Genomic DNA, 55,678 nt, shown 5'->3' with positions numbered 1-55,678 from the left:
CGCTCTCGTGGCCAGCAGGCGCGCCGCGGCACGGAAGTGCTGCTCCATCCAGTGATAGACGTCGTGCTGCTGCAGGTGGCCCCGCATGTGCCGCATGCGTTCCTGGCGCTCTGCCGGCGGCATGCGCAGTGCCCGTTGCAGTGCTTCGGCGACGCCCTCGGAATCAAACGGGTTGATCGTGAGCGACCAGGGCGCCTCGTCCGCGGCTCCGGCCAGTTCGCTTAGAACCAGCACCCCCCGGCAATCGACCTGTGAAGCTATGAACTCCTTGGCGACCAAGTTCATCCCATCCTGGAGGGAGGTCACCATGCAGACATCGGCCATCCGGTAGAGCGCCGCCATCCCTGCGGCGGGCAGAGGGCGGGGAATGTGAACTATGGGCTGCCAGGTCTCTGTTCCGTAGAGCGAGTTGATCCGCTCGATCTCAGCCTCAACGTGGCTCTGCAGGTCGCGGTAGGCCTTGATCCGCGTACGGCTGGGCTCGGACTTCTGAATGAAGACGAACCGGCCGCGAACACCCGGTGCCTGTTGAAAGAGGACCTCTATGGCACGCAGCCGTTCGGGGATTCCCTTGGTATAGTCAAGACGATCAACGCCAACCCCGATGAACCGATCGGCCAGGCGGAAGCGATGGCGCAACCGGGCCATCCACCGCTCGCATTCCTGAGATTCCGCCATCCGTCCCCATCTGTCCTGGTCTATGCTGATGGGAAGTGCCTGCACTTTGGTGTAACGCCCGTGGTACTCGACAAGACCTTCCTCTCGGTCTACCTCGGCACCCAGCTCGCGCTCGGCACAGTCGAGGAAGTTGTCCGCGTGGCGCGGGAGGTGGAATCCCAACAGGTCGTTGGCGAGCAGGCCCTCGATCAGTTCGGTGCTCTGAGGGCAGATCCGGAACACGTCCCAGGCCGGCCAGGGGATGTGCCAGAAGTGGGACAGGAAGAGGTCCGGGCGGTCCCGGCGCAGGTAGAGAGGGCAAAGCGCAAGATGGTAGTCGTGGATCCAGACCAGGGCATCACCGGATACCATGCTCGAGGTCGCGTCCGCGAAACGCCGGTTAACGGTCTGATACGCGGTCCAATTCCGGCGGACGAACCGGGCCTTCTCCACGGCCAGATGGAAGAGCGGCCAAATGGACTGATTCGCGTAGCCGCGGTAGAACTGCTCCACCTCGTCGCCGGTCAGGCGCACTCGCCGCAGGGTATAGCGCGGAGCTTCGGGTGGAACCTGAATGCAGTCGTGGGCGTCAACAACCTCGAAGTCGGCCTCGCCGCTCCCCCAGGCGATCCACACGCCGCCGGTGGCCTGCAGGACCGGATCGAGCGCGGCCACGAGCCCCCCGACCGGGCTTTCCACCTCGAGGCCCCGCCTGCCCCGGCGGTGAGCGTACGGCTCCCGATTGCTGACAACGATCAGTTGCCGCCCGCCCAGCAGTTCTGGCATGGCGCGTTGGGCCTGAGCGGTTCTTGAGGCCCTCTCGACCATGACCCTATTCACCTCCGGGAGATAGGGGCGCCCGGCATCGCGCGATTTCGGCGCCGATCAGCAGGATGGTCGCCGTGACGTACGTCCACAGTAGGAAGATGACGACCCCGGCCATGGAGCCGTACACGAGATGGTACTGGGCGAACAGCGCGAGGCCCCAGAACGCGGCGTGCCTCGCCACTTCGAACAGAACGGCGGCGATGAGCGCGCCGGGCCACAACCACCGGAGGCGAAGCGGCCGGTTGGGGAGTATGCCGTAGACGAGCAGGAACGCCACGAACACAAGCCCGAGCGCGGCGGCCTCCCGGGCCGGGCCGGCCAGCACGAGGTCGTGAAGCCGTCCTGAGAGAGGGATCCGCCACCCCAGCTCCGCCAGGATGGACAGGCCCACGGAGATGATGGCCAGAGCGCCCAGGACTCCGGCAAGCGCCAGGGTCGTCCCGGCCTCGAGCAACTTCCTCTGCCAGAACGGACGGCTCCGCTTCACGTCCCAGATCCGGTTTAGAGTGTGGCGCACCGCGCCGACCGCCGCGGATGCGGACCAGAGATACGCGATGACCGCCGCCACCCCGACCGGGCCGCGCAGGCGAATGGCCTCCTGCACGTTCTCGAGAATCACCGCGTGTGCCCTCGGTGGGAGATAGGCACGCAGCGTTTCCTGGATCGCGGATTGAACCCGCTCGTGCTCCAGGAAGTGCGTCGAGACCGCGGCAACTGCCAGCAGGAACGGGAAGATCGAGAGCAGAGCGTAGTAGGCGATTGAGGCGGCTGCGAACGTACAGTCGTCTTCCAGGAAGCTGCGGTATGTCGCGCGGATGAGGCCCATTAGAGTCCTATCGCGCAGCCGTCCACGCGCGGATCCGAGGCGCCCAGGTATGCCCCGCGCGTGTGGTCTACCAGAATCGCCTGGGCCCCGCCGCCGCCTTCCGGCGAGGCCGCGGGCATGACGCGGTGGCCCCTCCGCTCCAGTTCGGCAAGGGTCTCCGCAGGGAAGCCCTCCTCGACGCGCAACTCGAACTGCGATCCGAGCGTCGCCGGATCGGTGCCTGGGAAGCTGTGCCAGCGCGGGGCCTCGACCGCCTGCTGCGGGCTCATCCCGGACTCGACCAGGTTGAGCAGGACCTGCAGGCACCACTGCGGCTGCGCATCACCGCCGGGCGTACCCCAGGCCAGCCAGGGCATTCCGCCGCGAAACGCCATGTAGGGAGTCAGAGTGTGCATCGTACGCTTACCGGGCTCGATGCAGTTGGGGTGCCCGGCTTCCAGGGTGAACCCGCGACCGGCGCGGTTGTTTGGCAGGATGCCGGTTCCCTCAACGATCTCGCCGCAGCCGAAGGCGGCCGATAGACTGGTTATGTACGAGACGAGGTTTCCCTCACAGTCGGCCACGCAGAAGTAGGTTGTGTTTCCCATCCCCTCTCGCCGGCGGGCCGCGTACCCTTTGTCGAGCAGCGCGCCGACCGGGTTGCGGACGAGCAGCGGGTCTCCCAGGTAGGCCAGGCGGTCGGCATAGGCGATCTTCTTGGCCTCTACGGCCCTGTGGATGGCGTCGGGCGAATCCCAGCGCGCGGGGTCAAAACCTTCGAGGATGTTCAACATCTCGAGCAGCAGGATCCCCTGGGACGGAGGCGCCGTAGCGTAGACGGTCAGGTCGCGGAAGGCGGTGCTTAGGGGCTCGTGCACATCCACGGCGTACCCGGCGAAGTCGCCGGCGGAGAGCAATCCTCCGTGGGCGCGGCTGTACGCGCCGATTGCCTCGGCGATCGGCCCTTCGTAGAACGCCGCTGAACCGCCCGCGGCCACTGTCCGCAGCGATGCGCCGAGATCACGCTGGACCAGAATCTCGCCCTCCTCCAAAGGCCTGCCGTGCGGCAGGAACACCGCCGACGAGGAAGGGTACTGGGCGATGGCGGGCGCGGCCTCACGCAGCCAGCCGGCTATCTTTCTCGCAACCGGCACACCCTCCTCGGCGTAGCGGATCGCCGGCTCCAGCAGCTTACGGAGGGAGAATCGGCCGCTGCCCCATCGGGCCAGGGCCTCCTCCATCGCTCGAACCGCTCCGGGCACCGAAACCGACAGCATGCCTCGAAGCGGCATCGTCGTGTGGCCCTGCTCGACGAAGTATTCTCGCGACGCGCCCGCGGGCGCGGGCCCGCTGCCGTTGAGACCCCAGACGCGCCCCTCGGGTTTGTGGTAGACCAACATGAACGTGTCGCCGCCAAGCCCGCTCATCATCGGCTGTGCCACGCCCAGTACCGCCGCCGCGGCCACCGCGGCGTCCACGGCGTTGCCCCGGTCTGCCAGAACCTCCAGACACGCGGCCGTCGCTAGAGGGTGACCCGTGGCGATCATCCCGCGTCGCGCGAGCACGGTTGAGCGTCCCGTACGCATGGACACCATCACCTCACCGGGCGATTCCCCCTGGGTGTCGGGCACTCCTGCAGCCGGGCACTCCTGCGCAGGGAGCCGGCGCGGCAAGAACGAACTGGGCATGCAATGGCGCGACTCTACTGCCTGGTAGCCGGAATCGTTCTCCTACTGCTGGGGTATCTGGCCCCGGGACCCAGACTCTTCCACCTGGCCGGCGGAGCGCTGCTGCTCTGCCTGGGCGCAACAGGTTGGGGGGTACGGATGGGGGCGCAGACCTCGGGCCTGATCTACACCCTCGCAGCGCTACTCGGGTTTCTCAGCGCGCTCCTGATGGGGGGGACGATCCCTGTGGTGGGCACCCAGGCGATCGGCCTATACGACGCGGCATACCTGGCTATCGGCTTGACAGGCCTTTGGACTGGTTTCCACGAGCATAGGGGCAGAGGCGACGCAGCGGGCAGGCCGGGCACAGCGGATGCCGCGCCCGGCAGATCTCCCGGCCCAGGTATATAACCCGCAGGGAGAAATCCGACCACTGGTCGCGATTGAGAATCCGCATCAGGTCCTGCTCGATCTTCGTTGGGTCGTTGTGCACAGTGAGCCCCAGGCGCCGGCTGATGCGCCGCACGTGCGTGTCCACCACGACGCTGGGCAGTCCGAAGATGCCGCCCAGGACCACGTTGGCCGTCTTGCGTCCCACACCCGGGAGTTCCAGTAGTTCTTCCATAGTACTTGGCACGACACCGCCGAACTTCTGAACCAGCATCCTGGCCGTCCGCGCGATCGCCCGCGCCTTCTGCCGGTAGAAGCCCGTTGTGCGGACGAGCGCTTCCATCTCAGACGGGTCCGCGGAGGCAAACTCCACCGCCGTCTTGTAGCGGGCGAACAACGCCGGTGTGACCTTGTTCACCTGGCTGTCGGTGCATTGCGCCGACAGTATCGTGGCCACCAGCAACTGCAGCGGGTTGCGGTGCTTGAGCGGCAGACGGGTGACAGGGTAGCGCTCGCCCAGGATCGCAGCAATCCTAGCTGCGCGGCGCCGGAGAGCAGTCAGTGCTGTGGATCGCGGTAACATGGCCGCGTGCGGATTCGCCGGCACATCGGATCGTTCCTGCCGCCGGGCGAGTTGCTGATGGGAGGTCTGTTGGAGGCAGGCGGTGTATAGAGTGCTGCAACGCACCCGCACGAGAGGAGTCCCAGATGCCCAACACCGATCGCGTCACCCGCGCGCGCGCCCAGATGAGATCTGCCGGAGTGGACCTGCTGAGCCTGCCGCCGGGCGATGACATGTACTACCTGCTCGGCTTCACCCCGCACGCCGACGAGCGACCGTGCTACCTGTTCCTAACCGGTGACGACGCGGTGTTCCTCGTGCCCGAGCTCAACGCCGGGGAAGCGCGCGGACACGTTGACCTGCCCTTCCTTACCTATTCCGATGCCGAGGGACCCGGGGCGGTGCTGCGCGAGGCGCACGGCCGGCTGGGAGATCCAGTACGCATCTGTATCGGCGACACGATGCGGGCCGACTTCCTGCTGCTGCTCCAGGAGCGGTGGACAAAGAGCGCCTTCGCTCCCGGTGCCGAGGTGATGGCGCCGGTGCGCATGATCAAGACATCCGAGGAGATCGCGCTGATGCGCCGTTCGGCCGCCACGGCCGACATTGCCGTGGATGCGGCCCTCGCGGCCTGCCGTCCCGGGGTCACCGAGCTCGCAGTTACCCGCGCGGTGGCAAACGCGTTCGCGGAGCAGGCGGTGGCGCAGCCGGGGCCGGCGATCGTCGGGAGCGGGCCGAACTCGGCCTACCCTCACCACCGTTCCGGCAGCCGAAGTCTGCGGGAGGGCGAACCGGTCCTGGTGGACCTGGGCGGCCGCCTCGAAGGTTACATGTCGGACATCACCCGCATGGGATACATTGGCGAGTCCTCGGCGCGCTATCGCGAGGCCCACGCGATCGTCGAGCACGCCGTGCGCGCGGGCATGGACGCGGTCAGGCCCGGCACCCCGCTCTCTGCCGTTGACAGGGCCGCGCGCGCCGTGATCGAGAACGCCGGCTACGGCAGGCAGTTCACCCATCGCACAGGCCACGGCATCGGCCTCACCGGGCATGAACCGCCCTCGGTCACGCACACCAACGATTTGCCGATGCAGGAAGGGATGATGTTCAGTATCGAGCCGGGGATCTACCTCGAAGGCGAGTTCGGGGTCCGCCTTGAGGAGATCGTGGTCGTAACTGCGCGGGGCGCGGAGCGGCTGAGCATGCTGCCGCGCGAGGTGCGGGTGCTGCCGGCTTGATCCGGCGCCTCCTGACCGTCGGCACCCTCCTGGCAGGACTGACCCTCGCCGGCATCCCCACCGGCATCCCTACCGGCACGAGCGCCTCCGTTGGCACACGCGCCCAGCCAGTGGAGGCTTTCTACCCGTCGTACGAGCAGATAGTCGCCGGCCTGATCCGGTTGCAGGGAAGCTTTCCCGACATCGTGCGCGTGCGCGAGATAGGACGCAGCTCCAACGGCAGGCCGATTCTGGCCGTCAAGGTTTCGGACAACGCGGCACAGGAGGAGGACGAGCCGGCCTGGCTCTTCCTGGGCATCATCCACGGCCGGGAGCCACTGGGGCTTAAGATCACGCTCGGGCTTATCCAAGATCTGACCCGCGGCTACGGCGTTGACCAGGAGATCGCCGACTGGGTCAACGCCTACGAAATCTGGTTCGTGCCGGTGCTGAACGCGTACGGGTACGAAACGAACCGGCGTAAGAACGGCGACCGGCCCGGCGTGGACCTGAACCGCAACTACGACTTCCGCTGGGATCGGTGCGCCGTATACCAACCGCAGTGCACCGATCCCAACTCCTCGTATTTCCGTGGCACCGCGCCGTTCTCCGAGCCCGAGACCCGGGCACTGCGCGACCTGGCCATCGAACAGCGCCCACTGTTCGGAATTGACTTCCACCACGGCACCCCGTTCCCGCAGAGCCAGATCATGCGGCCGTGGGGAATCGGTCGTACTGATGACACGGTCCTCCCCCCGCCCGACCAGACCAGGCTGCTGGAGACCGCGCAGGAGATCGCGCGGTGGACCCTGGCCTCCAGGCAGGCCGGGGGGTTCTGCCAGATGGGGTCGCCAATCTTCGACCCGGCGGTGTGCCGCATGCCCGCGGGGGGCCTGCTGGCTCCCATGGGCCAGTCTTCGAACTGGCACTACGCAGCGGTGGGAACACTCCACTATATCGTCGAGATCGCCGAGCGTCTCTACAACGACCGGTACTTCTATACCCCCGATCCGGCCGATGACGACCCGCACTCGCTGCAGCAGGCCGAGGAGTACGTCCGCAACCTCTCGGACGGGATCAAGCAGTGGCTTCGGCGGTTCCTTCACGGCAAGGTGGGTGAGGGCTTCACCTACCGAGGGCCGGGGATCACAGGAAGGGTGACCGATGCGAGAACCGGCCGGCCGCTCGAAGCGCTCATCGAGGTGGAGGGTCTCACCGGTGATGCAATCAGGGCCCGCACAAGCGATCCCGAGTTCGGACGGTTCTACCGTCTGCTGCTCACGGGAACGCACTCGGTGCGGATCTCCAAGGAAGGCTACCAGGCCGAGACGAGAAGGGTGACGGTCGCCGACGGACCGCTTGTAACCCTCGACGTGGCTCTGACACCCAGGCAGTAGGGAGAGGTTGCCGATGACGGATCCCGGCACATCGAACCCGGACGCGCGCGCCGTCGCCATCCGTGACCAGTTCCTGCTCCGCAGGGACGTGGTCTTCCTCAACCACGGCTCGTTCGGCGCATGCCCCGGGCCCGTTTTCGAAGCGTACCAGCGCTGGCAGCGCGAGCTGGAAAGCCAGCCGGTCGAGTTCTTCGCGCGGCGGGCAGGCGACCTGATGCGAAGGGCGCGCGCGTCGCTTGGAGGGTACCTTGGCACCGACCCCGACGACCTGGTCTACGTGCCGAACGCGACCACCGGGCTCAACATCGTGGCCCGCTCTCTACGGCTCAACCCCGGGGACGAGGTGCTGACCACCGACCACGAGTACGGGGCGCTGGACCGCACCTGGCAGTTCATATGCGAGATGAGGAAAGCGGTCTGCGTGCGGGCGGCCGTGCCGCTGCCGATCACCTCCCGGGAAGAGGTCGTGGAGGCGATCTGGTCGCGCGTGACGCCCAGGACCCGGGTATTGTTCGTCAGTCACATCACTCCCCCGACCGCGTTGATTCTCCCGGTCGAGGATCTGATCCGTCGCGCCCGGGCCGCGGGTATTCTCACAGTGATAGACGGCGCCCACGCGCCGGGCCAGATCCCGCTTGCCCTGGAAGCGCTCGGCGCAGACTTCTACGCCGGCAACTGCCATAAGTGGATGTGCGCGCCCAAGGGCTCGGCCTTCCTATACGCGCGGCGCGAGGTCCAACCGCTGCTCGAACCGCTGGTCGTGAGCTGGGGATGGAGGTCCGAGAAGCCGGGACCATCCCGGTTCATTGACGAGCACGAGTACCAGGGAACGCGCGATCTGGCGGCCTTCCTGGCCGTGCCCTCGGCGATCGAGTTCTTTAGGGAGCACGACTGGTACGCGGTACGGCAGGAGTGCCACGCCACGGCCAAAGACGCGCGTCGGGCGATCGAGGCGCTAACTGGATTGCCGCCGATCTGCCCTGAGACGCGACCGGACGGCAGCCCATGGTTCGCTCAGATGGCAAGCGCGCTGCTGCCTCCCTGCAACCCGGAAGCGTTCCAGCAGCGTCTGCGCGAGGAGTTCCGGATCGAGGTGCCGGTGTGGAACTGGAACGGCCGGCCGTTGCTGCGTGTGTCGGTCCAGGGGTACAACACCCAGGCCGACGTTGACGCGCTGATCACGGCTGTGGGCCGGATGGTCGGGCCGCTACGCCCGTAGCTTAAGACCGGCGTGCAGCACGGCGATCCCGCCGGCGAGGCGCCTGTACCGGACTTCCTGGAATCCCGCTTCCCGCATGAGGCCTGCCAGCGTCTCGGGGTCCATCCACCGGCGGACCGAGTCGTGCAGGTACTGGTACGCGTCGCGCCGCCCTGAGAGTCGGCCGCCCAGCAGCGGGATGATCGTCCTGGAATACAGGTCGTACGCCGCCCGGAGCCACCGCGCCTCCGGCCGCCCGAACTCGAGCACCACAACACGACCTCCTGGCCGTAGTACCCGGTGGGCTTCGAGCAGCGCACCCGGAGGCGACGCGACGTTGCGGATTCCAAAGGCGAACGTCACCGCGTCGGTAGACCCGTCGGCCAGCGGGAGCGCCTCGGCATCCGCGCAGACGAGCGAGACCCTGGCGCCTGACCCTGATGACGCCGGGCTTGCCTCGCCCAGGCGCCTGGCACCCACCGCGAGCATTCCCGGCGCGAAGTCCACGCCGATCGCGCGCCCACCAGGGCCGACCTCGCGCGAGGCCAGCAGCACCAGGTCCGCGGTCCCACAGCACACATCCAGCGCCACCCCTCCCGGCCGCAGGCCCGCCGCCTGCACGGCCGCCCGCTTCCATAGGATGTGCAGACCCCCGCTCAGCAGGTGGTTCAGCAGATCGTAGCGGCCGGCAATCCGGTGGAAGGCATCCCTGACCCAGGTGCGCCGCTCTGTTGGCGACGCCGCCACAATCCCGAACTTCTCGCGCAGCGCCTGGCGGATCAACTTGCCGGAGGGAGATCGCGGAAGATCTTCCACGAACCATATCCGCTTCGGAACCTTGTACCGGGCCAGGCGCGCAGCACAGAAGGCGCGCACTCCCTCCTCATCGAGTGAGGCGCCGCGCCGCGAGGTGACCGCCGCCGCTACGACCTGTCCCCACTCGGGATCCGGAAGGCCGAACACGCCCGCGTCCTCCACGGCAGGATGGCCGCGCAGGACTCCCTCCACCTCGGCAGGATAGACGTTCTCGCCACCTGAGATCACAAGATCGTCCCTGCGATCCGAGACGAAAAGGTAGCCATCGCCGTCCAGGTAGCCCAGATCACCCGTGCGCAGCCAGCCATCCTGCAGTACGCGCGCGGTCTCTTCGGGCTGGGTGGCGTAGCCGGCCATGACCGTGGGACCGCGGACCAAGATCTCGCCGTCCTCAGTCTTGATCTCAGTGGGAAAGAGTGCCTTCCCAGCCGATCCGAGTTTGCGCGGCAGGTCTTCCGGCGGTAGCGTCGCCACCTGGGAGGCCGCCTCGGTCAGCCCGTAGGTCGGAGCCACCGGCACCCCGCGCCGCAGGCATTCCTCGAGCAGGTCGAGCGGCGCCGGACCGCCGCCCAGCAGTACGCACCGCAGGGTGGGCGGATAAGACCGATCGCCCCGCTCGTCCAGCATGCGCTGCAGCATCGTGCTGACAACCGAGACGATGGTCACCCCGCCGGCATCAATCTCGCGGTTGACCGCTCCGGGATCGAAGGCCGCATGCACAACCGCGGGTATGCCGTAGATCACGCTGCGCCACAGGATCGCCAGTCCCCCTACGTGATAGAGCGGCAGCGGGGCCAACCAGCAGTCGTCGTTGCGGAGCCCAAGATTGAAGGCCGAGCCGACCGCGCTCCACCAGTGGTTGCCGAAGGTCAGCATGACACCCTTGGGCCGCCCGGTCGTGGCCGAGGTGTAGATGATTCCCTGCACGTCTGAGAGCGTGATGCGGTCGCGCAGGGACGCGTCTGCCTCGGGCAGGACGCCCAGTTCCTCAATCGTTAGGATCTGGACGCCTGCTCCCTCGGCCCCGGCGTGCGCGGCCGCGGCGTTTGCCTCGTCGCAGATCACCAGCGCCGGAGAAGCGTCCTGCAGGCACCACGCCACCTCAGCCGCGGCCAGGCGCGTATTGACCGGCACCATCACCGCGCCCAGCCGCGCCAGCGCGTGGGTGAGCCCGGCAAACTGGGCGCCGCCCCCAAGCACGAGCGCGACGCGCGCCCCCGGGGCAACACCCAGGCCTGCGAGCTGCCGGGCGGCGCGGCCAGCGAGGCGGTCCAACTCGCTGAAGGTCAGGCGCTCGGATCCCGCTGCCAGCGCGAATCGATGGGGAAAGCCCCGCGCCCGTGCCCCCAGCCAATCGGGAAGGATCTCAGCCGACGATCTCAATAAGGTCTCCTAGCGCCTCACGGTCCTCATGAACCCCGCAAGAGGCTCGTGGCCAGCAGCGCCCCGTAAATCAGGAGCAGTCGCGCGGTCCTCTTCAGCGCCTCGACAAGGGCCGCGGCGTCTTCGTGCCGCAGCACGGTGCTCACCAACCCCATCATTGTGGGCGCCGCCAGCCAGGGTAGCCAGAACCACGATCCGAGCAGCCCTGTCAAGCGCATCACCGCAGGCGCAGCCATAGCTCCGGCCAGGCAGAAGAGATACTGCGCGCGCGTGGCGCGAGGACCAAGCCGCACTGCGAGCGTCCGCTTTCCGGCCGCGCGGTCGGTGTCAATGTCGCGCAGGTTGTTGAGTACCAGGATGGCAGAGGCCAGCAACCCCACCGGCACCGAGGCGGCCACCGCCACTGCGCGTATCTCTCCACTCTGCACGTAGTCGCTGCCTACGACGGCCACCACCCCGAAGAAGAGGAACACAAACAGGTCTCCCAATCCGCGGTAGCCCAGACGCAGGGGGCTCGCGGTGTACGCCAGGGCAGCGGCCATGGACATCATCCCCACCACCAGCAGCGGCCATCCCCGCAGCGCCACGAGGTAGATGCCGGCGGCCGCTGCGACACCAAGACACAGGTAGGCGCCGACAAGCACCTGCCGCGGCGACAGCAGGCCGGCCTGGGTAGCACGTGCGGGCCCCAGGCGGCCTGCGGTGTCGGCCCCCTGTAGGAAGTCGAGCGCGTCGTTGTGCAAGTTCGTGGCGATCTGGATGCTGACGGCGGCAATCAGCGCGGCAAACGCGGGCAACGGCGCGAACATCCCGCCTCCGGCCGCGGCCGCGGTGCCGACCATGACCGGCGCCACCGCCGCGGTGAGCGTGGGCACGCGCGCGGCGAGCACCCATGCCCTCCAGGGACTGCCCGCGCCCGGCGTATTCATCCCGTCCTCCGCGGCGCCCATGCGCGTGCCTACGGGTACCTTGGGAACTTCTTGAAGTTAGGCCTGCGCTTCTGTAAGTAGGCGTCCCGGCCCTCCTGCGCCTCCTCCGACATGTAGTACAGCAGCGTGGCGTCGCCGCCAAGCTGCTGCAACCCGGCCAGGCCGTCGGTGTCGGCGTTGAACGCGGCTTTCAGCAAACGCAGGGCCAGCGGGCTCTTCTCAAGCAGCTCCTTGGCCCACCGGACCGCCTCTTTCTCGAGCTGATCAAGAGGAACAACGACGTTCACCAGTCCCATCGCCAGCGCCTCCTGGGCGTTGTACTGCCTGCACAGGTACCAGATCTCGCGGGCCTTCTTGTGGCCCACGATCCGCGCCAGGTAGGTCGAGCCGTATCCGGCATCGAAGCTGCCGACCTTTGGACCGGTCTGCCCGAAGATCGCGTTGTCGGCCGCGATCGTAAGGTCGCACACCGTGGCCAGGACGTTCCCGCCGCCGATGGCGTACCCGGCCACTACCGCGATCACCGGCTTGGGCAAGGTGCGGATCTGCCGCTGCAGATCGAGCACGTTCAGCCGTGGGACCTTGTCCCCACCAACGTAGCCCGCGTCGCCCCGCACGCGCTGGTCGCCGCCGGAGCAGAACGCCTTGTCGCCGGCTCCGGTGAAGAGCACCACCCCGACGGTGGAGTCATCCCGCGCATCCGCAAAGGCGTCCATCAACTCCTTGACCGTTTCGGGCCGGAAGGCGTTGCGCACCTCGGGCCGGTTGATGGTAATCTTGGCGATCCCATCGGAGTGCTCGTAGATGATGTCGGTGTAGTCCTTGACCCTCGCCCATTTCACTGGCATCAGATCCTCACCTCAGCTCTCTCACTTGGTTAAGGAACTCCAGCACGAGCGCGCGGAACCGCTCGGGCTGCTCCAGGTGCACGGCATGCCCTGCTCCAGGTACAACCTCTAACCGGGCCTGCGGGATCAGGGCGCGCATCTCCTCTCCCAGCGCGCAGTAGGCGGGATCGAGCCCGCCCGCTATCAGCAGCGTGGGCACACAGATCTGCTGGAGGTACTCGTGCACGGGCGGCTGCACGCCCTGTCCCAGCCCGCGCAGGCTGTTCGCCAGGCCGGTGGGATTGTTCCGCAACCGAAGGGCGCGGAGATCCCGGCGCGCCTCATCAGGCAGCGCGGCCTGGCTCGCAAACAACGGCAGGCGCTCCCAGCGATCCACGAACGGCTCAACCCCATCTTGCTCAATCGCCGCCGCCAAGGCGCCGTCCGCCACGACGCGCTCGCGGCGGGCGCCGGCATCGCGGATCCCAGGAGAGGCGCTTTCCAAAAACAGCGCAGACAACCGCTCAGGGGCCACGACCGCCAGTGAGATCGCGACGCGGCCGCCCATCGAGTAGCCCAGCAGGCCCGCCCGCTGAATCCCCAGGGCGTCGAGCACGCTAAGGACGTCCTCGGTGGCGTAGCCGATCCCGTAGCGTACAGGATCGTCCGGCGCGTCGGACAGGCCGTGCCCCAGAAGATCCACCGCCACGGTGGCGTGGCTCTGCGCGAAGGCCTCGGCGTGCTCTGCCCAACCCGCGGCACTGCCGGTGAAACCGTGCAACAGCACGAGCGGAGGGCCTGCGCCGGCCTGCTCGACGTTGAGATTCACCCCGTTCACGGGAAGCCTGGGCATCAGGAAGTTCCTCCCAGGGCATCGGGCGGCAGCTCGGCGCGCAGGGCGGCCTCGACCGCCTGCCAGACCTCGCGGTGCAGGAGGACGTTGCGATCCCGCGCCGTGCGCACCTCAACGATGGAGAGCCCCTCTCTGGAGATGCCTTCCCGCACGCGCGCCCTGAAGTCCTCCCAGGACTCAACGAGCGCATGTGACGCCCCGTACAGCCCGGCCGCGTGGCGGAAGTCGAGGCCGTGCGGCGTTCCGAAGAGCGCCTCGAAGTATTCCGGATATCCCGCCTGCGGCAGGAACGAGAAGATGCCGCCGCCGTCGTTGTTGATCAGCACGACGGTGGCATTCAGCCCGTACAGCTTGGCCGCCAGCAGCCCGTTGAGGTCGTGGTAGAAGGCCAGGTCCCCGATCACCAGGACCACCGTGCCCCGGGTTGCGCCGGCCGGCCCGCCACCGCCGGCGGATTCCGCCCCAAGTCCTGCCGCTACGCCCAGCGCGCTTGAGACCAGCCCGTCAATCCCGCTGGCGCCGCGGTTCCCCAGAAACCGGACCGCCCGCTGCGTTCCCGGAAGGAAGGTGTCGAGGTCGCGCACCGGCATGCTGTTGCCCACATAGAGTACCGCGCCATCAGGCAGCAGATCGGAAAGCTCGGCGAAGACTTTGCCCTCGAACGGCTCTGCAAGCGCACCCAGCCGGATACTGATGGCGTCCCGGGCCCGCGCTCCCAGACGCTGCCACAACGCCAGCCACTCATGCGTCCCCCGCGCGCTCTGCCCTGTCCCAGCCGCGCCCTGCCCCGCCCCAGGCGCGCCTAGCGCACCGAGGACCGCCCGGCAAAACAAGACCGGATCGGCGTGCACGAACTCCGTGGCCACCCGCGCAGGATCGTTCCACTCGCCGCCGGCGTCCACCACGATCTGCCGGACCGCGCCGTGCATCTCGAGATACCGCATCAACGGTTTGGACGCGGGCACGGCGCCAAATCTCAGGACGACCTCCGGGGTCAGCGTCTCGATCGCGCCGGGCATCCTGAGCAGGGCATCGTAGCCGTCAACCACCGGGCCGCGGTCGTGTGGTCCGCAGCGCACCTGCGAGAGGGGATCTGCCAGCACCGGATAGCCCAGCGCCGCGGCCATCCGGCAGACGGCATCCGGCAGCGCCGGATCGTCCGAGGGCCCGCACACGATCAGGCCCCGCCTCCGCTGCGCCAGCTCCGAGGCCAGCGCGGAGGCAAGCCCGTACTCCGGCGCCTTCTGCGCGGTATGGGAAGAGGCATAGGACCGCCCGCCATCGCGGCCGCCCCAGGCCGCATTGGCCCGAGCCTCTTCTGGGGGGAGCTGATCCGGCGCGGGCACCGGCACCAGCGGCTCTCTCAACGGGAAGTTCAGGTGCACCGCGCCCGGAGGCGCGCCCGCGGCCACCGCCACCGCGCGCGAGGTGACGCTGCGGGCGTAGCGCATCAACTCGTCGGTGGCCTCCGGTATTGCCATGTCGGCAAACCACTTCGCGTGCGTCCCGTAGAGGCGCAACTGGTCAATCGCCTGCAGCCCCCCGGTCTCCCGCAGTTCGTGCGGACGATCGGCCGTGAGCACCACCAACGGCACCCGACCGTATCGCGCCTCGATGACCGCGGGCAGGAAGTTGGCCGCCGCGGTGCCGGAGGTCGAGAGCAGGGCCGCCGGACGGCGCAGCCCCTTGGCCAGTCCCAGTGCGAAGAACCCGGCAGACCGTTCGTCAATCAACGTCCACACCCTGATACCGGGATGACGCGCCGCGCACACCGCGATGGGCGTGGAACGCGACCCCGGGCAGAGACAGAGTTCGGTCACGCCCGAGCGCACAAGTTCGTCTACCACGGCGCCTATGTAGGCGTAGGTCGCGTTCTCGGGGACGTTCATGCAGACTCCTCTCGTATTCCAAGAGCCGAGAGCATCGGCCGAAGCTTCAGGCGGGACTCCGCGTACTCCTGATCGGGATCGGAATCCGCCACGATTCCGCATCCCGCGAAGAGCACCGCCTCGTCGCCGTGCAGCAGCGCCGAGCGGATGGCGACCGCAAACTCACCTTCGCCCCTCTGGTCCACCCAGCCGACCGGCCCGGCGTACCATCCCCTGTCCAGGCCCTCGTGCCTGCGTATCCACTCCAGCGCCGTCTCGCGCGGGACCCCTCCCACGGCCGGGGTAGGGTGCAGCCGGGCAACCAGATCCAGCAACGTCAGAGGGGGACGAATCTTGGCCGTCAGCGGGGTACACAAATGCTGCACGTTGGCCACCTTCAGCAGGTCCGGCCCATCGTCTGCCGAGACCTCCGTGCACGCGCCGGCAAGATCCTCGCGCAGGAGGTCCACCACGGCGGCGTGCTCGATCCGGTCCTTGGAGCTGGCCAGCAGCAACTCTCCGAGCCGACGGTCCTCCCCATCGTCGCGCCCCCTGGGAGCGGTCCCGGCCAGGGCCATGGCGCTCACCTCACCGCCGCGCACCCGGACCAGGCGCTCCGGCGTCGCGCCCAAGAAGCACCGGGCACCGCGCGCAACTGCGAAGAGCGTGCAGCCCGGATAGCCATCGCTCAGCATGCGGAGGGCGGCAATGGGATCAAAGGGACCGCCGCGCACCCGGACCGACCTCGCAAGGACGACCTTGCGGAGAATCCCATCCCGGACGGCCTGCGCAGACGCTGCGACCCTGGATTTCCAGGCGGCGCCCGGAGGATGTTCCCCAGTCGTCTGCCGGCTCCGGACCGACGGCGCAGCGCCGACCGGTTCGTCGGCTGCCTCATCTGCCTGGTGTTCGACGGAACCATCGGGCGTAACCACCCGCGAGAGAACAAGCCGGGTCTCGCCCCCCTCGCTCGCCACGCAGATCCTGGGAAGGGTCAGCAAACCCGCCGGAAAGCCCTCCCACTCGGGGCTGACAGGGCCTTGGGGCGCGAACGCAAACCCACCCATCAGAACCGGGCCGGGTTGAGCATGACCCATCGCGATAGGAGTAAAGCCCGCGTCACCGACGGCGTCGTGCAGGAGCGCCTGCCATGCTGCACCGGCTTCTGCGAAGCGTCCCGCGCCGTCGGTCGAGACCGCCCAAGCGCTGCCGATACCCACCAGACAGATAGCACGGTCCGGTGCTATCCAGAGCAACCGGTCGTGCTTTCCGGCGGCATCGTCAAAGATGGCGATCGGATCGACGGCGGGGATGCGCGTGCCGGCCCAGGCCAGCACCGGATGTCCGACCTCACGCGCCCTCTGACCGGCGGCGTCGACCGCGGCCCGGAGTCGGCCCGTGAGCGCCGCCGGGACGTCAACGGCCTGCGGATTCACCGTTGATCCTCGCGCCGATGCTGCGCAACAGCACCATCCGCAGCGACGGCAGCCCGGCCAGCACTTCCACGCCCAAAGCCATCTGCTGCGTCAGCACCTCATTGATCGCGCCGATCCACGCGGCGGCGGCGATGTGCGTGTCCTGCGCGGGAATCGCGCCGTCGGCGACTGCGCGATCGAGATGGCGCTGGATCAGGGCGGCGAACCTCCTGTGGATGCCGAGGCGGCTCTGCTCGAACTCGTGTCCAAGCGCCGCCGACTCGACCAACAGTATCCTGGCCAGATCCCGGTGCGCGGCGGCGACCTCCAGCACGACCCGCAGCGCGGCCTCGACCTTGGCCATCGCGCCGTCTTCCCTGTCAATGGCGTGATCCACTCCGGCCTCGACCATGACGGCGAGTTGATCGAGGAGTATCAGGAAGATCCCCTGCTTGCTGGGAAAGTAGTGGTAGAAGGAGCCCTTGGACGAATCGGAAGCGGCCACGATGTCGTCCACGGTGGTGCCGTGGTACCCACGCCGGGCGAACACATCCATGGCCGCCTGGATCAGGCGGTCGCGGGTTGCGGACTCCATGTTGGGGCGGCGGGCCATGGTCGAGACAGGACCTCTTGGCGATCGCGGGCCATCCCCTGCCCGCCGGTGTAGACCGACGCGTCGGTCTACACCGAGAGTACGCAGAGCCCACCCTGCTGTCAACCCGCAGCAGAAGGCATCGGCCCACCGAGCAGCCAATAGAAAACCACAGATAACCGCCTGGAGGCGCGCCGTGCCCGAACCGTCAGACCGCGAACGCGCAGTTGCAGCCTACGCCGCCGAGGTTCGAGCCTATCACGTCTTCTTCGGCACCGTGCTAGTGGTGATCGCGGTGCTCCACATGGCCGTGGTCTTCCCGTTCCTCCAGGCCCGGGCTGCGGTACCGCTGGTCGCCGAGGCGCTTGCCCGCATCAAGCAGGAAGCGGAGTCGGTAGAGACGGCCGCAGAAGCGGCGCAAAAGGCCGCGGGTGCTCTCGCGGAGTTTCGGGACGCGCTGGACTCAGGGCCGGCAACGCTGAGGCGCGCCATCGCAGATCTGGTCGCCCGAGCCCGCGCGGACGCAGGCGGGCAGGGGACCATCGAGGAGGCGATCAAGCAGCAGATCGGAAAGCAGGTCGAAGCGCTGGGCGTCGCGCTGGACGGCGCTCTGGGACCACTACGGGCGCTGCAGAATCCTCCGGCTGAGATCGCGGAGGCACTCCGCGCCGCGGAGCAGAACCTGGGACGCCATGTCCTGGCCCTCAACGAGGTGCTGCGCGAGGCGTACGCGGCCGACCCTGCATTCTGGCAGCGGTGGAACGGCCCAGGAACGACCTTCGGCACGGCCTCACCACGCGCGGGAGAGGTCTTGCAGGAAATCGAGCAGGCCAGGAGGGCGCTTGAACGCCGGCTCACGACCGCGGCGGCCGCACTCAGGATCCGCCAACCGGAGCTGGCGGCCCGCGCCGCCGAACTGGCCGCCAGAGGGCGCAATCTCAAGGAGCGCCTGGCCGGGGTGAACTCGCACCCCTGGTCCATTCCGCCGGGCCTGGGCGATCTCGCGCGCCTCTTCCCGGCCCTCTCCGGCGTCCTCACCCTACTGGTGCTCTTCCGACTCAGGCGCATCCTAGCGCTGCGCCGCGCTCACGAGGGAGTCAACCTTGACCTGCTGGCGCCGTCGTGGGTAGTGGGGCCGCGGAGCGCGCCGGGGGCGTGGTGGGCGCTGATCCTGGTCTGCGCACCCCTGGTGATCACGATCCACGCATCGGTCGCGACGCTGGGGGATCTAGGGTTGTTCGTATCGTCACTGGGAGATCCAAGCCCTGGTTCTGCGGTTGCTTTCGGAGCCGCCTACGCGGCGCTCGTGCTGATGGGCATAGGCCAGCTGCCCGCGGTCACGCGGGGGCTGGTGGGCGCGCCGCAGAAGCGGCAGCAGGGTAAGACCGGACGCGGCGCAGCGGGCTAACCGGGGGAATGCGCGCGCGAGTATCCTGCGAGCATCTGCACCATGGCAGGATGTAGTGCGCCGTTGGACGCCAGCATCTCGGTCTTCAACGAAACCAGCGGCCGCCCTGACCAGTCGCTGATCCTACCGCCGGCCTCCTCGACCATTAGAACTCCGGCGGCGACATCCCACGGCTGGAGCCCGGGCTCCCAGAAGGCGTCGAGGCGACCTGCCGCCAGGTACGCCAGGTGGATCGCCGCCGCGCCCATAATCCGTACCTCCAGAGAGCGCAGGATGAGTGAACCGATGGTCGGCAAGTGCCAACTCCGATCGGGCTCGCGCGGGAGTCCGGTTGCTACCAGCGCCGCTCCCAGGTCCGCCGTTTCGGAGACCGCCAACCTGACGGGCTCGGCGCCGGCGCCCAGCAGATAGGCGCCTCGGCCGCGCTCTGTCACGAAGTACTCGTCGAGTGGCGGAACCGCGATCACGCCGCACTGTACCAACCCGCGGTCCTCCAGCGCGATCGAGACCGCGAACCAGGGAATGCCGTGCGCAAAATTGGCGGTCCCGTCCACTGGGTCCACCACCCAGCAGGGACCTGCTCCGTCGTTCGAGGTGCCTTCCTCGCCCAGTAGCCCGTGGTCTGGAAACCGCGCGCGGATGCGCGTCGCGATCAACCGCTCGGCTTCGTGATCGGCCCGCGTGACCAGGTCGGTGGCGGTCTTGAGGCGGACCTGCTTCTCAGAAGAGGACTCGGGCAGGATGCTCATCACCAGCGCCGCGGCCTCGCGCGCAGTCTCCAGGGCAAACGCGGCCGTGTCGGAAAGACCCAATCGGGAAGTTGTGCTCATGCCGCTCCTCGTCCACCTTCGATCGCGTGGTCTCTCAACAATAGCATGCCCCCAGAGGAGTCAGGGCACTCCAGCCGAACCATCGAGGCAATGACGCAGACCCAGGTCAGGCAGGCAACCGCACGCGACGTGGGCGAGATCGTCTCCATTTGGGGCGAACTGGCGGCGCACCATACCCGGCTCGACGAAGCCTTCCGGCCGTCCCGGCATTGGCAGGAGGAGTACCAGCGCTTCATCCGGGACCTGCTGGGCCGGGAGGATGCCCGTGCCGTCGTGGCCGTGGAGGGCGGACGGGTTATCGGCTACGGTGTCGGACGGATCTCGATGCTGCCCGCGTTCTTCGAGCGGCGGCGGCGCGGCTACCTTCACGATGTGGTCGTCCGCGAGCCGTACCGGCGGCGGGGGGTCGGTCGTAGCCTGGTTGAAACGCTGCTGGCGTGGATGCAGGAATGTGACGCCCCAACCGTGGAACTGACAGTGGCCGTTCTGAACGAGGAAGCGGTGGCCTTCTGGACGCGTCTGGGATTTGCCCAATACATGTACCACTTCAAGCGCGAGCTGCGCTGATGGAAGCAGATCGTCCTCAATGAACCGGCTGGAATCGGCCACGACCCGGATACGCGACCACGGCCTTGCAGCCCTGCTGGTCACCACGCCGGCCAACGCCTACTACCTGAGCCGGTTCCGGGCAGAGATCTGCACCTTGCCGGTCGTGGTTGTGGTCAGCGAGACCCCGGTGCTTGTCGTCCCGGAACTCGAGGAGGCGCGCGCCCGCAGCACCTCGGTGATCGGGGATATCCTCACCTACTCCGACCGGCAGTACGGCAGGCAGAGAGGCTTCACGCACCTGCACCTGGCACTTGCCGTCGCCCTCGAGGCGCTCAATGAGTCTGGCGTGTTGGGGAATGAGTCCGGTGTGTTGGGGCCGATCGGGTTCGAGGCGGAAGGGCTCTCGGCAGAGGGGTTCTTCACGCTGCGCAGTCGCATCCCGGCCCAAGTCGTGCCTACTCGCGGGATCGTCGAAGAGATGCGAATGGTGAAGGACGCGGGTGAGCTGGAGCTCATCCGCGCCGCCGCCGAATTGGCGGATCACGGGATTGCCGCGGGCATCGCGGCCTGCCGCCCCGGAAGCACCAGGCCGGAGATCGGCGCCGAGGCCGCCGCCGCGATGATGCGCGCAGGCGCCGCGCGGCACCCAGAGCGTCATGTGGACGCGGCATCGCGCGTTACATTCGGACGAGATGCTGCGCGGCCGTACGCGACGGATGCGGGCCGCGCGTTGGCCGCGGGCGACGCCTTGGTCTGCTCCACGGTCTGCGCGGTGGACGGGTATCATGCCGAGGCGGAACGGACGGTTCTGATCGAGACCGCCTCCGACGATCAGCGCCGCCTGTACGATGTCATGCTGCGTGCCGCCTCCGCGGCCCGCGCAGCGATACTGCCCGGAGTGCCCTGCCTGGAGGTGGACCGGGCGGCCAAGGCGGTCGTCGTAGAAGCCGGGTATGGACCGCGGTACACCCACATGACCGGGCACGGACTGGGAATAGAGCGCCATGAGCTTCCATCCCTGGCAGAAGGCGATGATACCATCCTCGTCCCGGGCATGGCGATTTCGGTTGGGCCGGAGATATGCGTCGAGGGCGGGGACGTATTCCGCCACTCCGATACGGTCGTGGTCACAGGCGAAGGGTGCGAGGTCCTCACCCTCCACCCCCGCCATCTCGAGGAGCTTACAACCCGCAGCTGACCGCCGTGGAACCCCTGACCCTGGAACCTGTGAGGACGCGCCTGCTGCTGCTCAGGCACGGTGCCGTGGACTGGACGCGGGCGGCAGAGGGCGAGCCACCGCTGGCGGCAGAGGGCCTGCGCGACGTGGAGATCATGGCGGCCACCCTTCCGCACTTCAACGCAATCACGGCCAGCCCTCAGAGTGCCGCACGGGAAACGGCGGAGATCATCAGCCAGGCCCGGGGTATACCGGTCGCCTGGCGCGAAGGGTTGAACGAGATCATGACCGCGGCCCCGCTCACCGACGCCCAGGCATGGGCGGACTGGGCGGACCGGCTCTTCGAGAGCTACCGGACCTCGATGGATGGCGAGTCCCTCGCCGACGGCACCCAGCGCATCACCGCTGAGCTGCGCACGATAGGCGACCTTGGGTACGGCCGCACCACCCTGGTGGTCAGCCATCCCATCATCCTGCTGGCTTTCCGGGCGCACATCGCCCAAACCGCGGTGATGCGCGACCAGGTGGACGGCCTCCCCGACCTAGGCCTGGCAATAGTGGACTACCTGGAAGGACGATTCTACCTGGTCGAGGACTTCCCGGTGAGGAGATAGGCGGTTCATGGCACGAGACGGGCGCCCTGGATTCGCGGATGTGCTTGCCGCCAGGCGTGCGATCGCCGCGTTCCTGCGCCCTACGCCGGTGGTTACCTCGCCTGCGCTGGACCGCCTCCTGGGCTGCCGCACATTCGTGAAGTGCGAGAACGCCAACCCCACCCGGGCGTTCAAGATCCGCGGCGGCATCAACCTGGTCTCGCGGCTGACCGCGGACGAGCGGCGGCGCGGCGTCATCGCGGCTTCCACGGGAAACCACGGACAGTCCGTCGCGCTGGCGGCGCAGATCTTCGGGGTCCGAGCGATCATTGGGGTGCCGGAACGGGCGAACCCCGACAAGGTGGCGGCGATGCGCGAGTTCGGCGCCGAGGTCATCGAGGTGGGCCGCGACTTCGACGAGGCCCGTGAGTGGGTGGAGCGAACGGCAGCGGTCGAGGGGTACCGGTACGTGCACTCGGGCAACGAGCCACTGCTCATCGCTGGGGTCGGAACGGCAAGTCTCGAGCTGATCGAGGAGGTGCCCGACCTGGAAGTTGTCATCGTGCCGGTCGGTGGCGGTTCAGGAGCCAGCGGACACTCCATCGCGGCCAAGGCGGTCAGCCCGGGGATCAAGTTAGTCGGCGTGCAGGCCGAGGGCGCTCCTGCCGTGACGCGCTCGTGGCGGGAGCGACGGATCGTCAGCACGGACACGATGACCACCAGGGCCGAGGGGCTGGCCACCCGCTCCCCGTTCTCCCTCACCCTGGCCATGTTGTGGGATGGGCTCGACGAGATGGTCCTGGTCAGCGACGAGGAGATGGAGGACGGAATCCGAATCCTACTGGATACAACCCGCCAGGTCGCCGAGCACGCCGGCGCGGCTCCGGTGGCCGCGGCACGACGCCTGGGGGAGCGCATCGCCGGTCGCAAGGTCGGATTGATTCTGAGCGGTGGGAACATAACCCTGGAAGCGCTACGCGCGATCCTGTCTCAACAAGGGACCGGTCGCACCCAGGCCAAGGACGAAGGGAGCGGTGAGAGGTGACGAAGCACGAACGGATCTATGCCTCAGTTGACGGCAATCCGGTGGACCGCCCGCCGGTCGCGCTGTGGCGGCACTTCCCGCAAGAGGACCAGCGGGCCGAGACGCTAGCCCAAGCCCACGCGGCGTTCTACAAAACCTTCGACTGGGATTTCCTGAAGGTCACGCCGGCCAGCGCCTTCTACGGTGACGACTGGGGCCTGCGCTCGACCTACAGGCCCAACCGGGAGGGCGTCCGGCACTACACCGAGCGGCCGATCAAGAAGGAGACCGACTGGCCCAAGCTCAAGCGGCTGGACATCAGCACCGGGGCCCACGGGCGCGAGTTGAAGGCAATCCGATTGCTCCGGAAGGCGCTGCCGGACGCGATCATCCTGGCCACGGTCTTCAGCCCGCTCTCGATCGCCCGCGGCCTGGCCGGCGAGACCGCGCTGCTCCGGTACTTGCGGGACTCGGTGGACGAGACGCACGAGGGACTCGACATCATCACCGAGGCCACCGGCCAGTTCGCGGCCGAGTGCGTCGCGTCGGGAGCCGACGGCCTCTTCCTGGCCACCCAGTGTGCCTCCACCGGCTACATGGCCATTGAGGAGTACGAGGAGTTTGGACGGCCCTACGACCTGCGCGTGCTCGACGCGGCACGGAAGGCCGAGATTGTACTGCTGCACATCCACGGCGAGCGAATCATGTTCGAGCAGCTCATGGACTACCCTGTCCAGATGGTCAACTGGCACGATCGGCGCACCTCACCGACGCTCAAGGAGGCGCGCGAGCAGTTCTCGGGCACGATCGCAGGCGGCGTGGACTCCATGGACACGATCGGAAAGGCTACGCCCGAGCAGGTGGCCGCGGAGGTCCGGGACGCAATCGCTCAGACCCAGGGCAAGCGGTTCGTCGTCACCGCGGGATGTGTGATCCCCATAGATGCGCCCGAGGAGAACGTGCGGGCGGTGCGCCAGGCGGTCGAAGGGTAATCAGTCGCCGTAGTGCGTCCGAGCCCGCTCCACATAGAGGATCCGGCGATCCTCGTCCAGGCTGTAGACGATGCGATCTCTGTAGGTCAGCCGGTATGAGAAGCTGCCGGCCAGGTCGCCGAACAGCTTCTTGCCTTCGTACGGGTTCTGGGCAAGCACTTCAAGGAGGATGTCCCGAAGCTTCGTCCTAAGTCTCGGAGAGAGTCGCTCCACATCCCTCACGGCCTGCCCGGGGAATCGCATCTCCCACCGGGCGCTCATCGCGCGCCCAGCACTTCCTCAAGAGTGTAGGTCTCTCCCCTGGCGATCTCGCGACGTGCCTGGCGGACGCTCCGCAAGAAGCCGGGCGTGGAAAGGAGTTCGAGCGTCTCGAGGAGGGACTCGTAGTCCTCGTGCGAGAGCAGGACGGCGTCACCTTCCCTGTGCGTGATCCGGAACTGCCGGTGCCCGCGGACTGAACCCTTCAACAGGGCAAACAACCTCTTGCGCGCCTCAGTCGCCGTCAGGCTCTTCACGACCTCACCTCATGTACCACTTTATGTACATCTTACCCTAGGCCATCGCAGCCCTGTCGGTCAAGCAGTCCTGCGGCAGACGGGGTAGAAAGGAATGCCCCTGCGATAGGGAGAAGGCGGCAATATAGGGCACTCTCCGAGCATATCCGGTCCGCCTGACAGGTGATCGAGATGAGTGAAGACGCGATGGAAGAGGAAGCACGGGGGGAAGGCGCGGCGCCCACTGCCGGCGCAGAAGCCGAACCCCTGCCGGATGCCATGACCCTGGTGGGCACGTTCCTCAGCCTGCTGGCCGCGAGGGCCTGGCAGGCCATGGGGCTCGTGCCGGATCCCGCAACGAAGCAGGTAGAGCGGAAGCTCGACGACGCGCAGATCGCGATTGACGCCGCAGCGGCCCTGGCCGACGTCATCCGCCCGCGCGTGGGGGAGCGCGAGCGCCGCGAGATCGAGGCGCTGATTACGAACCTGCGGCTGAACTTCGTCGAGCAGAAGAGCAAGGCGCCGTAGGGGGCGCCGAATGGACGACCTCTTCCGCTACATTGACTCGCACGGCGAGGCGTTCATCCACGACCTGCAGCGCCTCTGCCGCCAGCCGTCCATCTCGGCGCAGGGTGTGGGCATGGAAGAGTGCGCCTCGCTGCTTGTGGCGCAGATGCAGGCCAAGGGCATCCCTGCGCGGACGGAGCAGGTCCGGGGCGGCCCGCCGCTCGTGGTGGCCGAGATCCCCGGAGATGGCCCGCGCACGCTGTTGATCTACGACCACTACGACGTCCAGCCGCCCGACCCGCTCGACGAGTGGACTTCCGACCCGTTCGCAGCGGAGATCCGCGATGGCCGTATCTATGCACGCGGCGCCCAGGATACCAAGGGCAACATCATGGCGCGCCTGGCTGCGGTGGAGGCCTGGCTGCGCGTGCGCGGCCGGCTGCCGGTCGGCGTCAAGTTCCTCATCGAAGGAGAGGAAGAGATCGGCAGCCCGCACCTCGGTGAAGCCCTGCGCGAGCGGCCTGATCTGGCACGGGCCGACGCCTGCATCTGGGAGTCGGGCGCGAAGGACCATCGTGACATCCTGAACATCTACCTGGGCGTCAAGGGCATATGCTACGTCGAGCTGGAGGTGGCGGGCGCGAACCGGGATCTTCATTCATCGGCGGGCGCGACCATCCCCAACCCGGCCTGGCGGCTGGTGTGGGCGCTGGCCACTCTAAAGGGTCCTGACGAGCAGGTCCGCATCCCCGGGTTCTACGACGGCGTGGCCGAGCCCAGCCCGGCCGAGATGGCCCAGTTGGAGCGCATAGCCGCGCAGCGTGACGACGAGGCGATCCGCCGCGACCTGGGACTCCGGGTGTTCCTCAAGGGCCTGACCGGCGCCGAACTCGTCAAGCATCACCTGTTCCGGCCCACCTGCACGATCTGCGGCCTCACCGCGGGCTACTCCGGCCCGGGCTCGAAGACGGTGCTGCCGCGCCGGGCCAGCGCGAAGGTTGATTTCCGGCTCGTGCCCAACCAGAGGGCAGAGGAGATCGTGGCCAAACTGCGCGAGCACCTGCGCCGCGAGGCCTACGGAGACATCACGGTACGGGCGTTCGGGCTCGAAGACCCCTACAAGACACCGTTTGACGCGCCGATCGTGGACGTGGTCGCCGAGGCCGCCGAGGAGGTCTACGGCCACGCTCCTATCATCCTCCCGACCATGGCGGCGACCGGGCCGATGCACGCCGTGTGCGGGCAGTTCGGCATGCCGGCGGTGGGCACGGGCATCGGCCACGCCAAGGGGAACAGCCACGGGCCGAACGAGAACATCCGGCTCACCGACTATATCCAGGGGATCAAGCACATCGCGCTGATCCTGGAACGGTTCGGCTGACCCTCCTGCGATCCGCGGAATGGCGCAGGAGTGCTATACTGTCAGGCGGGATTAGAGTGGCATTCCGGAGGAGTACGGTAGCCAGGTAACCGGCCCGCCTGCTAAGCGGGTGGGCGGGTGTTGAGCCCGCCTCGTGGGTTCGAATCCCACCTCCTCCGCCAGTAGTTCTATCTGTACGCGATCAACACCGGCTATCCGCTCGTATCACTGATCGTCATGGGCGCTCTTCTGGCGGCCTGGCGGTAAGTCCGCGAACAAGGAGGCATCATGCACAAGACCATCGCTTACTTCGAGATCTACGGTGACGATCCGCCAAAGCTGGCCGCCTTCTACGAGGGCCTGTTCGGATGGAAGTTCGAGAGAGCCCCTGGTCCGAACGAGTATTGGCGTGTGAACACCGTGCCGACAGACGCTGATGGCCGCCCGACCGCTCCAGGGGTCAACGGGGGGTTGATGAAGCGCCCAGGTCCGGAGGTCCGCAACTGGCTGAACTACATCGCGGTGGAGTCGGTGGACGACACGGTCGCACAGACGCTGAAGATGGGCGGGACGGTGGTCAAGCCCAAGGCGCCGATTCCAGGCGCCGGCTGGTTCGCCATTCTGTTCGACCCAGAGATGAACGTGTTCGCTCTCTGGCAGGACGACACGGCGGCGCAGTAGGCCAGCGTTCTCAGAATCGCGCGCCGGCAGACGGCGAAGGCCGGTGCTGGCGGGTGGCCGGTCAACTTGATAGAATAGGATGGTGGCCGCCGGCATCCCCGGTCGGCCGGTATACCGCGCGCGCCCGTAGCTCAGTGGATAGAGCGTTGGCCTGCGGAGCCAAAGGTCGTGGGTTCAAGTCCCTCCGGGCGCGCCAATGCCAGCCCTCCAAAGGCACTCCCGCCACACAAGACCAACCGCATCCCCACAGGAGGAAGTGAATGAACCGGCGGATCGTCGTCCTCGTGCGTCAGGCTGGGCTGGGGCACGTGGCTCCTGCCGATGCGCAGTTCGGCACTGAGATGCTCGACCGGTTCCTGCACTCGCTGGAAGCCCGCCCGGTCAAACCCCAAGCCGTCTGCTTCTACACCGAGGGCGTGAAGCTCGTCTGCCAGGGTTCGTCGGTAGTCGAGAGCCTCAAGCTCCTTGAGGGGATGGGCGTGCGCGTGGCCGCGTGCGGCACATGCCTGGATTACTTCGGCCTCCGGGATCAGGTCGCGGTCGGTGAGGTTATCGGGATGAACGAGATCGTGGCCATGTTGATGGAGGCCGACCTGGTCTTGACCGTCTGAGGATTCCAGACTCCGCGCGGACCTTGTGCTGATCAGGGGGCATGCGAGCAGACCCCATGAAGAACCTCTTGCGAGTTCTGGCGGCGGTCGTGAGGAACGGAGAAGTCGTCTCGTCCGGCGCCGTCGGAACGCGCAAGATAGGCGAGAAGATTCCTGTGACGATAGACGACCGATTCCACCTGGGCTCAGACACGAAGGCCATGACCGCCCTCCTGGCGGCCATACTGGTCGAAGAGGGAAAGCTTAAGTGGGACTCGACGGTCGCCGATCTCTTCCCGGAGCTTGTAGAGAATATGGATCCCGGGCTGAAGCGCGTGACACTCGAGCATCTTCTCTCGCACACGAGCGGGATTCCGAGTGACAATGAAGACTTCATGAAGCTCCTCCGAGAGGCGATTCTTCAGGACGGGAACCTCGACGAGTTGCGTTATTGGCTGGTTCGTGAGTTGAGCCGCCTCCCTCTGGCTTCCGTGCCGGGCACGAAGTTCGCGTATTCACGCCCCTGAACCTGAAAACAGCCGGTCTCGGCCCCCAGGCGTCGCTCGGCAAGATAGACGCGCCTCTCGGGCACTCCGTCATTGATGGTAAGGTAAAGGCTTTCCTGGCAGGTCCAAACGGCGACGGCCCGTCCATAATCGGTCCGGCCGGCATCGCGCACATGTCGATCCTCGACTTCGCCACTCCTGTCATCTCGATGCCGGAGAAGAAAGGCGCTACGCATCTGGATTGACAAGAACCGCGACCTTGGGATCGTTACGGCCACCAACATCGGAGGGAGAAAGGCCAGTGAAGGGTTGGTGGCTCTGGCCGGCGAGCTGTACGCGAAACACGCTCAGATCGCCCCATCCACAACCGATCGGCCCAGGGCTCGGCGCAGTTGCAGGGAACCGGCCAACTGATCGAAAATCGCGTTGGCCAGCGCAACCTCGGCCGCCAGCAGCGTTGTCTGCGCGTCGGTTACCTCGAAGATCGGCGCGGCGCCGGCGGCGTATCGAGCCCGGGCAAGACGCAATGACTCCTCGGCGAAGGCCAGGCCTGCGCGTGCGCTCTCAACGCGGGCCGCGGCGCTGCTCAGGTTGAGCAGGGCGCCGACCCCATCCTGAACGGTTGTCAATCGGACGCTGTCAATGCGGGCGCGGGCCGCCTGCAGATTGGCCGTGGCCTGCGCGACCGCGGCCGACGCGCGTCCTGCGTCGGAGATCGGGAAGCTCATGCCGACGCCGGTCGAGTACGTGGTCTGGGCAGTGGGCGAGAGCACCTGTGTGGCGGTGCCGTCGAGGGTCACCTTCAATCCACCACCGGCCTGGGCCAGGCGTACGGCGGCCTCGGCGCCCTCGGCGTCGGAGCGCGCCTTGCGGAGTTCCGGCCGTTCCTCAGCCAGGCGCGAGAGATCCGCATAGGTCACGGTTACCGGCGGGACCGACGGCGGCGGGGCGACGGCTATCGGTATCATCGGACTCGCACCGATCGCAACGTTGAGCGTGGCTTTACTTTGATCCACCACGTTCTGGGCGGCGATCAGGTCGCTCTGCGCCGCGGCGAGCCCGGCCTGCGCACGCACCACGTCTGATCTCGCCACGACCCCGGCGTCAAACTGCCCTTGGGCGATGCGTACCAGTTCCTGATTACGGACCACCTGCTGCTGCTGGAGCACGACAGTTCGCTCGGCGCGCAGCACTGCAACGTACGCCTGGCCCACGGCAAGGGCCGTGTCCTGGCGGGTGGCTTCCAGCGCCGCCCGGGACGATCGCAGGTTGGCCTCCGCCTGTTGCACGGCGTAGGCGGTCTGGCCGCTGTCGTAAAGGGTGTAGGAAGCAACGAGGGAAGCCGAACTGGAAAAGGAAGTGGTTGTCGTCGTGCCGCCCCCCGCGGTTGCCGCAGAACCGCGGGCCGTCACCGTAACACCCAATCCTGCGCGGGCCAGGGCCACGGCGGCTTCCGCCGCTGCCACGGCCTGTCGCGCTACGGCAAGTGTGGGATTCCGCTCTTCGGCGGCTGCAACGAGTTCAGCCAGCGAATAAGCGCGCGGCGTCTGTGGTGTCTGCGGTGCGTGGGTCTGCGCGACCGCGGGCCCGGCCGCCGCGGCAAGCATCACGAGCACAACCACCAACACAGGAATGCGCATCTTCATCTTCGCTGCTCCAGCATGCGGATCGTCGCCTCGAATAGACGCGCCCGGGCCTGCTGTGGGTCGAAACCCTGGCCCTGCGCTCCTCCGAACCCCCCACCGGGTCCGGTGCCTGGGCCCCCACCGGGTCCGGCGGCCGGACCGCCGGGGCGCCGGCCGGCCTGAATGCGCCGGCGCATCTCATCGAGGGCCGCCCGCTGCGCGGGCGTGAATGCCTCGCTGACGGTGCGCACGACGGCCCTGACCTGCTCGGTGTCGGAGACCGGGATGTCCTTTAGGGCTTTGATTAACGGCAGGACCGCCGCGATCTGCTCCTTCGTGAGCTGGGTTGCGGGATCGCGCTCCAGCATCCGGATGCCCGCCAGCAGCCCGACGGCCGGGTCGCGTCCCTGCGGCGGCGCCTGGGCCCGCGTGCGCGCGTAGTAGAACCCTCCCCCCGCCAGAACAATGGCTGCGGCCACCGCTATCCATACCCAACGCATCTTCATGTCATGCCTCCTTTTCTCGAACTCCAATCCTCTTCCCGAGTTCCGATCCTACTGGTGACGGAGCGCCTCAATCGGATCCAGCATCGCCGCCCGCCGCGCCGGATAGAGCCCGAAGAAGACTCCCACCGCCACGGCGAATGAGAACGCCAGCACGATGGCCTGCGTCGAGATCAGCGTCGCCCATCCCGCGAGTTGCGTGATGAGTTTCGAGCCTAGGATGCCGAACGCGATCCCGATCAGGCCTCCGGTTACGCCGACGGTCACCGACTCAACGAGAAACTGCAGCAGGATGTCGGCCCGCCGCGCGCCCACCGCCTTGCGGATGCCGATCTCGCGCGTGCGCTCTGTCACCGACACCAGCATGATGTTCATAATGCCGATCCCGCCGACAATCAGCGCCACAGCCGCGACGCCCCCGAGCAACAGCGTCATCGTCCGGGTGACGCCGGCGAAGGCCTGGAGGATGTCTGCCTGGCTGCGAATGGTGAAATCGTTGTCGCGGCCGGATGGAATCCTGTGACGTGTCCGCAGCAGGTCGGTGGCGGCCTGCTGGACGGCGGGCATATCGTCGGCGGTGCGCGCCTGCACCTGGATCGCTCGGACATTCGTAACCCCAAAGAGCCGGTATTGCGCGGTCGTCACCGGGACGTAAACCGCATCGTCGCGGTCGCCGAAGGGACTGGCACCCTTGGACTCCATAACGCCGATGACGGTGAACGTTACGCCGCGGATCCTAATCCTCTGACCTATGGGGTCCGACTCGGAAAAGAGCGTGGTGGCCACGGTCTTGCCCAGCAGGGCGACCTTCGATCGCCGCCGCACATCATCGTCGGTGAAGAACTCCCCCTGGGCCGGCCGGAAGTTGCGGACCTCGGGAAACGCGGGCGTGACGCCTTGGACCTGCGTGTAGGTGTTCTGGTTCCCGAAGACGACCTGCGCCTGCCTGGAGATCTCGGCGCTCACACCCGTCACGCCCGGCACGTCCCGGGCAATCGCGTCGGCGTCATCGAGGGTCAGCGTCTGCACCTGGCCGGTGGCAGCCACTCCGCCCTGCTGGGCAAAAGACGCCATGACCGTAAGCAGGTTACTGCCCAGCGCCTGGATCTGCTGCGTAGTGGCCTGGCGGGCGCCCTGCCCGATGGAGACCATAGCGATCACGGAGGCGACGCCGATGATCACCCCGAGCATGGTGAGCAGGGAGCGCAGGGGGTTGCCCCTGATCGCGCGCACCGCGATTCGGAAGCTCGCCGAGAGGCTCATGATCGAACTCCTCCAAGAGCGACTGCCCGCCCACGCACCGGCTCGTCGCTGATGATCCGGCCGTCGCGGAACTGCACGAATCTCCCTGCGCGGGCGGCGATATCGGCCTCGTGCGTAACCAGCACGATCGTCTTCCCCTGGCGCGAGAGGCGTTCGAGTATCGCCATGACCTCGCCCGCCGTCGCCGAGTCGAGGTTTCCGGTCGGCTCGTCGGCTAGGATGATCGGCGCCTCCGTCACCAAGGCGCGGGCAATGGCCACGCGCTGCTGCTCACCACCCGACAGTTGCGTGGGCAGGTGTTCGGCCCTATCGCGCAGCCCTACGGCATCCAGCGCCGCCAGGGCCTTTTCGCGGCGGTTGGGCACGCCGGCGTAGACCAACGGCAGCTCGACGTTCTCGATCGCGGGCGTCCGGGACAGCAGGTTGTAAGACTGAAAGACAAACCCCAATCGCCGGTTGCGCAACCTGGCCAGGGCGGTGTCGTCGAGGGTGGTCACATCGGCCCCGTCCAGGGAGTAGGTCCCTGAGGTCGGCCGGTCCAGGCAGCCCAGGATGTTCATGCACGTGGACTTACCTGAGCCGCTGGGGCCCATGATCGCCACGAACTCGCCCGATTCGATGGTGATGGAAACGCCGCGCAGGGCGCGCACTTCGACCCCATCCATGTGATAAGTCTTATCAACGTCGCGCATCTGAATGAGCGCCATGGTCGGCCTCCTACCTTGCACTGCCCGGCCCACCGCCCGGCCCGCTGCCCGGCCGGATCTGGGGCTGGAACGGATTGACCGGCTGCTGTGCAGGCGTCTGGCCTGACGTCCCGCTCGCCTGCCCCAGGTAGATGGTCTGGCCCTCCTGGAGGCCCTTGACGATCTCCACCTTACGACCGTCGGTCGCGCCCGTCTCGACGACCACGGGCACCAGGGTCTCGCCCTGCACGAGCTGAACGATCTCGGCGTCCTTCCCGCGGACCGCCTCCCCGGGCACCAGTAGGACATCCCGGCGCTCGGTAATTATGAACTCGCCATCCGCGGACATCCCAAGCCGAAGCAACTGACCGGGATTCTCAACAGTCACGATCACGTAGAACTGCGTAACGTTCTGGATGACCGAGGCCTGGGGTGCAATCCGGGTCACCCTGCCGTTGAAAGTACGCTCGGGCAGCGCGTCAACGGTGATCCGTACCGGTATGCCGGTGCGGATCTGGGCGATGTCCGACTCGTCCACGGCGATCTCTGCCTGTATTACCCTGGTGTCGGCGAGGGTCATCAGCAGGGTGCCCCCGCTCGACACGCCACCTATGACGGTCTGGCCGACCTGGACTTCCAGACGGGCGACGATGCCGTCAATGGGGGCCGTCACCCGCATCTCACCGGACCGCTCGAGGGCCTGGGCGACGTCGGCCCCCCTGCTGCGGGAGTCGGCCTCCGCAGCGACCACGGCGGCGGCCAGCACGCCTTCCTGCGCCCGAGCGGCGCGGGCGCTGGCCAGTGCGGATTCGGCCTCCCTCACCTGGGCCTGCACCACCGCAATGTCTTGAGGAGTGCTGCCGGCCTGCACCTCGTTCAGCCTCGCCTGTGCCGACCGGACCTGCGCGAGCGCCACTTCGTGCTGGTTCTGAGCCTGGTCAATGTTCTGGCGGGCCACCAACCCCTGGCTGTGGAGATCGCGGGTGCGCTCCAGGTTGCGTTGGGCCAGGTCGGCGGCCAACTGCGCCTGCGTCAGGGTCGCCTTCGCCTGCTCGATCCCCTCGGGCCGCGATCCCGCCATCACGAGCGCCAGACGTGCACGGGCGGTCCCAAGCGCGGCCTCGGCCTGCGCAACGCGGGCGATGTCCTGCGCGCGCGTGGCATCCAGCTGCTGCCGCGCCTGATTGAGCTTCGCCTGGGACGCGGCCAGTTGCGCCAGCGCGGTCTCGTAGCCCGCCCGGGCGTCGGAGTCGTCAATTGCCGCCAGCAACTGTCCCTTGGTGACGCTGTCGCCTTCCTGCACCCTGATGTCTGTAACCGTACCTGTAGCGCGCGAGCGGACCTCAACCTGCGCGTAGGGCCGAAGCGTGCCGCTGGCGGTGACACTGGCGGTCAGCGTCCCGCGCGCCACGCGGGCAGTCCGCATTGTTTCGGTGGCCGGTTGGGCAGTACTCCGTGAGCGCTGGAACCAGACACCGGCTGCCACCGTGGCAATGATTAGTGTCGCGACGACAACTCGCTTGCGCAGCATGATGGACACCTCCAGAGCCATCGTAGGAAGCCAGCATGGGAATACGATTGGAGATAGATGGGGATTCTCTAAGAATCACGCCGGCATGGCTCTTCCAATCATATTCCAATCTTCCGGGGCTAGATTTATGATTGGGACGGTGGCGTGACACGATGCACATCCTGATCGTAGAGGACGACCAGCGGTTGGGGCGCCTGCTCCAGCGCGTGCTGACAGAGGAGCGCCACGCGGTTGACCTGGCGCACTCGGGCGAACGCGGACTGGATCTCGCGCTGAGCGGCGGGTATGACCTGGTCGTCCTCGACCTGATGCTACCGGACCTCGACGGCGTCGAGGTGTGCCGGCGCCTGCGGGCAGAGGGAATCGGGACGCCCGTTCTGATGCTGACGGCGCGCGGGACGGTGGAGGATCGGGTCGCCGGGCTGAACGCCGGGGCAGACGACTACCTTGTCAAACCTTTCGCGATGGCGGAGCTGCTGGCGCGGGTCAACGCCCTCCTGCGCCGTCGCGACCGCCCGGCCGAGATCCCCACCGTGATCGAGGTAGCCGACCTCACCCTCGATCTCCTGCGCCGCGAGGTGCGCCGGGACGGTAGGGTGATCGAGCTGACCCCGAAAGAGTTCGCCCTCCTTGAGTACCTGATGCGGAACTCAGGAACGGCACTCTCCCGGACCCAGATCATAGACCATGTCTGGCGATACGACATGGACGCGGTCTCTAATGTGGTTGACATCTACATCCACTATCTGCGGGGCAAGATAGATCGGAACTCAAAGCGCCCGTTGATCAAGACCGTGCGCGGCGTCGGGTACAAGATCGGAGCGTAGCGTTGCCCATGCGTGCCGTCCGCCCTCCCGAACCCGGAGCCGCGTTCCTGCGGGGCCTGCGCCGAGGGCTGACCGCGTGGTACAGCGCGGTGCTGGTCGCAACGCTGGTCGTCTCAGGTCTGGTTCTGTACCTCGGACTGCGGGATCAGCTCATGAGGCCGGTCGCAGAACAGCTGAGCGCCAGCGCCGACTTCACCGCCCACCGGTGGCAGCAGTCGCCGGCAGAGGCCTGCGCACCGCCGGCATTCGGCAGAAGCGGCTACCCGCGCGCGTCTCCAGGCACACCGCCTCCTCCTCCTCGCCTGCCCGGACGGCCGCCGATCTACATTGCCTGCATGGACCGGCAGGGGAGCATCCTCGGCTCGATGAGCTTCCCAGGAAGTGAGACCGATCCTCTGCCCCAGGCCTTCCTCAACCCGTCGCTCCTGGGGGACGCATTGGCCAATGGGAAGGCCAGTGACGTGGTGGACGGAGGTGAGGAGGCCGGACCGATCTATCGCGTCGCCATCACCGTCTCGAACCCCACCTCAGGCGGGGTGCTGGGCGTTGTGCAGGTGGGTCGTTCCATTGCCCAGCAGACGAGCGCGCTGCGGCTCCTGCGCGACCTGCTGTTTGCCCTCGGCGTGCTGGCCGTGCTGATCGCCACGATTGGCGGGGTGCTCCTTGCCAACCGGGCCCTAGCACCGGCTCAGATCGCGCTTGCCCGCCAGCAGACCTTCATATCGGACGCGTCGCACGAGCTGCGCACCCCCTTGACTCTCATCCGAGCAAATGCCGAAGTACTGCTCCGGCATCGGGACCGGCCCGACCCGGGCGACTCGGGACTAGTTGAGGACATCGTGGCCGAGACCGAGCACATGGAACGTCTGACCACCAACTTGCTGACACTCGCCCGGCTCGACGCCGGACAGTTCCATCTTGAGCGCGAGCCGGTAGACCTCAGAGAGGTGGCCGAAAGCGTCGTGCGCCGGCTCGCACCGCTGGCGCGGGAGAAGGACGTCGCCGTCCGCGAAGACTACGGTACAGGGACGCGCCTCCTCGGCGACCGGCAGGCCCTGGAGCAGGCGGCCGTAATCCTGCTAGAGAATGCCATCAAGTTCACGCCGCCGAGAGGGACGGTCACCCTCCGAACCGGCGCGGGTGACGGCCTGGTCAGCCTCATCGTCGAGGACACCGGCATCGGAATCAGCAAGGAGCACCTCCCACGCCTGGGAGATCGCTTCTATCGTGTGGACCCTGCCCGCTCCCGGGATGCGGGTGGCGCAGGTCTCGGCCTTGCGATTGCGTTTGGGATCGCTGCGGCTCACGGGGGGACGGTACAGATCTCCAGCACGCCCAAGCAGGGCACGCGGGCGACGTTGCGGCTGCCTACTTGGAAGGATTCCGGCGGCGACCCTTGGGCTGCGAAAACTGCTTGACGAACTTCGCCGCGCGCGGTGAGGTCCGCGTCGGGCTGCGATAGGCTGCTTGGAGAATCCTGCTGGTGTCCGAGGGCGAGAAGGTAATCTGAGAAAGCCCTCCGCCGCCGGACGGAGCGACGGTCCCCCCGGTGATCCCGCACGCCGCTTGGAGCTCGCGGCTGAGCCCCTCAACAAGCGGCTGGGTGCCCACCAGCGTGAGGGTGCGCGGCACCCCCGGCACCCGCGGCGCCCGCGCCCCTTTGCCGCCGAACGGCGGGCAGCGCCGGCTTCCCTCGAGATACCCTCTGACGAAATCCGGCCATAGCGCCGACGGGATGAACTCGATGGGAATCGAGCCGTCTTCGGTTGAGGTGCCGATCCCCCACTGGAGGAGCACCTCGGCGAGCGAGCGGTCGCGAACGTATGCCTGGCGCCCGTCGAGGCTGCTCTCGGCAAACTCACACCGGGGATGGCCGATGACCAGATCTGCCATAAGCGTCTGGATGTGGGCCACGTCGTCCGGGTGAATCGCCAGGATCAAAGTTGACAGGTTGTTCTGGCCGAAGACCCGGCCGCTGGCGGCGATGTAGCCCAGCCAGTAGACCTGCACGGCGGCATTCGGCGGCAGCTCGGCCCCCCGCAACTCGAAGGGACTCAGCAGCGCGCAGGTCTTCCCGCTGGAGCGCAGGAATCCCTGGACGGTAACCGCGGGCAGGTCGTGCTTCACCGCTATGTCCGCGGCACTCGTGCCGGCCTCGCGATCGGCGTGAATGCGGTAGATCGTCTTGGGATCGTACCTGGGGCGTGGTCTCGGGAACATTCTCACTGGGAACATTATATCACTTTCGCTCCGCCGCCAGCAGGCAAATTGGGCCGGGACCGTGAATCGTCCCTGCCGAGGGCCATCCCTTGCGCACCGTCGAGCAGGCAATGACCACGAACGTGGTCACCATCGGGCAGGACCGCGCTGTCGGCGAGGCTGTTACACTCATGCTTGACCGCGACGTGAGCGTCCTCCCCGTGGTCAGCAAGGAGCGCTTAGTCGGCGTCGTCGCGATGCGGGATCTCCTCCGCGCCCCGCCCTACCGGCTGGTCAGCGAGGTGATGTCCCGAGAACCTCCTGCCGCACGCCCCGGAACGAACCTGGCCGCCGCTTTCGACCTGATGGACAAACGGCAGATCGGCTACCTTCCGGTCCTGGACGACGACCGTCTGGTCGGTCTCATCACGCGGGAGGACATCCTCAAGGCGCTGGGGCGCCCGGTGGACCCGCTGACGGAGCTTCCATGGGGGACCACCGTCCGCGATAGGGCAATCGAGTACCTGCGGGACGGACTCGAGATCACCATCCTCTTCCTCGATCTCGACGACTTCCGGTCGGTCAACAGGCGGTTCGGACACGCGGTGGGTGATCGTTGCATCCGGACGGTCGCCGAGGCGCTGCTCGCCACAGTGGACTCCGATCGCGACCTGCTCTGCCGGTACGGCGGCGACGAGTTCGCCATCCTGACCACACGACCGCAGGAAGAGGCGCAGGCGCTGGGCCTCAGGGCCCTTGAGGCCATCTGTGGGCTGCAATTGCCCGGGGTACCGCCGGGATTCACCCTGGGGGCAAGCATGGGCATCGCCGGTGGGAAGCGGACGACGGAGCGGCAGGACGTCCACTTCGCGGCGACGGTGGACGATCTCATCACCATCGCGAGCCGGCAGTCCACGCAGGCCAAGAGTGAGAAGATCCTGGCTGCGGGCGAATCTGCCGGGGGGCGAGTGTTGCCAGAACCGCGCCTGCAACTCCGGCGGGTCAACCTGTCCGCCGGGGACGGCAACGCAACGGTCATCGTCGAGTTGGGTCTGGGATCCGATCGCTATATCGGCGAGACCACAGGGCCGGACATGGGCTCGGTCCCGCTGCGGCTGCTGGCGGAATCCACGCTGGCGGCGGTGAACCAGGCGCTGCGCGGCGGGTGGCGGACGGCTGTGGAGGAGGTCCACGCTCTCCACATCCCCGCTGGCACGGCACTGGCTGTGACCGCCCTGCTGGGCGGGCCGGGCCAGCCCACCGAGCGCCTCATCGGCTGCGCGGCGGCGGAAAGCGACCTCGGGCAGGGCGTCGTACGGGCGACGCTGCTGGCGGTCAACCGCCGGCTGGGTCACCTGTTGGAGTGACAGCCTCGAGTCCGAAGAAGGACTACGGTAAGTAGCGGGCCATCTGCTACAATGCTGACGCGGGCCCGTAGCTCAGTGGATAGAGCAGGGGACTCCTAAGCCTCTGGTCGGGGGTTCGATTCCCTCCGGGCCCGCCAAAGCAAGCACAGTAAGGGTTTCCTCAGCGAAGCCCCGCGCCTTTCTACTTCAGCTGTGGCTTTGCCTCGGTGATGAACTTGTCTACAGCCTCAAGAGTGACCTTGCCGATCAACTGCCCGTCGAAGTTATCCACGCTGATGGATCCCCACCACGGCCCGACCCAAATCGACACGCTGGACTGCTGCTTCTTCACCTCGGCCTTGGGCTCGCCCACGAACTGCCCCGTAGCCACGTTCAGCACCTTGCCCCGTAGGGTGACAGCCGCGGTGATCGTGTAAGCGCAGCCGACAATCGGAAGGCAGCCGCCCTGGTGTTGCTGATCAAAGGCCGTCACTTCCCCCATGATCACATAGTCGGCCTCAAGGCTCTTTGCCACCTTCTGCGCCTCTTCCCAGTCGATGAATCCCACCGTCTCCACCTTGGCCGCCTGCAACGCCTCCCGGACCCGATCACGAGGAAGCACTCGAAGCACCTGATCGTCACGGAGTTTGGAGATTACCCGGGTAGTGACGACCTCTCGGGTGCTCGACCAACCTCCAACTCGGTCACCGAAGTCCACCACCACAATGGTTCTCCGGGGCGCCTGTGCCTGACTTAGTGGGGCCGCCAGTCCCAGAACGAGACCGACCAAACATAGCGCTGCCAGCAACCGGACCATCTTCATTTCCTCCCCCATAGACAAACTGCCGTCTCCAGCAGCAATGAGCACTGACGTCTGCGACGAGGCCGAGGCGCAGGACTGCGCCGGCCTCAGGGAATCACTACCTTACGCCGAAGTACACCACCCGCCTGTCCGACATGTTTACGGCCGGGTCATAGCCTGCGTATACTCCGGCCCATGATAGATTCGGAAGATCATACAGGAGAGTCATGCTCACCCGGTAGTTGCTCCCGAGTTCCGCCTTGAGCCTGTCCAGCGGGTCGCCCACCCGAACGCCCCCAGGGGTGGCGAAATTAGGACTCGTGGTCTGTATCTCGTTGATCGGACTCCTTTCGTCCTTTGCGAATGCGGAGACTCGGGGGCTCAGACGGAACGTGTTTCCATGCACATCCCAAGACCAGAAAACTCCGCTCGGCGTCGCGGCACCGCTTCGCGTCCACCTCCCGGCATTCTGCACGGCTTGGTCAATCGTCATATCCAGGGCAATCATCCCTATGCTTGCGCCGGGGCGAATCAACGTAGGGGACATCGTACCGGCGGGCCGGACGGACGGAGGAGACGGCTGTGGTGCCGGCGGAGGTGTTGGCTGAGGGCCGGGGGGGGCTGCGCGCTCGGGGAACTCCTAGGCGCCGGGATGGCTACAGCGGTCAATTGGGTCAAGAGGGTGCGCGCGAGATTCGACGCCACCGCGAAATTCACCAGGGCGGCTTCTCTCAGAGAGGACACAGCGACGCCAACCACCTCGCCCCGTCGATTCAAAACAGGGCCGCCGCTATTCCCTGGGTTCATCGCTGCGTCGAGTTGAATGTAGCCCTGGGCTGGGCGCAACGCGCTAACGATGCCTCGGGTCACCGTGGCCGTTTCCTATCCCAGGGCACTGGCCCTGGGATAGCCAATCACGATCACTTCCTGCCCCTGCTGGACGCCGTCAGAGTCTCCGAATGTCAGTACCGGGAAGCCACTTCCATCAACCTTCAGTATCGCCACGTCAAAGAGCGCGCTGAATCGAACGATGATGGCGGGGAGAACCCTTCCGTCCGGAATCTGAATAGATATGCGACTAGCGTCCTCGATGACATGTCGGTTGGTAACGATATACCCACTCGGGTCGATGAAGAAGCCGCTCCCAGAGAACCTTCCCCGGTCTGTTTCGACCATGATGAAGACTACGGCCGGCCTAGCACGAGCGACAATCTCCTCATACTGGGCCCGGAGTTCAGGCAGAGGCAGCACAAGAAGTATCCCAACAATGAACAGTGCCGTAGCCACAACTGCGGTGCGCCCGTTCATCTCTTCAGACACCCCCGTGAAAGCGGCCCGATTCACACGGATCTAGCTATGGTCAACTATCCGAGGGCTTAGGTTCTCCCGGTCGAGGGTGTGATCCTGCTGTTGCGGATGGGACGATCGAGGGGTGTGCACTGCGGGCCTGCCAGGACTGATTCCCAGCAGGCTTCGGGCATCTCGTGGCGCCCCGGCACCTCCCCAAGCGTCTCCCAGAGACCGCGGATAACAGGACCTGGAGAGACCTGCCGCGAACGGGGTTCCTCGGACGCAACTCCAGCGCAAGAAGATGCCGGAGGAAGTGGTGACTATGAAACCAACCGCGGTACCAGAACTGATCCTGAAGCGGCGGAGCATCCGGGCTTACACCGATGCCCCCGTGACCGAGGACCAGGTCAGGGCTCTGCTCCAGGCCGCCATGGCCGCGCCGTCGGCCAACGATGTCCGCCCATGGGCATTCATCGTGGTCCGCGACCCGGAACGGCGCCGCGCGCTGGCCCAGACTCATCGGTGGGCCTCCATGTGTGACGGCTCACCGGTGGTCATCGTGGTACTCGGCGATCCCGCCGCGTCCGACCACTGGGTCGAAGACTGCAGCGCGGCCACTGAGAACCTGCTCCTGGCGGCCGTTGGGCTCGGTCTGGGGACGGTGTGGGTAGCGGTCTACCCTCGCGAGCAGCGCGAGGCCTATGTGCGCGATGAACTGGGCATTCCTGACCGACTGCGGGTGCTGTGCGTGGTGCCGGTCGGCCATCCGGCCGAAACGAAGCCCCCTCGCACCCGGTACGACGAGAGCAGGGTGCATCACGAGTCCTTCGGGAACCAGACCTGATCCTGGCCTGAGTCACAGCGGTTGCAGTTTCCGGTTGACCGTTGCTCCCTAGCTTCGTATAGTTGTATAGAAGTATATATGAACCACGAGGGTGGGCTGGAACGGCAATGGCTACCTCGACCCATCTGATCGCCGCATACCTCCGCATCGAACAAGACATCAGGATGCTCATAGACTCGGGGGCCTTCCGCTCCGGGGATCAAATCCCTACTGAGGACGAGCTGTGCAACAGGTACGGTGTAGCCAAGATGACCGTGCGGCAGGGGCTCAGCAGACTGGTCGCCAGCGGGGTCCTCATTCGGCGCAGGGGCATCGGCACGTTCGTGGCCGCCCCGAAGATCGAGCGCGCCGGCAATCGGCTGTTGGGCTTCGAGGAGGACGCCCGGGCCCACGGCGTGGCGCCGTCCACCGAGGTATTGGCCAGGAACTGGGCGGATGCGACGCCTGACGAGGCCGAGACCCTCGGGCTGAGCCCTGACGCCCAGGTCTTCCGCATCGACCGCCTACGCCGGACGGACGGAGAGCCAATAGCCCTCAACACTATCCTCCTTCCTCCCGTCGTCGGCCGTCTGCTGGAACACCTGGACTTCGGGCGGTCCCTCTACGCCCTGGCGGCGGAGGCCCTGGGGCAGTCCGTTGCGTACGCGGATCAGCGCGTGGAAGCCGTAACGGCCAACCGGAATCAGGCGGCGCTGCTCAGTGTCGCCGATGGGAGCGCGCTGTTGAGAGTCCAGCGGGTCACCTACCTCAGCGATGGCCGGCTGCTGGGGTTGACGCGCAGTCACTACCGGGGAGATCGGTACTTCATAGCGCTCAGGATTGAGCGTTGAGTTGAGAGGAGGAACCCATGCATAGAGTCCTGCCCCTGTTCATCGCCGCCGTACTGGCGGTGCTGCTGGTGATGCCCTCGGGCGCGCAGCCGCGCGTCCCCGCCGAAGTGGATGCCTGGCTGAAGCAGGCGAACCTTGGGCCCTACGCGCCGTCCAAGGAGGACTGGAGGGCGGTCTATCTGGCCGCCCGGCGCGAGGGGAAGGTGACGGTGTACACGAGTTCGTCCCGGGTGCCCCCGCTGAAGAAGGAGTTCGAGACAATGTTCCCCGGGGTCGAGTTCGAGGCGTTCCAACTGGGGACCGCGGCGTCGATAGACCGCCTTGAGCGCGAGCAGCGCGCGGGCATCTATAACGCCGACGTAATCCACGCGTCGGGCTACGCGGCGCAGTACCACCGGCTCTTCAGACGCCACATGATCTTCGCTTTCGTGCCGCCGGAGCTCGTGAAGGTGATTCCACGGGAGTTCCGCGAGCCGCTCGTCGCGCAGCGGCTGGAGGCGCGGGGAATCTTCTACAACACCAAGGTATCGCCCGACTCGCCTATCAAATCGTGGTGGGACCTCACCCGGCCCGAGTGGCGCGGACGCCTCTCGATGGTTGACCCGATGGTGGACGCCTCATCACTGGACTTCATCACGCAGCTCGTCGGTAGCGCCCTGCCGATGGCAAAGGACTACGAGCGAGTGTTCGGGCAGCGGCTCCGCCTGACAACTCCGAACGCCGGCTATGAACTCCTGAAGGGCATCCTGGCCAACCGGCCTCGGTTCTTCCGGCGCCACGGGGATGCACTCCCGGTGGTCGGCGATCCCAATGCCACGGAGCCCCGCATAGGCATCTCGATGGTGTTCTCTCAGCTCCGCGACGTGAAGGACCCGGAGCGCGGCAACCTGCAGGCCTGGGCGGTGACCCAGCTTACACCGTACGCCGGCATGTCCTACCCGAGTCTCATGAACATCGCCAATCGGGCGCCGCACCCGAACGCGGCCAAGCTGCTGATCCGGTACTTCTTCGGCGATGCGAAAGGCGGCCAGGGAATGGCGCCGTTCTTGGTGCCCGGCAACTGGCCGGCGCGTATTGACGTGCGCCCGTCGGACGATCCCCACTGGATCCCATACGAGAAGATCAACTTCAAGATCATGGATCCTGAGGCGATCTGGAGAGTCCAGACCGAGGTTCAGGACTGGTGGATCGCGAACGTCCGGTAGCCCTTGCAGCGGTGAGGGCCGCGCGGTGGGCTGGGCGGCGGTTTGTGTCTCCGCAGTCCTTGCTCGCGGCCCTCCTGCTCGTCGTCCTGGCCTACCTGGTTGTCGCGCCGCTCTTCGCGGTCGTGACGACCTCACTGACCTGGCAGAGCGGAGACACCCGGTTCGCCGGCCCCGACATCGAGGTGGGGCGCTTCACGCTCTTCCACTGGCAGCGCGTGCTGAACAGCGAGCTCACCCGTAATCTGATTGTCCTGCCCATGATGCGGACGTTGACCGTGGCCCTGGGCGTCATGGTGATCGTAACAGTGGTCGGCGGGGCTCTCGCCTGGCTGGTGGTCCGCACCGATGTTGCGTTCAAGGGCGCCATCGCCACGCTTGCCGTGCTGCCCTATGTCCTGCCATCATGGACCATCGCGCTGGCGTGGTTGACGCTCTTCCGGAACCAGGGCGTGGGGGCGCCCAGGGGATTCCTGGAGTACGCGCTGGGATGGCAGGCGCCGGAGTGGCTGGTGTACGGCGGCGTGCCCATTGTCATCGCTCTGGGCATCCACTACTTCCCCTTTGGGTACCTGTTCCTCTCGGGCGCCCTGAAGAACCTCAACACCGAGCTTGAGGAATCGGCGGACGTGCTGGGCCTGAGCCGCTGGCAGACCCTCACCAGGATCACGTTCCCCATAGTCATGCCGGCGATCCTCTCGGTGCTCCTGCTGGCCTTCGCCCGCAGCATCGGGACGTTTGGGACGCCCGCGATCCTCGGCCTGCCGGCCCGTTACTATGTGGTTGCCACACAGATCTACTCTCTGAACCTGACAGGGCGCGCAAGCCAGGCCTACGTCGTGGCGCTCGCGCTAATGGCCATCGCAGCGGTCGGCCTCTACATCAACTTCAAGGTTCTTGGCACCCGCAAATCGTTCGACCTGGTCTCGGGCAAGGGCGGACGCTCCCGCATCGTATCCTTGGGGCGGTGGCGCATCCCGACCGGGGCGGCCGTACTGCTGTTCCTGATCGCGGTGGCCCTGTTTCCGCTCCTGCTGCTGTTCTGGTCGAGCCTGATGGCGAACCAGGGCGACTACAGTCTGGGCAACCTGTCGCTGCGACACTGGATCGGCGCCGGCACACCTGGCATCAACGATGGCGAGCCAGGCGTGCTGCGAAACCCACTGAATCTGACCGCGATGTGGAACAGCATCCGGCTGGGACTGCTCGGCGGGGTGGTCTGCGGTATCCTCGGCCTGCTGATCGGCTATCTCGTGGCAAGGGTGCGCGGCAGTCTCGTTGTGCGCCTGATCGAACAGGTATCGTTTGTGCCGATGTTGATTCCCTCAATCGCATTCGGGGCCATCTACCTCTCGCTGTTCGCGCGGGGCGGCCTCCTGGCGCCCGCGCTCTATGGGACGTTCGCTCTACTGCTGCTCGTCACCGTGGGGAAGCAGCTCCCGTACGCCGCCCGCGCCGGGATCAGTGCCCAGATGCAGGTTTCCAAGGAACTTGAAGAGGCGGCAAGCGTCCTGAGCATACCCTGGCACATGCGGTTCGCGCGGATCCTGTTCCCGCTCACCCGGCCGGCATTCCTGGCGGGTGCTCTGATCGTGTTCATAACCACCATGCGGGAACTCTCCCTGTACATCATGCTGGTCACGCCCCGGATCCGCCTGATGGCCACCCAGGCCTTCTGGTACACCGAGGTTGGCTTCCGGCAGCTTGCCGACGCCTTCACGGTCATGCTGGTCGTGGTCATCCTCGTGGTGACGGGACTCGTGAACCTGCTGAACCGGCTGTCCGGCGGAAGGGTTAGGAGCGTGTCATGAGGATCGCGGTTCGAAACCTGACCAAGCGCTGGGGATCCGTCACCGCGGTTGACGACGTGACGCTGGAGTTTGACTCCGGAGGGTTCACCACCCTCCTGGGCCCGTCGGGTTGCGGCAAGACAACCATGCTGCGCATGATCGCCGGGCTCGAGGAAGCCAACGCCGGTGAGATCCGGATGGACGATCGCCCTGTGTTCTCGTCCGCCGAGATGATCAACGTGCCGCCCGGGGGGCGAAGCCTGGGGCTCGTCTTCCAGTCTTACGCGCTGTGGCCCCATATGACGGTCTTCCAGAACATCGCGCTGGGCCTTGCCCATCGCGGAGCGCGCGGGAACGATCTCGCGCGGCGCGTCCGAGAGGCCCTTGAGCGCGTCCGCCTCCACGGGATGGAGGGACGCTACCCCTCTGAGCTGTCGGGCGGGCAGCAGCAGCGCGTGGCAATCGCCCGCATGATCGCCGTGGAACCTGCCATCCTGCTGCTCGACGAGCCGCTCTCCAACCTCGACGCCAAACTCCGGCTGGAGATGCGCGCCGAGCTCAAGCGCCTGCACCACGACCTGGGCATGACCGTCGTCTACGTGACGCACGACCAGATCGAGGCGCTCACGCTGTCCACGAAGGTCGCCGTCATGGACCACGGCCACGTCCTGCAGTACGACGAGCCCGATGTCGTGTACCGCTCGCCGGCGACGCGGTTCGTCGCCGAGTTCACGGCCAACCCAGTGATGAACTTCCTCGACGTGGAGGTGACCGAGCAGGGGACCGTGACCGTACCGGGCGCCTTTGCCCTTTCCTCGAACGGCCCGATACAGCGGCCTGGGCGCTATCTGCTCGCCGTCCGTCCCGAGGATTGCCGGGTCTTTGAGAACGCGATGCCGGGGGCGGTGCCCTTCCGCGTGTACGCCGATCTCTCGGCCGGGCCGGATCAGTTCCTGCAGGTGCGTTCCAACGGTGTCCAGTTGACCGTGCGGACCGAGCGGCGCATCCGGGTGAGCTCGGACCAGGAAGTCCACATCGCGTTTGTCGGCGAGCACTTCCACTTCTTTGATGCGGGCACCGGCGAGAGGATGGCATGGTGAGCACCGTCGCGCTTGACGGGGTCCGGCAGTTCATGTTCGACCTCGACGGATGCATCTGGTACGGCGGGTTGCCGGCTCCAGGAGCGGTCGCGCTCATCTCCGCGCTGCGGACGGCGGGCCGCGGCGTATTCTTCCTCTCGAACGTCTCCGGCGCGACGGCGTCTGCCCTGTCCGTCAGGCTGAGCGAGGCCGGGATCAAGACCAACCCGGAGGCGGTCATGGGGCCGCTCAGCGTCCTTCCCAGGCATCCGCGCCTCCGCGACCGGCCGCCGGTGCTGGTTCTCGGCACCGACGCCGTGCGTGCGGTGCTCAAACAGGCGAACGTGCCTGTGGTCAAAGATCCCATGGCGGCACGCGTCGTGATCGTCGGGCGCGACCCACGCATGACCTACGGCGACCTGGCGACGGCGGTCCGGGCACTCGATCAAGGCGCGGCGCTCCTGGCCTTGAATCTCGACCGCCGGGTGCCCTCGACGAACGGGGTCTTCGTGCCCGGCGTGGGAGCCATCGTCGCGGCGCTCACGGCCGCATCGGGAACGCAGCCTGAGGTCGTGGGTAAGCCGTCGGCGTTCTTCTTCACGGAAGCCATCAGGCACTTCGGGATCCACGCCTCGGAGACCGTGATGGTGGGCGACTCGCTCGATTCCGACGTGGCCGGAGGGATGCGTGTCGGCCTGCGCACGGTGCTCGTCGGGACAGGCGTCGGCGGCCCACAGCCGGGCGTCCATCCGGACCTGCACGTGCGGGATCTGGACGAGCTGCGCCGGCTGCTGATTCCAGACTGACGCGGCTCCCCCGCCCTCCTACACGGTGCGTTCTGTCTTGCGGCTTGCCCCTGCGCTACTTCGCGCCGGTCCCCCGCTTCTTCAGCCAGTCGCGCAGTTCGTCAACCTCTATCTTGTTGGCGCGCAATACGTCCTTGAGCTGCTTGGATGGCGGCGTGTCAGCGGGCAGATTGAACGCGGCATAGATATCGGCGACCGGGATACGAAAGGCCCTCGAGACCTCGGCAAATGTCATCGACCCCCTGACGTCGTCTGCGTTCATTGAATTCACTTCTACCGCGATCTGCCTGCTGGGGCCGGCGGCCCTGCGGCTGGTGCTCCACAACCCGCCCGCCTTGGCGCCGTAGATGACCCCCAGGAACAGAACCACCGCCAGGATTCCGTAAATGTACGGGTTCAGACGCATAGTATCCTCGCTCCCTTCCTCGTCACTACTGCAAGACCGCCGGCTTTGCCCACGGCCAGCGCAGGACGAGGTCCAGCGCGCCAGCACGCGGACAGGCGCCCACGCACTTCAGGCAGTCGTTGCAGTCCACGGCCGTAACCCGGGTCGCCGTCGCCAAGGGCAGGTTCATCGGGCACGTGACACCACAGATGGAACAATCCTTGCAGTAAGTGCCGGTGCGCTCGATCTTCACCGGCGCCAGTTTGCCCACCAGCCCGACGATCGGGGAGAGCGGGCACAGGTACTTGCACCAAGGCCGCTCCATGAAGAACGAAAGGACCACAGTGGAGATCAGGATGATCAGGCCGGGGCCGAGGGTTGCTTCGTTGATGTTCAGGGCCGTGATGTAGGGATCGTACGGCCGGAAGACCATGCGCGCAGCCACGATCGTGCCGTAGAGGAAGTAGGCGAGCACCAGGTACTTGCCCCACCGAAGATAGCGGTCAACCGCCTCAAGGCCCCTGGTATGCGCCTTGAGGGTCTTCGCAAGTCTGGCCACCGGCCTGAAACGACGCTCGAAGAACCGTGTTATGCCGGTCAGCGCCTCCTGGAGCGTCCCGAAGGGACAGATCCAGCCACAAAACGAGGACTTGAGGGCCAGAGATCCAAGCAGCACGGCGCCCAGTACGATCAGGTTGGATGGGGCGGCATGATTGATGTACTTGCCTGTGGTCACCCACCTGTAGAGTGTCTCGATCCCGCCGAAGGGGCAGTAGGCTTCGGGCGGAGGTGTGGAGGCGAAGGCGCCCCCTGCTGCCAGCGCTCGCTGGACCGCCATGTTGACGACCGTCGCCAGGAACCCCGCCTGCACGAGATGCCGGGCGTTTTGAACATTCCAGTAGGCGGCGGGACCCTTGGGCCTGCGCTTGACTGCTCCGAGTTGCACTCCCATCTCGGTGCTCCCTTCCAGCCGGGATGACCGTCCGCCCCGTGTGCGGCTGCTACTTGCAGTGCTCGAGCACACCATCCAACCGCTGCTTGGCCTCATCTCGCATCACGGTCAAGGCCGCGACGATGTCGGCCTCCTTGACGGTCTTGAGGAGTTGCTCGTACATCGCCACCTTCTCGTTCTCGATCTTACTTGCCAGGCGGCAGGCATCCCTGAACGATGCGGGGGCCGCAACCTTGGCTGGGTCAGGCACCGGGGGCATGACCAAACCGTAATTGTCGAAGAGGGGCTTCAGATTCGCGTCAATGTACTCAGGGACGCAGCGCACCCAGCTGGAGAACGGCTTCTTGTTGGCGACCTTCTTGACAATCGCCTGGTAGATTGCCAGCGCTTTGTACTCGGATGTTGCGGCGTCGGTGAGGACCTGGCGGGCCACGGCGCTTATGGGTGCAGCGGCGGCCGTTGCGGCGGCCGCGATGCCTGCAATCAGCGCCAGAGCCAGTACAAATCCACCCAACCGCTGCTGCCATCGGGTCCTTGCACGAGTTGTGCTCACGATCATGCCTCCTCTGCTTTCAGTAAGTCTCGGTATGTTTGCTGCAAGGATTGCCCCGGCGGGACAGAGGCGGTCCGCCCCGCCGGGCGGTGCGGCTCGGGGTCAGCGCCCCGTGCCGGACCGGTGCCCCCTGCCGTCCCGCATCTGGCCGCCTTGCGAACAATCGTCGTGCTGCTGGCTTGCGCCTGACCGGTTGCCCATCCCAAAGCGGGGACCGGCCTGTAGTAGCGCGTCTGCCTGGGCCTTGGTGATCTTGCCCGAGGCCAGCGCCTGGTTGACCGCGAACTTTCGGGCGTTGACCACGGCCGTCTGTACGGTCTGCAGCGGCACGTTCTTGGCCCCTGCCAGATACGCCAAGGTCTTGCCGGCGGCCCGTTCCTTGGCAAGGTCGGCCTGGGTCATCTTCAGAACCCTGGCCGCGGCCGCTTGCGTGGCCGTCTCAATTGCCTTGTGGACGTCGGCGGGAATCGTCGTCGCTACGCCGGCACCCGGACCGGTCCCCCACCTGGGCCCAGCGGCGATGGCAGGGGCTACCGACACAACCAGCAGCGCCAGGACGACCCCGGCGGCTGTCAACATCGTTCTCATCGCTCTTCCCTCCTCGTTGCCCGTTCCGGGCCCTCTGGTCGGGCCCGGCGGGCGTGTTGTTCAAGGATAAGAGTAGAACCGGTGGATGAAGAGCGCGTAAGGCGAATGTGAAGCTTAGGTGAGGAGTTTGGGCGGTCCAAGCAATGCTCCGGTAAGCAGCAGGAGGGGCGCAGGCTCAACCCCCGCGCCCCTCTTGTGCGCCTATGCAATAATGCTGGCTAACGCTACTACCTGCCTCGAGGCGCCCCTTCCGAAGGGCCGCCCGGCGCACCGGAGGGTTTGTCCGGGTTGCCCTCGCCAACTCTCTTCATGGCCTCCGCTGTGATCCTTTGACAAATCCTCAACATCTCCATCGCCCTCTCGAGGGCGCCGTGAGCCTCACCGGCCGCCTCTCTCCTGACAATCCCCAGGGCCTCCATGTGCCTGTGTGTCGCCCGGTAGACGGTCCTGACCGCGTTGTCTTCATTCTCGGATCGCTGCATGGCGCGCACCTGGTTCATTATCTGGTGCATCGCAGCTACGTACTGCTGGACGCGCATGCGCACGAGCGCCGGATCACCGCTCTGAACGGCGGTTCGGATAAGCGCGATTAGCCCGTCGGCCTGCTGGAGCTGGTTCTGCAACGCTACCCCAGGGTCAGTCATCTGGTTCGCCATGATCTGGCCTGGGAGTACCGCAATGAACGCAACTGCCAGCACGCCTGCGATTGTGCCTATTCGGAACATCGTTCCATTCCTCCCTTTGTGCAGATTGTACAGACTGCTGTGCTGCATGGACTGCCTAGTTGGGTCGTGCCTGAGCCCAATATAGGTGACGGATGGCTTCGGACATCTTGACCACCGCAACGGCAACTTCCGCGGCCTGGTAATACCGGCCGGCCTCAAAGTGCGCCTCGGCCACCGCGAGGTTGCGGCGCGCCATGGTGAACAGCACCCGGGTGTCCTCGTTGGTGCGGGCTAAGGTCGCCATGTCGGGTAACCGCTCCTTCGCCTGGCGCAGCTCCCTCTCCGCCCGCTGCCCGTCCTGCTCAGCCCTGGACGGACCCTGCGGGCCAGAAGGTCCTTGTGGGCCGGATGGGCCCTGTGAGGTGTTGATTACGGCTCCATCCGAAGGCGACCCGCCCTGCGACGCGTAGGATGCCCCTACGCCGGCGGCCCCTAGGCCTGCCAGGGCAATCGCAACAATGCATAACCCGATTACAATCCGATGCATGACCTAACCCTCCGATCAGGACGGTAACATGCCGTGCTGACCACGGCATGACGAAAGATGACGGGAAGATTACGGTTCAACGGGCAGTTCGACGTGAAACGCAGTCCCTCGGCCGGGCGCGCTCTCCGCCCAGACCCTTCCGCCGTGCGCATCCACGATGCTACGCACGATGGCCAGACCTAACCCGGATCCCTCCCACGTGCGCGAATGTCGGTAGAATCGGTCGAAGATGCGCTCCAGCCGCTCCGGCGGGATCCCGGGCCCGTCGTCCCGCACTGAGAGACGCCCGGGGCAGGCCTCGATGGTGACGGTGGCCTCGGGACCCGCGTGCTTGATGGCGTTGTCCACCAGGTTGCTCAGCGCCTCGCGGAGCTGATCTTGGTCGGCCTCTGCCCACGCCGCACCGTGGTGCACGACCCGCAGCCGCTGGCCGGCAACGGAACCGAAGTCGCCCGCGACCGCTCGGGCCAGCGCCCCCAGATCGATGCGGAGCCGCCGCATCGGGACACCTGCGTCCAAAACGGCCAGTGTCACGAGCTTTCGCACCAAGAGGTCAAGCCGCTCCATCTGCTGCCGCATGGTCTGGTAGGAGGCTCGGACCCGTTCAGGATCTGCAATGACGCCTCGCTCCAGCAGCTCCAGATGGCCGCTCAAAGCGGTTAGCGGCGTCCTAATCTGGTGAGCGGCGTCGGCGGCGAAGCGATGCTGCATGGCAAACGCCCCCTCCAGGCGCTGGACCATCTCATCGAAGGACGCCGCCAACCGTCCTACCTCGTCGCGACCATGGGATAGCTCCGAGCGCCGCCCCCACTCGCCGGCGGCAATCGCCCGGCAGGTGGCTGCCAATCGTTCCAGGGGCGCGGATAGGTATCGGGCCAGCATGAGCGCCAGGACGCTGCCGGCCAGCAGGGCCGCGGCGACGGCGCCTATAACAATCCGGCGCACCAGAACAAGAGAGCGGTCTATGTCTGCGAGCGGGCGGTTGAGCTGCACGACACCGGCGACGCGCTGCGGCGCCGACACGGCAACTGCCAGCGGTATGTAGAGGGTCATCTGACGCCCGTTGCCGGTGGGCTGGACGACCGAGACGGCGCGGCCGCTCTGTGTTGCCTTCGCAACCACATCCGGGTCTGGAGGCAACGGGTCAGGGTTTTCGGAAAGGATGTTGCCGGACGCCAGGACACGCCCGGCGGCGTCGAGCACGACCGCGGTTGCCGCAGGCGTGGTCAGGTCTCGGGCCAGTTCGCGGACCAGGAGACCCAGTGGCAGACCCGTGGCTGCCAGACGGCTGGCATAGGCGTCCAGCGTGGGCTGGACCTCGACACGCAGCGTGCGCTGGGCGTGGTCGAGCAGGAACCGGTTCAGATCTCTATGATACGCGGCGCTCAGCACTACCACGATGACGCCGAGGATGAGGACGAAGGTTGCCATAATCTTCCAGCGTAGCGTCATGGCAGCCTCAGCGTGTAGCCCACACCCCGCACCGTGGCGATGATACGGTGCTCCTTGTCGCCGAGCCGTTCCCGCAGGCGGCGGATGGTTGCTTCCAGAACGTTGCTCTCGCCCTCGAAGTCAAAGCCCCAGACGCGGTCCAGCAGCTCTTCGCGAGTGAAGACGCGCCCCGGCCTACGCATCAGCGCCGTAAGCAGGTCGAACTCCCTAGGCGACAGGTCAAAGGCGCGCTCATGCCACCAGGCCTGGCGCGTCTCCGCATCCAGGACTAGGGGACCGACCTGCAGCCGGCCGACGACACTACCCGCGCGCTTGAGGACGGCGCGGACGCGCGCGGCCAGTTCGGCAAAGTTGAAGGGCTTCGTTACGTAGTCGTCGGCACCGACGGAAAACCCGGCAACCTTGTCCTGGACCTCCCCCCGCGCCGTCACCATGATGATGGGCAGATCGTAGGCCCCACGGATCCGGCGCGCCAGATCGAGCCCGTCGACATCCGGCAGCGTCAGGTCGAGAAGGACCAGGTCGTACCCTTCATCGAGGGGCGCGAGATCGCCGCGTGGCTCCAGGCGTACTTCGTGCCCCTCGTGCTGCAGGGCGACCTTCAGCAGGTCCGCGATGGTGGGGTCGTCCTCGATGATGAAGATGCGGGCCATGACTTCTCCTGCTCCACCTATGCCCAAAACCGGCGGTTCGCTGCACGGGGAAACAGGCCTGACCCGATGACGCTAAGCCGCCCCACCGCCGGCACAGCCCCATCTTACTGCCGACCGATACCATCCGCCGAAGGTCGGAGCCGCCAACCGGCCATTGGTGTGATGTGCGGAAAGCGTGGAAGCAGTGTAATGGGGTCAGGAAGAAATTCAGAACCACAAACTCAAGGAGGAAACGAAAATGAAGAAGACCCTGATTGCCCTGGTAACGGGAGTTGCGCTCATCGCGGGATCCGCGTACTGGCTGCCGACAGAAGCTCGCTTCGCCCAGACCGACGACCAGTACCTGCCCACCGAGGCCAGGTTCGCCGAGATCGACGACCAGTACCTGCCGACCGAAGCTAGGTTCGCCGAGATCGACGACCAGTACCTGCCGACCGAAGCCCGGTTCGCCGAGATCGACGACCAGTGGCTGCCGACTGAGGCCAGGTTCGCCGAGATCGACGACCAGTACCTGCCGACCGAGGCCCGGTTCGCCTAGTCGAGTAGCACCAACGAATCACATGTGGGGCAGGCGGTCACACCGCCTGCCCCACATGGTTTCCTGGAGCGCAAACCGCAGGGAGACTATCCGCCCGGGTGGTCCCTCTACTTCTGCGCGAGGCCGATGATCTTGACCAGCACCCGCTTGCGGCGCTGCCCGTCGAACTCGGCGTAGAAGACTTCCTGCCAGGGTCCCAAATCCAGGTCTCCACCGGTGATCGGAACGATCACCTGATGATGCAGCAGAAGGCTCTTGAGGTGGGCGTCGGCGTTGTCCTCGCCGGTTCTGTGATGGAGGTAGTCCGACCGGAAGGGTGCGAGATGGTCGAGCAACCCCATCATGTCCTGCATGATTCCGGTCTCATGATCGTTCACGTACACCGCGGCGGTGATGTGCATCGCGCTGATCAGGGCGAACCCATCGCGCACCCCGCTGTCCGTGACGGCCTTACGCAACCGATCCGTCAGGCGGACAATCGCCCGGCTCTCTTTGGTCTGAAGCCATAGGTACAGCGTGTAGCTGCGGAAAGACCCGCCCGTAGACTGCGAGACCTCCTCCTGCTTGAGGCTCTCCCGGAAAGAGGCGTCTATCTCGACGGTGCGTCCCTGACTGGTTATGCGCTGAGCCATGATCCGCTCGCCCCCCTAGACCTACCCCTAGACCTATCTAGGCTCTCACTTCGGCGGCCGCGGTGATGGTCCTGGGGACGAATGGGGTGAGCCATTCAGGTGCGCCATGATGGCGACGCCGGCCTGTTGGACGTGATGGCGCATCGCCGCCTCGGCGGCGGCGGGGTCTTTGGCCTTCACAGCCCGCACGATCGCCTTGTGCTCCTGCAGGGACACCGGCAGGCGACCGGGTAGTTGCGCGGAGGTGCTGATCAGCAGCCGGATCTGCCCGTTGAACGACTCCGCCACCCTGGATAGCCGCGCGTTCCCCGATGCCTCGCGCAGACACCGGTGGAACGCGAGATCCAGGTCGCCGTAGCCCTCAACATCCCCGGCCTGAACGCGCGCCTGCTGCCGGACCAGCAGGCGCTCGAGCTGTGCGCGGCACCGCTCGCCCCCCTGCCGCGCAGCAAGAGCCGCGGCCAGCCCTTCCATGATCTCGCGCAGCGCGTACAGCTCCTCGATGTCGTGCGGCGTGATGGTTGGGACGCGGTATCCCCTGTGGGGAACGGCTACCACGAGCCCCTCGCGCTCGAGGGCCGCCAGCGCCTCTTTGACCGGCGTGGGGGAGAGGCCCAGGTCCTCGGCCAGAACGCGGACTACCAGCTTCTGCCCGGCAGGCAGGCGCCGGCCCAGTATGGCCGAGCGGAGTACCCGGTAGGCCTCACGCGATAGGGTCGTGCGCGAGAGGGCCGCGCGTCCGACACGCAGGTGGGCTACCCGCATACTTTTAGTATACGCGCGGGGTATTGACCGGTCAATATTTTGGATTTAGAATCCAATCATAGCTGGGCACGACCCGCCCGAGAAGGCCCGAAAAGGCCCTAGTGTAGTGCGTCGTAAATAACTATACAATCACGGCGGTTCGTGCTATGGTCTTGGTACCATGTGGAAACCAGCCAAAGCTCTGGCCGTTGCCCCTGAAGATCGTGCCCTCCTGGAAGGCCTGGTGCGTGGTCGCAACACCCCCCAGAAAGTGGCTCTCCGTGCCCGGATCGTGCTGGGCGCTGCTGAAGGCCAGTCGAACGCGGGTCTGGCCAAGCAGTTGGGCGTCACGCGGCCGACGGTCCTGGTGTGGCGTCGGCGGTATGCAAAGGCGGGGGTTGCGGGCCTGCTCAAAGATGCGCCCCGGCCGGGCCGCCGAAAGCGGATCGGGGCCCAGAAGGTGGCGGCCATCGTGAATGCCACCCTGCACACCACCCCGCGGGCTGCGACGCATTGGAGTACGCGGAGTATGGCGCGTGCGCAGGGGGTGAGCGAGGCCACCGTGCGGCGCATCTGGCACGCGCACGGCCTGCAGCCGCATCGCACCGAGACCTTCAAGTTGAGTCGCGATCCCCACTTCGTCCGCAAGCTGCGGGATGTGGTCGGGCTGTACCTCAACCCGCCCGATAAGGCGCTGGTGCTGTGCGTGGACGAGAAAAGCCAGATCCAGGCCCTGGATCGGACGCAGCCGAGTCTGCCGCTGCGGCCGGGAATCCCGGCGCGCCAGACCCCTGACTACGTCCGCCATGGGACCACGACCCTGTTTGCGGCCCTCAACGTCCTGGACGGGACGGTGATCGGCCACTGCCAGCCGCGGCATCGGCACATGGAATTCCTGGCCTTCCTGGAGCGGGTGGACCGGATGGTTCCGCGCCGACGCGAGATTCACCTGATCCTGGACAACTACGGCACGCACAAGCATCCGCGGGTGCAGGCGTGGTTCGCCGCGCGCCCCCGCTACCATCTACACTTCACTCCCACGGGGTCGTCGTGGCTCAATCTGGTGGATCGCTGGTTTGCCGAGATCACCCGCAAGCGCATCCGGCGCGGCGCGTTCCGCAGCGTCCGCGAATTGGAGCGGGCCATCTACCAGTACCTGCGGGAAAACAACAAGCACCCCCGTCCGTTCATCTGGACGGCTACAGCATCGACGATCATGCGCAAGATCAAG

Annotated in this window: 56 protein-coding genes, 3 tRNA genes and 2 pseudogenes (1 of these 61 running past the window's edge); 28 read left to right on the top strand and 33 right to left on the bottom strand. The window is 66.6% G+C overall.

The features are described 5' to 3' along the window. The 4 genes from RDU83_10855 to nth form a co-directional block, all read right to left on the bottom strand. A protein-coding gene (locus RDU83_10855) for a bifunctional alpha,alpha-trehalose-phosphate synthase (UDP-forming)/trehalose-phosphatase (protein ID MDQ7841508.1) crosses the window boundary here: on the bottom strand, positions 1-1,485 show its 5' portion. 819 nt of this gene lie to the left of the window's left edge; only the first 1,485 of its 2,304 coding nucleotides appear in the window; its start codon is at positions 1,483-1,485; its stop codon lies beyond the left edge, outside the window. 4 nt (positions 1,486-1,489) lie between these two features. Beyond that, the gene (locus RDU83_10850) at positions 1,490-2,311 is read right to left on the bottom strand and encodes a YihY/virulence factor BrkB family protein (GenBank protein ID MDQ7841507.1); all 822 of its coding nucleotides are present in this window, start codon (positions 2,309-2,311) and stop codon (positions 1,490-1,492) included. Then, complete coding sequence (gene ggt / locus RDU83_10845) at positions 2,311-3,876, bottom strand: gamma-glutamyltransferase (GenBank protein MDQ7841506.1); 1,566 nt, start codon at positions 3,874-3,876, stop codon at positions 2,311-2,313. The genes RDU83_10850 and ggt overlap by 1 nt, the downstream gene beginning before the upstream one ends. A gap of 373 nt (positions 3,877-4,249) precedes the next feature. Next, entirely contained in the window at positions 4,250-4,930 is a 681-nt protein-coding gene (gene nth, locus RDU83_10840; GenBank protein ID MDQ7841505.1) for an endonuclease III, read from the bottom strand. Between the two features lie 125 nt (positions 4,931-5,055). On the opposite strand from nth, the gene RDU83_10835 reads away from it, so the two are divergent. From RDU83_10835 to RDU83_10825, 3 genes are read left to right on the top strand one after another with little or no spacing between them, the layout of a single operon-like run. Beyond that, positions 5,056-6,147 carry a Xaa-Pro peptidase family protein gene (locus tag RDU83_10835; protein ID MDQ7841504.1) on the top strand — a complete coding sequence of 364 codons (1,092 nt, stop codon included), beginning with the start codon at positions 5,056-5,058 and terminating at the stop codon, positions 6,145-6,147. Continuing rightward, positions 6,144-7,523: a M14 family zinc carboxypeptidase gene (locus RDU83_10830; GenBank protein ID MDQ7841503.1), complete on the top strand. Its 1,380-nt coding sequence runs from the start codon at positions 6,144-6,146 to the stop codon at positions 7,521-7,523. The genes RDU83_10835 and RDU83_10830 overlap by 4 nt, the downstream gene beginning before the upstream one ends. A 13-nt stretch (positions 7,524-7,536) precedes the next feature. Beyond that, positions 7,537-8,742, top strand: a complete 1,206-nt coding sequence (locus tag RDU83_10825) for an aminotransferase class V-fold PLP-dependent enzyme (protein ID MDQ7841502.1) — start codon at positions 7,537-7,539, stop codon at positions 8,740-8,742. Here RDU83_10825 and menE read toward each other — a convergent pair. The 7 genes from menE to RDU83_10790 are packed head-to-tail and all read right to left on the bottom strand — an operon-like array spanning position 8,731 to position 17,425. Beyond that, positions 8,731-10,920 (bottom strand): o-succinylbenzoate--CoA ligase, encoded by a 2,190-nt coding sequence (gene menE, locus RDU83_10820; protein MDQ7841501.1) that lies wholly within the window; start codon positions 10,918-10,920, stop codon positions 8,731-8,733. The genes RDU83_10825 and menE overlap by 12 nt on opposite strands. 26 nt (positions 10,921-10,946) lie before the next feature. After that, complete coding sequence (locus RDU83_10815) at positions 10,947-11,849, bottom strand: 1,4-dihydroxy-2-naphthoate polyprenyltransferase (protein ID MDQ7841500.1); 903 nt, start codon at positions 11,847-11,849, stop codon at positions 10,947-10,949. A gap of 29 nt (positions 11,850-11,878) precedes the next feature. Next, the gene (menB, locus tag RDU83_10810) at positions 11,879-12,697 is read right to left on the bottom strand and encodes a 1,4-dihydroxy-2-naphthoyl-CoA synthase (protein MDQ7841499.1); all 819 of its coding nucleotides are present in this window, start codon (positions 12,695-12,697) and stop codon (positions 11,879-11,881) included. A 7-nt stretch (positions 12,698-12,704) separates the two neighbouring features. Next, positions 12,705-13,529, bottom strand: coding sequence for a 2-succinyl-6-hydroxy-2,4-cyclohexadiene-1-carboxylate synthase (gene menH, locus RDU83_10805; GenBank protein ID MDQ7841498.1), 825 nt, complete (start codon positions 13,527-13,529; stop codon positions 12,705-12,707). After that, entirely contained in the window at positions 13,529-15,418 is a 1,890-nt protein-coding gene (gene menD / locus RDU83_10800; GenBank protein MDQ7841497.1) for a 2-succinyl-5-enolpyruvyl-6-hydroxy-3-cyclohexene-1-carboxylic-acid synthase, read from the bottom strand. Before menD ends, menH begins: the two co-directional genes overlap by 1 nt. Then, entirely contained in the window at positions 15,415-16,833 is a 1,419-nt protein-coding gene (locus RDU83_10795; GenBank protein MDQ7841496.1) for an isochorismate synthase, read from the bottom strand. The genes menD and RDU83_10795 overlap by 4 nt, the downstream gene beginning before the upstream one ends. Then, positions 16,814-17,425 carry a TetR/AcrR family transcriptional regulator gene (locus RDU83_10790; GenBank protein MDQ7841495.1) on the bottom strand — a complete coding sequence of 204 codons (612 nt, stop codon included), beginning with the start codon at positions 17,423-17,425 and terminating at the stop codon, positions 16,814-16,816. The genes RDU83_10795 and RDU83_10790 overlap by 20 nt, the downstream gene beginning before the upstream one ends. Before the next feature lie 175 nt (positions 17,426-17,600). Here RDU83_10790 and RDU83_10785 point away from each other — a divergent pair, with 175 nt between their 5' ends. Next, the gene (locus RDU83_10785) at positions 17,601-18,812 is read left to right on the top strand and encodes a hypothetical protein (GenBank protein ID MDQ7841494.1); all 1,212 of its coding nucleotides are present in this window, start codon (positions 17,601-17,603) and stop codon (positions 18,810-18,812) included. Here RDU83_10785 and RDU83_10780 read toward each other — a convergent pair. Further along, positions 18,809-19,642: an inositol monophosphatase family protein gene (locus RDU83_10780; GenBank protein MDQ7841493.1), complete on the bottom strand. Its 834-nt coding sequence runs from the start codon at positions 19,640-19,642 to the stop codon at positions 18,809-18,811. The two genes, RDU83_10785 and RDU83_10780, sit on opposite strands and share 4 nt — an antisense overlap. Before the next feature lie 90 nt (positions 19,643-19,732). Between RDU83_10780 and RDU83_10775 the strand changes: the two genes are divergently transcribed. From RDU83_10775 to RDU83_10755, 5 genes are read left to right on the top strand one after another with little or no spacing between them, the layout of a single operon-like run. Then, complete coding sequence (locus RDU83_10775; GenBank protein ID MDQ7841492.1) at positions 19,733-20,209, top strand: GNAT family N-acetyltransferase; 477 nt, start codon at positions 19,733-19,735, stop codon at positions 20,207-20,209. A gap of 19 nt (positions 20,210-20,228) precedes the next feature. Continuing rightward, complete coding sequence (locus tag RDU83_10770; protein MDQ7841491.1) at positions 20,229-21,389, top strand: Xaa-Pro peptidase family protein; 1,161 nt, start codon at positions 20,229-20,231, stop codon at positions 21,387-21,389. Between the two features lie 29 nt (positions 21,390-21,418). After that, complete coding sequence (locus RDU83_10765; protein ID MDQ7841490.1) at positions 21,419-21,982, top strand: histidine phosphatase family protein; 564 nt, start codon at positions 21,419-21,421, stop codon at positions 21,980-21,982. A 7-nt stretch (positions 21,983-21,989) separates the two neighbouring features. Continuing rightward, on the top strand, positions 21,990-23,006 hold the full coding sequence (locus tag RDU83_10760) for a threonine/serine dehydratase (protein ID MDQ7841489.1): 1,017 nt from the start codon (positions 21,990-21,992) through the stop codon (positions 23,004-23,006). Further along, positions 23,003-23,977, top strand: coding sequence for a uroporphyrinogen decarboxylase family protein (locus RDU83_10755; GenBank protein MDQ7841488.1), 975 nt, complete (start codon positions 23,003-23,005; stop codon positions 23,975-23,977). The genes RDU83_10760 and RDU83_10755 overlap by 4 nt, the downstream gene beginning before the upstream one ends. Here the strand turns inward: RDU83_10755 and RDU83_10750 are convergent, their stop codons facing one another. Both RDU83_10750 and RDU83_10745 read right to left on the bottom strand, forming a co-directional pair. Next, a complete protein-coding gene (locus RDU83_10750) occupies positions 23,978-24,238 on the bottom strand; it encodes a type II toxin-antitoxin system RelE/ParE family toxin (protein MDQ7841487.1) in 261 nt (86 codons plus the stop codon). Beyond that, complete coding sequence (locus RDU83_10745) at positions 24,235-24,492, bottom strand: type II toxin-antitoxin system prevent-host-death family antitoxin (protein ID MDQ7841486.1); 258 nt, start codon at positions 24,490-24,492, stop codon at positions 24,235-24,237. Before RDU83_10745 ends, RDU83_10750 begins: the two co-directional genes overlap by 4 nt. Positions 24,493-24,663: 171 nt before the next feature. Here RDU83_10745 and RDU83_10740 point away from each other — a divergent pair, with 171 nt between their 5' ends. The 7 genes from RDU83_10740 to RDU83_10710 all read left to right on the top strand — a co-directional run bounded on the left by RDU83_10740 (position 24,664) and on the right by RDU83_10710 (position 28,136). Then, complete coding sequence (locus RDU83_10740) at positions 24,664-24,999, top strand: DUF1844 domain-containing protein (protein MDQ7841485.1); 336 nt, start codon at positions 24,664-24,666, stop codon at positions 24,997-24,999. A gap of 10 nt (positions 25,000-25,009) precedes the next feature. After that, on the top strand, positions 25,010-26,359 hold the full coding sequence (locus RDU83_10735; protein MDQ7841484.1) for a M20/M25/M40 family metallo-hydrolase: 1,350 nt from the start codon (positions 25,010-25,012) through the stop codon (positions 26,357-26,359). Between the two features lie 66 nt (positions 26,360-26,425). Then, positions 26,426-26,520, top strand: a tRNA-Ser gene (locus RDU83_10730). 106 nt (positions 26,521-26,626) lie between these two features. Next, positions 26,627-27,019, top strand: coding sequence for a VOC family protein (locus RDU83_10725; protein MDQ7841483.1), 393 nt, complete (start codon positions 26,627-26,629; stop codon positions 27,017-27,019). A 120-nt stretch (positions 27,020-27,139) separates the two neighbouring features. Continuing rightward, positions 27,140-27,215, top strand: a tRNA-Arg gene (locus tag RDU83_10720). A gap of 64 nt (positions 27,216-27,279) precedes the next feature. Beyond that, the gene (locus tag RDU83_10715; protein MDQ7841482.1) at positions 27,280-27,630 is read left to right on the top strand and encodes a DsrE family protein; all 351 of its coding nucleotides are present in this window, start codon (positions 27,280-27,282) and stop codon (positions 27,628-27,630) included. Positions 27,631-27,686: 56 nt separating this feature from the next. Continuing rightward, positions 27,687-28,136, top strand: coding sequence for a serine hydrolase domain-containing protein (locus tag RDU83_10710; protein MDQ7841481.1), 450 nt, complete (start codon positions 27,687-27,689; stop codon positions 28,134-28,136). Between the two features lie 326 nt (positions 28,137-28,462). Here RDU83_10710 and RDU83_10705 read toward each other — a convergent pair whose 3' ends face one another. The 5 genes from RDU83_10705 to RDU83_10685 are packed head-to-tail and all read right to left on the bottom strand — an operon-like array spanning position 28,463 to position 33,723. Continuing rightward, positions 28,463-29,761: a TolC family protein gene (locus tag RDU83_10705; GenBank protein MDQ7841480.1), complete on the bottom strand. Its 1,299-nt coding sequence runs from the start codon at positions 29,759-29,761 to the stop codon at positions 28,463-28,465. After that, positions 29,758-30,246: a hypothetical protein gene (locus tag RDU83_10700; protein ID MDQ7841479.1), complete on the bottom strand. Its 489-nt coding sequence runs from the start codon at positions 30,244-30,246 to the stop codon at positions 29,758-29,760. The genes RDU83_10705 and RDU83_10700 overlap by 4 nt, the downstream gene beginning before the upstream one ends. A 48-nt stretch (positions 30,247-30,294) precedes the next feature. Further along, on the bottom strand, positions 30,295-31,506 hold the full coding sequence (locus tag RDU83_10695) for an ABC transporter permease (protein MDQ7841478.1): 1,212 nt from the start codon (positions 31,504-31,506) through the stop codon (positions 30,295-30,297). Then, entirely contained in the window at positions 31,503-32,213 is a 711-nt protein-coding gene (locus tag RDU83_10690; protein ID MDQ7841477.1) for an ABC transporter ATP-binding protein, read from the bottom strand. Before RDU83_10690 ends, RDU83_10695 begins: the two co-directional genes overlap by 4 nt. A 10-nt stretch (positions 32,214-32,223) precedes the next feature. Further along, positions 32,224-33,723, bottom strand: a complete 1,500-nt coding sequence (locus RDU83_10685) for an efflux RND transporter periplasmic adaptor subunit (GenBank protein MDQ7841476.1) — start codon at positions 33,721-33,723, stop codon at positions 32,224-32,226. A gap of 152 nt (positions 33,724-33,875) precedes the next feature. Here RDU83_10685 and RDU83_10680 point away from each other — a divergent pair, with 152 nt between their 5' ends. Together RDU83_10680 and RDU83_10675 are read left to right on the top strand one after the other, a co-directional pair. Continuing rightward, positions 33,876-34,550 (top strand): response regulator transcription factor, encoded by a 675-nt coding sequence (locus RDU83_10680; GenBank protein MDQ7841475.1) that lies wholly within the window; start codon positions 33,876-33,878, stop codon positions 34,548-34,550. An 8-nt stretch (positions 34,551-34,558) separates the two neighbouring features. After that, on the top strand, positions 34,559-35,968 hold the full coding sequence (locus RDU83_10675; protein MDQ7841474.1) for an ATP-binding protein: 1,410 nt from the start codon (positions 34,559-34,561) through the stop codon (positions 35,966-35,968). Here the strand turns inward: RDU83_10675 and RDU83_10670 are convergent. Then, positions 35,919-36,770 carry a hypothetical protein gene (locus RDU83_10670; GenBank protein ID MDQ7841473.1) on the bottom strand — a complete coding sequence of 284 codons (852 nt, stop codon included), beginning with the start codon at positions 36,768-36,770 and terminating at the stop codon, positions 35,919-35,921. The genes RDU83_10675 and RDU83_10670 overlap by 50 nt on opposite strands. 89 nt (positions 36,771-36,859) lie before the next feature. On the opposite strand from RDU83_10670, the gene RDU83_10665 reads away from it, so the two are divergent. Beyond that, positions 36,860-38,116: a CBS domain-containing protein gene (locus RDU83_10665; GenBank protein ID MDQ7841472.1), complete on the top strand. Its 1,257-nt coding sequence runs from the start codon at positions 36,860-36,862 to the stop codon at positions 38,114-38,116. Positions 38,117-38,177: 61 nt separating this feature from the next. Further along, positions 38,178-38,253 (top strand) — tRNA-Arg (locus tag RDU83_10660). A gap of 44 nt (positions 38,254-38,297) precedes the next feature. Here the strand turns inward: RDU83_10660 and RDU83_10655 are convergent. The 3 genes and pseudogenes from RDU83_10655 to RDU83_10645 all read right to left on the bottom strand — a co-directional run bounded on the left by RDU83_10655 (position 38,298) and on the right by RDU83_10645 (position 40,073). Continuing rightward, the gene (locus RDU83_10655; protein MDQ7841471.1) at positions 38,298-38,918 is read right to left on the bottom strand and encodes a CsgG/HfaB family protein; all 621 of its coding nucleotides are present in this window, start codon (positions 38,916-38,918) and stop codon (positions 38,298-38,300) included. A gap of 97 nt (positions 38,919-39,015) precedes the next feature. After that, positions 39,016-39,405 (bottom strand): hypothetical protein, encoded by a 390-nt coding sequence (locus RDU83_10650; GenBank protein ID MDQ7841470.1) that lies wholly within the window; start codon positions 39,403-39,405, stop codon positions 39,016-39,018. Between the two features lie 23 nt (positions 39,406-39,428). Further along, positions 39,429-40,073: pseudogene (locus RDU83_10645) on the bottom strand (trypsin-like peptidase domain-containing protein). Positions 40,074-40,509: 436 nt separating this feature from the next. Here RDU83_10645 and RDU83_10640 point away from each other — a divergent pair. From RDU83_10640 to RDU83_10615, 6 genes are all read left to right on the top strand, one after another. Then, positions 40,510-41,031: a nitroreductase family protein gene (locus RDU83_10640; protein MDQ7841469.1), complete on the top strand. Its 522-nt coding sequence runs from the start codon at positions 40,510-40,512 to the stop codon at positions 41,029-41,031. 107 nt (positions 41,032-41,138) lie between these two features. Further along, on the top strand, positions 41,139-41,861 hold the full coding sequence (locus RDU83_10635) for a GntR family transcriptional regulator (protein MDQ7841468.1): 723 nt from the start codon (positions 41,139-41,141) through the stop codon (positions 41,859-41,861). A gap of 17 nt (positions 41,862-41,878) precedes the next feature. Further along, a complete protein-coding gene (locus tag RDU83_10630) occupies positions 41,879-43,066 on the top strand; it encodes a substrate-binding domain-containing protein (protein ID MDQ7841467.1) in 1,188 nt (395 codons plus the stop codon). After that, positions 43,045-44,874 carry an iron ABC transporter permease gene (locus RDU83_10625; protein ID MDQ7841466.1) on the top strand — a complete coding sequence of 610 codons (1,830 nt, stop codon included), beginning with the start codon at positions 43,045-43,047 and terminating at the stop codon, positions 44,872-44,874. The genes RDU83_10630 and RDU83_10625 overlap by 22 nt, the downstream gene beginning before the upstream one ends. Then, positions 44,871-45,953, top strand: a complete 1,083-nt coding sequence (locus RDU83_10620; protein ID MDQ7841465.1) for an ABC transporter ATP-binding protein — start codon at positions 44,871-44,873, stop codon at positions 45,951-45,953. The genes RDU83_10625 and RDU83_10620 overlap by 4 nt, the downstream gene beginning before the upstream one ends. Then, the gene (locus RDU83_10615) at positions 45,950-46,738 is read left to right on the top strand and encodes an HAD-IIA family hydrolase (GenBank protein MDQ7841464.1); all 789 of its coding nucleotides are present in this window, start codon (positions 45,950-45,952) and stop codon (positions 46,736-46,738) included. Before RDU83_10620 ends, RDU83_10615 begins: the two co-directional genes overlap by 4 nt. A 55-nt stretch (positions 46,739-46,793) precedes the next feature. On the opposite strand, the gene RDU83_10610 is transcribed toward RDU83_10615, so the two are convergent. From RDU83_10610 to RDU83_10575, 8 genes are all read right to left on the bottom strand, one after another. After that, complete coding sequence (locus tag RDU83_10610; GenBank protein MDQ7841463.1) at positions 46,794-47,144, bottom strand: hypothetical protein; 351 nt, start codon at positions 47,142-47,144, stop codon at positions 46,794-46,796. A 25-nt stretch (positions 47,145-47,169) separates the two neighbouring features. Further along, the gene (locus RDU83_10605) at positions 47,170-48,075 is read right to left on the bottom strand and encodes a 4Fe-4S binding protein (GenBank protein MDQ7841462.1); all 906 of its coding nucleotides are present in this window, start codon (positions 48,073-48,075) and stop codon (positions 47,170-47,172) included. Between the two features lie 49 nt (positions 48,076-48,124). Beyond that, positions 48,125-48,628: a hypothetical protein gene (locus RDU83_10600; protein MDQ7841461.1), complete on the bottom strand. Its 504-nt coding sequence runs from the start codon at positions 48,626-48,628 to the stop codon at positions 48,125-48,127. Between the two features lie 102 nt (positions 48,629-48,730). Beyond that, on the bottom strand, positions 48,731-49,216 hold the full coding sequence (locus RDU83_10595; GenBank protein MDQ7841460.1) for a hypothetical protein: 486 nt from the start codon (positions 49,214-49,216) through the stop codon (positions 48,731-48,733). 227 nt (positions 49,217-49,443) lie between these two features. Continuing rightward, complete coding sequence (locus RDU83_10590) at positions 49,444-49,941, bottom strand: hypothetical protein (GenBank protein ID MDQ7841459.1); 498 nt, start codon at positions 49,939-49,941, stop codon at positions 49,444-49,446. A gap of 55 nt (positions 49,942-49,996) precedes the next feature. Further along, entirely contained in the window at positions 49,997-50,428 is a 432-nt protein-coding gene (locus tag RDU83_10585; protein ID MDQ7841458.1) for a hypothetical protein, read from the bottom strand. Positions 50,429-50,497: 69 nt separating this feature from the next. Beyond that, positions 50,498-51,880 (bottom strand): HAMP domain-containing sensor histidine kinase, encoded by a 1,383-nt coding sequence (locus RDU83_10580; protein MDQ7841457.1) that lies wholly within the window; start codon positions 51,878-51,880, stop codon positions 50,498-50,500. Further along, a complete protein-coding gene (locus tag RDU83_10575; GenBank protein MDQ7841456.1) occupies positions 51,877-52,533 on the bottom strand; it encodes a response regulator transcription factor in 657 nt (218 codons plus the stop codon). The genes RDU83_10580 and RDU83_10575 overlap by 4 nt, the downstream gene beginning before the upstream one ends. Positions 52,534-52,771: 238 nt before the next feature. Between RDU83_10575 and RDU83_10570 the strand changes: the two genes are divergently transcribed. After that, positions 52,772-53,071: a hypothetical protein gene (locus RDU83_10570; protein ID MDQ7841455.1), complete on the top strand. Its 300-nt coding sequence runs from the start codon at positions 52,772-52,774 to the stop codon at positions 53,069-53,071. A gap of 107 nt (positions 53,072-53,178) precedes the next feature. On the opposite strand, the gene RDU83_10565 is transcribed toward RDU83_10570, so the two are convergent. Continuing rightward, positions 53,179-53,703, bottom strand: a complete 525-nt coding sequence (locus RDU83_10565; protein MDQ7841454.1) for a secondary thiamine-phosphate synthase enzyme YjbQ — start codon at positions 53,701-53,703, stop codon at positions 53,179-53,181. Between the two features lie 45 nt (positions 53,704-53,748). Further along, positions 53,749-54,468: a GntR family transcriptional regulator gene (locus tag RDU83_10560; protein MDQ7841453.1), complete on the bottom strand. Its 720-nt coding sequence runs from the start codon at positions 54,466-54,468 to the stop codon at positions 53,749-53,751. A gap of 160 nt (positions 54,469-54,628) precedes the next feature. On the opposite strand from RDU83_10560, the pseudogene RDU83_10555 reads away from it, so the two are divergent. Continuing rightward, positions 54,629-55,678, top strand: a pseudogene (locus RDU83_10555) (IS630 family transposase).

Source organism: bacterium (assembly GCA_031082185.1).
Taxonomy (GTDB): Bacteria; Sysuimicrobiota; Sysuimicrobiia; order Sysuimicrobiales; family Humicultoraceae; genus VGFA01.
The sequence above is the reverse complement of the archived record's forward strand: the minus strand, read 5'-3'. Positions and strand labels throughout refer to the sequence as shown.

Bases quoted from the DNA above. Each gene is read 5' to 3' on its own strand.
- RDU83_10670 (MDQ7841473.1), bottom strand. From the start codon at position 36,770: ATGTTCCCGAGACCACGCCCCAGGTACGATCCCAAGACGATCTACCGC.
- RDU83_10695 (MDQ7841478.1), bottom strand. From the start codon at position 31,506: ATGAGCCTCTCGGCGAGCTTCCGAATCGCGGTGCGCGCGATCAGGGGC.
- RDU83_10680 (MDQ7841475.1), top strand. From the start codon at position 33,876: ATGCACATCCTGATCGTAGAGGACGACCAGCGGTTGGGGCGCCTGCTC.
- RDU83_10705 (MDQ7841480.1), bottom strand. From the start codon at position 29,761: ATGAAGATGCGCATTCCTGTGTTGGTGGTTGTGCTCGTGATGCTTGCC.
- RDU83_10575 (MDQ7841456.1), bottom strand. From the start codon at position 52,533: ATGGCCCGCATCTTCATCATCGAGGACGACCCCACCATCGCGGACCTG.
- RDU83_10725 (MDQ7841483.1), top strand. From the start codon at position 26,627: ATGCACAAGACCATCGCTTACTTCGAGATCTACGGTGACGATCCGCCA.
- RDU83_10685 (MDQ7841476.1), bottom strand. From the start codon at position 33,723: ATGCTGCGCAAGCGAGTTGTCGTCGCGACACTAATCATTGCCACGGTG.
- RDU83_10815 (MDQ7841500.1), bottom strand. From the start codon at position 11,849: ATGAATACGCCGGGCGCGGGCAGTCCCTGGAGGGCATGGGTGCTCGCC.
- RDU83_10565 (MDQ7841454.1), bottom strand. From the start codon at position 53,703: ATGGCTCAGCGCATAACCAGTCAGGGACGCACCGTCGAGATAGACGCC.
- RDU83_10715 (MDQ7841482.1), top strand. From the start codon at position 27,280: ATGAACCGGCGGATCGTCGTCCTCGTGCGTCAGGCTGGGCTGGGGCAC.
- RDU83_10760 (MDQ7841489.1), top strand. From the start codon at position 21,990: ATGGCACGAGACGGGCGCCCTGGATTCGCGGATGTGCTTGCCGCCAGG.
- RDU83_10690 (MDQ7841477.1), bottom strand. From the start codon at position 32,213: ATGGCGCTCATTCAGATGCGCGACGTTGATAAGACTTATCACATGGAT.
- RDU83_10595 (MDQ7841460.1), bottom strand. From the start codon at position 49,216: ATGAGAACGATGTTGACAGCCGCCGGGGTCGTCCTGGCGCTGCTGGTT.
- RDU83_10750 (MDQ7841487.1), bottom strand. From the start codon at position 24,238: ATGAGCGCCCGGTGGGAGATGCGATTCCCCGGGCAGGCCGTGAGGGAT.
- RDU83_10700 (MDQ7841479.1), bottom strand. From the start codon at position 30,246: ATGAAGATGCGTTGGGTATGGATAGCGGTGGCCGCAGCCATTGTTCTG.
- RDU83_10655 (MDQ7841471.1), bottom strand. From the start codon at position 38,918: ATGAAGATGGTCCGGTTGCTGGCAGCGCTATGTTTGGTCGGTCTCGTT.
- RDU83_10570 (MDQ7841455.1), top strand. From the start codon at position 52,772: ATGAAGAAGACCCTGATTGCCCTGGTAACGGGAGTTGCGCTCATCGCG.
- RDU83_10640 (MDQ7841469.1), top strand. From the start codon at position 40,510: ATGAAACCAACCGCGGTACCAGAACTGATCCTGAAGCGGCGGAGCATC.
- RDU83_10835 (MDQ7841504.1), top strand. From the start codon at position 5,056: ATGCCCAACACCGATCGCGTCACCCGCGCGCGCGCCCAGATGAGATCT.
- RDU83_10710 (MDQ7841481.1), top strand. From the start codon at position 27,687: ATGAAGAACCTCTTGCGAGTTCTGGCGGCGGTCGTGAGGAACGGAGAA.
- RDU83_10850 (MDQ7841507.1), bottom strand. From the start codon at position 2,311: ATGGGCCTCATCCGCGCGACATACCGCAGCTTCCTGGAAGACGACTGT.
- RDU83_10740 (MDQ7841485.1), top strand. From the start codon at position 24,664: ATGAGTGAAGACGCGATGGAAGAGGAAGCACGGGGGGAAGGCGCGGCG.
- RDU83_10635 (MDQ7841468.1), top strand. From the start codon at position 41,139: ATGGCTACCTCGACCCATCTGATCGCCGCATACCTCCGCATCGAACAA.
- RDU83_10775 (MDQ7841492.1), top strand. From the start codon at position 19,733: ATGACGCAGACCCAGGTCAGGCAGGCAACCGCACGCGACGTGGGCGAG.
- RDU83_10675 (MDQ7841474.1), top strand. From the start codon at position 34,559: ATGCGTGCCGTCCGCCCTCCCGAACCCGGAGCCGCGTTCCTGCGGGGC.
- RDU83_10735 (MDQ7841484.1), top strand. From the start codon at position 25,010: ATGGACGACCTCTTCCGCTACATTGACTCGCACGGCGAGGCGTTCATC.
- menD (MDQ7841497.1), bottom strand. From the start codon at position 15,418: ATGAACGTCCCCGAGAACGCGACCTACGCCTACATAGGCGCCGTGGTA.
- RDU83_10585 (MDQ7841458.1), bottom strand. From the start codon at position 50,428: ATGCATCGGATTGTAATCGGGTTATGCATTGTTGCGATTGCCCTGGCA.
- nth (MDQ7841505.1), bottom strand. From the start codon at position 4,930: ATGTTACCGCGATCCACAGCACTGACTGCTCTCCGGCGCCGCGCAGCT.
- menB (MDQ7841499.1), bottom strand. From the start codon at position 12,697: ATGCCAGTGAAATGGGCGAGGGTCAAGGACTACACCGACATCATCTAC.
- menH (MDQ7841498.1), bottom strand. From the start codon at position 13,529: ATGCCCAGGCTTCCCGTGAACGGGGTGAATCTCAACGTCGAGCAGGCC.
- RDU83_10560 (MDQ7841453.1), bottom strand. From the start codon at position 54,468: ATGCGGGTAGCCCACCTGCGTGTCGGACGCGCGGCCCTCTCGCGCACG.
- RDU83_10620 (MDQ7841465.1), top strand. From the start codon at position 44,871: ATGAGGATCGCGGTTCGAAACCTGACCAAGCGCTGGGGATCCGTCACC.
- RDU83_10605 (MDQ7841462.1), bottom strand. From the start codon at position 48,075: ATGGGAGTGCAACTCGGAGCAGTCAAGCGCAGGCCCAAGGGTCCCGCC.
- RDU83_10610 (MDQ7841463.1), bottom strand. From the start codon at position 47,144: ATGCGTCTGAACCCGTACATTTACGGAATCCTGGCGGTGGTTCTGTTC.
- RDU83_10770 (MDQ7841491.1), top strand. From the start codon at position 20,229: ATGAACCGGCTGGAATCGGCCACGACCCGGATACGCGACCACGGCCTT.
- RDU83_10790 (MDQ7841495.1), bottom strand. From the start codon at position 17,425: ATGGCCCGCCGCCCCAACATGGAGTCCGCAACCCGCGACCGCCTGATC.
- ggt (MDQ7841506.1), bottom strand. From the start codon at position 3,876: ATGCGTACGGGACGCTCAACCGTGCTCGCGCGACGCGGGATGATCGCC.
- RDU83_10650 (MDQ7841470.1), bottom strand. From the start codon at position 39,405: ATGATTGCCCTGGATATGACGATTGACCAAGCCGTGCAGAATGCCGGG.
- RDU83_10630 (MDQ7841467.1), top strand. From the start codon at position 41,879: ATGCATAGAGTCCTGCCCCTGTTCATCGCCGCCGTACTGGCGGTGCTG.
- RDU83_10825 (MDQ7841502.1), top strand. From the start codon at position 7,537: ATGACGGATCCCGGCACATCGAACCCGGACGCGCGCGCCGTCGCCATC.
- RDU83_10780 (MDQ7841493.1), bottom strand. From the start codon at position 19,642: ATGAGCACAACTTCCCGATTGGGTCTTTCCGACACGGCCGCGTTTGCC.
- RDU83_10590 (MDQ7841459.1), bottom strand. From the start codon at position 49,941: ATGTTCCGAATAGGCACAATCGCAGGCGTGCTGGCAGTTGCGTTCATT.
- RDU83_10580 (MDQ7841457.1), bottom strand. From the start codon at position 51,880: ATGACGCTACGCTGGAAGATTATGGCAACCTTCGTCCTCATCCTCGGC.